The organism is Ruegeria sp. YTSC199, assembly GCF_059609725.1.
On record NZ_JBXWMF010000025.1, the window covers coordinates 1 to 57,671 of the forward strand.

Annotated in this window: 51 protein-coding genes, 1 other RNA gene and 1 riboswitch (1 of these 53 running past the window's edge); of the genes, 14 read left to right on the top strand and 38 right to left on the bottom strand. The window is 57.8% G+C overall.

Features of this window, described 5'->3' with window-relative positions; all coding sequences use genetic code 11:
- Positions 1-137: 137 nt before the first annotated feature.
- Genes fusA through rpsL form a run of 3 tightly spaced genes read right to left on the bottom strand, consistent with a single transcriptional unit; the run spans position 138 to position 3,131 of the window.
- Positions 138-2,255 carry an elongation factor G gene (gene fusA / locus AC2FEE_RS19795; RefSeq protein WP_496867051.1) on the bottom strand — a complete coding sequence of 706 codons (2,118 nt, stop codon included), beginning with the start codon at positions 2,253-2,255 and terminating at the stop codon, positions 138-140.
- A gap of 18 nt (positions 2,256-2,273) precedes the next feature.
- Positions 2,274-2,744, bottom strand: a complete 471-nt coding sequence (rpsG, locus tag AC2FEE_RS19800; RefSeq protein WP_039529242.1) for a 30S ribosomal protein S7 — start codon at positions 2,742-2,744, stop codon at positions 2,274-2,276.
- A gap of 15 nt (positions 2,745-2,759) precedes the next feature.
- Positions 2,760-3,131 carry a 30S ribosomal protein S12 gene (gene rpsL / locus AC2FEE_RS19805; protein WP_005621086.1) on the bottom strand — a complete coding sequence of 124 codons (372 nt, stop codon included), beginning with the start codon at positions 3,129-3,131 and terminating at the stop codon, positions 2,760-2,762.
- Between the two features lie 396 nt (positions 3,132-3,527).
- Here rpsL and AC2FEE_RS19810 point away from each other — a divergent pair, with 396 nt between their 5' ends.
- Entirely contained in the window at positions 3,528-4,334 is an 807-nt protein-coding gene (locus AC2FEE_RS19810; RefSeq protein WP_496867052.1) for a putative rhamnosyl transferase, read from the top strand.
- Here the strand turns inward: AC2FEE_RS19810 and AC2FEE_RS19815 are convergent.
- From AC2FEE_RS19815 to AC2FEE_RS19835, 5 genes are all read right to left on the bottom strand, one after another.
- Positions 4,322-5,188 carry a DMT family transporter gene (locus AC2FEE_RS19815; protein WP_496867053.1) on the bottom strand — a complete coding sequence of 289 codons (867 nt, stop codon included), beginning with the start codon at positions 5,186-5,188 and terminating at the stop codon, positions 4,322-4,324. The genes AC2FEE_RS19810 and AC2FEE_RS19815 overlap by 13 nt on opposite strands.
- A gap of 180 nt (positions 5,189-5,368) precedes the next feature.
- Entirely contained in the window at positions 5,369-6,118 is a 750-nt protein-coding gene (locus AC2FEE_RS19820; protein ID WP_496867054.1) for a proteasome-type protease, read from the bottom strand.
- 11 nt (positions 6,119-6,129) lie between these two features.
- On the bottom strand, positions 6,130-6,927 hold the full coding sequence (locus tag AC2FEE_RS19825) for a transglutaminase family protein (RefSeq protein WP_496867055.1): 798 nt from the start codon (positions 6,925-6,927) through the stop codon (positions 6,130-6,132).
- A gap of 3 nt (positions 6,928-6,930) precedes the next feature.
- Positions 6,931-7,872, bottom strand: coding sequence for an alpha-E domain-containing protein (locus tag AC2FEE_RS19830; protein ID WP_496867056.1), 942 nt, complete (start codon positions 7,870-7,872; stop codon positions 6,931-6,933).
- Between the two features lie 2 nt (positions 7,873-7,874).
- On the bottom strand, positions 7,875-9,293 hold the full coding sequence (locus tag AC2FEE_RS19835; RefSeq protein WP_496867057.1) for a circularly permuted type 2 ATP-grasp protein: 1,419 nt from the start codon (positions 9,291-9,293) through the stop codon (positions 7,875-7,877).
- Between the two features lie 662 nt (positions 9,294-9,955).
- Between AC2FEE_RS19835 and AC2FEE_RS19840 the strand changes: the two genes are divergently transcribed.
- The gene (locus tag AC2FEE_RS19840; protein WP_496867058.1) at positions 9,956-11,254 is read left to right on the top strand and encodes a TAXI family TRAP transporter solute-binding subunit; all 1,299 of its coding nucleotides are present in this window, start codon (positions 9,956-9,958) and stop codon (positions 11,252-11,254) included.
- A 150-nt stretch (positions 11,255-11,404) separates the two neighbouring features.
- On the opposite strand, the gene rpoC is transcribed toward AC2FEE_RS19840, so the two are convergent.
- The 5 genes from rpoC to AC2FEE_RS19865 form a co-directional block, all read right to left on the bottom strand.
- Positions 11,405-15,646: a DNA-directed RNA polymerase subunit beta' gene (rpoC, locus tag AC2FEE_RS19845; protein ID WP_496867059.1), complete on the bottom strand. Its 4,242-nt coding sequence runs from the start codon at positions 15,644-15,646 to the stop codon at positions 11,405-11,407.
- A 370-nt stretch (positions 15,647-16,016) separates the two neighbouring features.
- Positions 16,017-20,153, bottom strand: a complete 4,137-nt coding sequence (gene rpoB, locus AC2FEE_RS19850; protein ID WP_496867060.1) for a DNA-directed RNA polymerase subunit beta — start codon at positions 20,151-20,153, stop codon at positions 16,017-16,019.
- Positions 20,154-20,403: 250 nt separating this feature from the next.
- Complete coding sequence (rplL, locus tag AC2FEE_RS19855; protein WP_037314964.1) at positions 20,404-20,778, bottom strand: 50S ribosomal protein L7/L12; 375 nt, start codon at positions 20,776-20,778, stop codon at positions 20,404-20,406.
- An 80-nt stretch (positions 20,779-20,858) separates the two neighbouring features.
- Complete coding sequence (gene rplJ / locus AC2FEE_RS19860; protein ID WP_480595523.1) at positions 20,859-21,377, bottom strand: 50S ribosomal protein L10; 519 nt, start codon at positions 21,375-21,377, stop codon at positions 20,859-20,861.
- Between the two features lie 313 nt (positions 21,378-21,690).
- A complete protein-coding gene (locus AC2FEE_RS19865; RefSeq protein WP_496867061.1) occupies positions 21,691-22,347 on the bottom strand; it encodes a hypothetical protein in 657 nt (218 codons plus the stop codon).
- A 102-nt stretch (positions 22,348-22,449) separates the two neighbouring features.
- On the opposite strand from AC2FEE_RS19865, the gene AC2FEE_RS19870 reads away from it, so the two are divergent.
- Complete coding sequence (locus AC2FEE_RS19870; protein WP_496867100.1) at positions 22,450-23,481, top strand: aminoglycoside phosphotransferase family protein; 1,032 nt, start codon at positions 22,450-22,452, stop codon at positions 23,479-23,481.
- A gap of 88 nt (positions 23,482-23,569) precedes the next feature.
- Here the strand turns inward: AC2FEE_RS19870 and rplA are convergent, their stop codons facing one another.
- Positions 23,570-24,268 carry a 50S ribosomal protein L1 gene (rplA, locus tag AC2FEE_RS19875; RefSeq protein WP_496867062.1) on the bottom strand — a complete coding sequence of 233 codons (699 nt, stop codon included), beginning with the start codon at positions 24,266-24,268 and terminating at the stop codon, positions 23,570-23,572.
- A gap of 1 nt (position 24,269) precedes the next feature.
- A complete protein-coding gene (gene rplK / locus AC2FEE_RS19880; RefSeq protein WP_010440985.1) occupies positions 24,270-24,719 on the bottom strand; it encodes a 50S ribosomal protein L11 in 450 nt (149 codons plus the stop codon).
- A 311-nt stretch (positions 24,720-25,030) separates the two neighbouring features.
- On the opposite strand from rplK, the gene AC2FEE_RS19885 reads away from it, so the two are divergent.
- Together AC2FEE_RS19885 and AC2FEE_RS19890 are read left to right on the top strand one after the other, a co-directional pair.
- Positions 25,031-25,891 (top strand): hypothetical protein, encoded by an 861-nt coding sequence (locus AC2FEE_RS19885; RefSeq protein ID WP_496867063.1) that lies wholly within the window; start codon positions 25,031-25,033, stop codon positions 25,889-25,891.
- Positions 25,888-26,652, top strand: a complete 765-nt coding sequence (locus tag AC2FEE_RS19890) for a hypothetical protein (RefSeq protein WP_496867064.1) — start codon at positions 25,888-25,890, stop codon at positions 26,650-26,652. Before AC2FEE_RS19885 ends, AC2FEE_RS19890 begins: the two co-directional genes overlap by 4 nt.
- A gap of 120 nt (positions 26,653-26,772) precedes the next feature.
- Here the strand turns inward: AC2FEE_RS19890 and nusG are convergent, their stop codons facing one another.
- The 11 genes from nusG to ccoN all read right to left on the bottom strand — a co-directional run bounded on the left by nusG (position 26,773) and on the right by ccoN (position 36,759).
- Complete coding sequence (gene nusG, locus AC2FEE_RS19895; RefSeq protein ID WP_170328796.1) at positions 26,773-27,306, bottom strand: transcription termination/antitermination protein NusG; 534 nt, start codon at positions 27,304-27,306, stop codon at positions 26,773-26,775.
- A gap of 199 nt (positions 27,307-27,505) precedes the next feature.
- Positions 27,506-27,703, bottom strand: coding sequence for a preprotein translocase subunit SecE (gene secE, locus AC2FEE_RS19900; RefSeq protein ID WP_170335602.1), 198 nt, complete (start codon positions 27,701-27,703; stop codon positions 27,506-27,508).
- Between the two features lie 68 nt (positions 27,704-27,771).
- Positions 27,772-27,930: a cbb3-type cytochrome oxidase assembly protein CcoS gene (ccoS, locus tag AC2FEE_RS19905; protein ID WP_170335604.1), complete on the bottom strand. Its 159-nt coding sequence runs from the start codon at positions 27,928-27,930 to the stop codon at positions 27,772-27,774.
- A gap of 5 nt (positions 27,931-27,935) precedes the next feature.
- Positions 27,936-30,113: a heavy metal translocating P-type ATPase gene (locus AC2FEE_RS19910; RefSeq protein ID WP_496867065.1), complete on the bottom strand. Its 2,178-nt coding sequence runs from the start codon at positions 30,111-30,113 to the stop codon at positions 27,936-27,938.
- Positions 30,114-30,117: 4 nt separating this feature from the next.
- Positions 30,118-30,576 carry a FixH family protein gene (locus AC2FEE_RS19915; protein ID WP_496867066.1) on the bottom strand — a complete coding sequence of 153 codons (459 nt, stop codon included), beginning with the start codon at positions 30,574-30,576 and terminating at the stop codon, positions 30,118-30,120.
- Position 30,577: 1 nt separating this feature from the next.
- Entirely contained in the window at positions 30,578-32,005 is a 1,428-nt protein-coding gene (gene ccoG / locus AC2FEE_RS19920; RefSeq protein ID WP_496867067.1) for a cytochrome c oxidase accessory protein CcoG, read from the bottom strand.
- A gap of 101 nt (positions 32,006-32,106) precedes the next feature.
- Positions 32,107-32,982: a LysR family transcriptional regulator gene (locus AC2FEE_RS19925; protein WP_496867068.1), complete on the bottom strand. Its 876-nt coding sequence runs from the start codon at positions 32,980-32,982 to the stop codon at positions 32,107-32,109.
- 369 nt (positions 32,983-33,351) lie between these two features.
- Complete coding sequence (gene ccoP / locus AC2FEE_RS19930; RefSeq protein WP_496867069.1) at positions 33,352-34,215, bottom strand: cytochrome-c oxidase, cbb3-type subunit III; 864 nt, start codon at positions 34,213-34,215, stop codon at positions 33,352-33,354.
- The gene (locus AC2FEE_RS19935) at positions 34,212-34,397 is read right to left on the bottom strand and encodes a cbb3-type cytochrome c oxidase subunit 3 (RefSeq protein ID WP_170328812.1); all 186 of its coding nucleotides are present in this window, start codon (positions 34,395-34,397) and stop codon (positions 34,212-34,214) included. Before AC2FEE_RS19935 ends, ccoP begins: the two co-directional genes overlap by 4 nt.
- Positions 34,398-34,407: 10 nt before the next feature.
- On the bottom strand, positions 34,408-35,136 hold the full coding sequence (ccoO, locus tag AC2FEE_RS19940) for a cytochrome-c oxidase, cbb3-type subunit II (protein ID WP_496867070.1): 729 nt from the start codon (positions 35,134-35,136) through the stop codon (positions 34,408-34,410).
- 15 nt (positions 35,137-35,151) lie between these two features.
- The gene (ccoN, locus tag AC2FEE_RS19945; RefSeq protein ID WP_496867071.1) at positions 35,152-36,759 is read right to left on the bottom strand and encodes a cytochrome-c oxidase, cbb3-type subunit I; all 1,608 of its coding nucleotides are present in this window, start codon (positions 36,757-36,759) and stop codon (positions 35,152-35,154) included.
- 194 nt (positions 36,760-36,953) lie between these two features.
- Between ccoN and AC2FEE_RS19950 the strand changes: the two genes are divergently transcribed.
- On the top strand, positions 36,954-37,793 hold the full coding sequence (locus AC2FEE_RS19950; RefSeq protein ID WP_496867072.1) for a universal stress protein: 840 nt from the start codon (positions 36,954-36,956) through the stop codon (positions 37,791-37,793).
- Positions 37,794-37,835: 42 nt separating this feature from the next.
- On the opposite strand, the gene AC2FEE_RS19955 is transcribed toward AC2FEE_RS19950, so the two are convergent.
- Both AC2FEE_RS19955 and fnrL read right to left on the bottom strand, forming a co-directional pair.
- The gene (locus AC2FEE_RS19955) at positions 37,836-38,087 is read right to left on the bottom strand and encodes a GlsB/YeaQ/YmgE family stress response membrane protein (protein WP_496867073.1); all 252 of its coding nucleotides are present in this window, start codon (positions 38,085-38,087) and stop codon (positions 37,836-37,838) included.
- A 74-nt stretch (positions 38,088-38,161) separates the two neighbouring features.
- The gene (fnrL, locus tag AC2FEE_RS19960; RefSeq protein ID WP_496867074.1) at positions 38,162-38,905 is read right to left on the bottom strand and encodes a transcriptional regulator FnrL; all 744 of its coding nucleotides are present in this window, start codon (positions 38,903-38,905) and stop codon (positions 38,162-38,164) included.
- Positions 38,906-38,966: 61 nt separating this feature from the next.
- Here fnrL and hemN point away from each other — a divergent pair, with 61 nt between their 5' ends.
- From hemN to AC2FEE_RS19975, 3 genes are all read left to right on the top strand, one after another.
- Positions 38,967-40,322: an oxygen-independent coproporphyrinogen III oxidase gene (gene hemN, locus AC2FEE_RS19965; RefSeq protein ID WP_496867075.1), complete on the top strand. Its 1,356-nt coding sequence runs from the start codon at positions 38,967-38,969 to the stop codon at positions 40,320-40,322.
- A gap of 175 nt (positions 40,323-40,497) precedes the next feature.
- Entirely contained in the window at positions 40,498-42,429 is a 1,932-nt protein-coding gene (locus AC2FEE_RS19970) for an elongation factor G (protein ID WP_496867076.1), read from the top strand.
- 93 nt (positions 42,430-42,522) lie between these two features.
- Positions 42,523-43,002: a DUF995 domain-containing protein gene (locus AC2FEE_RS19975; protein ID WP_496867077.1), complete on the top strand. Its 480-nt coding sequence runs from the start codon at positions 42,523-42,525 to the stop codon at positions 43,000-43,002.
- Positions 43,003-43,030: 28 nt separating this feature from the next.
- Here AC2FEE_RS19975 and AC2FEE_RS19980 read toward each other — a convergent pair whose 3' ends face one another.
- The 5 genes from AC2FEE_RS19980 to AC2FEE_RS20000 all read right to left on the bottom strand — a co-directional run bounded on the left by AC2FEE_RS19980 (position 43,031) and on the right by AC2FEE_RS20000 (position 49,427).
- Positions 43,031-44,608 carry an ABC transporter ATP-binding protein gene (locus AC2FEE_RS19980; protein WP_496867078.1) on the bottom strand — a complete coding sequence of 526 codons (1,578 nt, stop codon included), beginning with the start codon at positions 44,606-44,608 and terminating at the stop codon, positions 43,031-43,033.
- Positions 44,605-45,711 carry an ABC transporter permease gene (locus AC2FEE_RS19985; RefSeq protein WP_496867079.1) on the bottom strand — a complete coding sequence of 369 codons (1,107 nt, stop codon included), beginning with the start codon at positions 45,709-45,711 and terminating at the stop codon, positions 44,605-44,607. Before AC2FEE_RS19985 ends, AC2FEE_RS19980 begins: the two co-directional genes overlap by 4 nt.
- Complete coding sequence (locus AC2FEE_RS19990) at positions 45,712-46,797, bottom strand: microcin C ABC transporter permease YejB (protein WP_496867080.1); 1,086 nt, start codon at positions 46,795-46,797, stop codon at positions 45,712-45,714.
- 5 nt (positions 46,798-46,802) lie between these two features.
- A complete protein-coding gene (locus tag AC2FEE_RS19995; RefSeq protein WP_496867081.1) occupies positions 46,803-48,743 on the bottom strand; it encodes an extracellular solute-binding protein in 1,941 nt (646 codons plus the stop codon).
- 174 nt (positions 48,744-48,917) lie between these two features.
- Positions 48,918-49,427, bottom strand: coding sequence for a c-type cytochrome (locus tag AC2FEE_RS20000; RefSeq protein WP_496867101.1), 510 nt, complete (start codon positions 49,425-49,427; stop codon positions 48,918-48,920).
- Between the two features lie 119 nt (positions 49,428-49,546).
- Between AC2FEE_RS20000 and AC2FEE_RS20005 the strand changes: the two genes are divergently transcribed.
- Positions 49,547-50,380 (top strand): prephenate dehydratase, encoded by an 834-nt coding sequence (locus tag AC2FEE_RS20005; protein WP_496867082.1) that lies wholly within the window; start codon positions 49,547-49,549, stop codon positions 50,378-50,380.
- A gap of 11 nt (positions 50,381-50,391) precedes the next feature.
- Here AC2FEE_RS20005 and AC2FEE_RS20010 read toward each other — a convergent pair whose 3' ends face one another.
- From AC2FEE_RS20010 to nudC, 3 genes are read right to left on the bottom strand one after another with little or no spacing between them, the layout of a single operon-like run.
- Positions 50,392-50,859, bottom strand: coding sequence for a GNAT family N-acetyltransferase (locus tag AC2FEE_RS20010; RefSeq protein WP_496867083.1), 468 nt, complete (start codon positions 50,857-50,859; stop codon positions 50,392-50,394).
- 12 nt (positions 50,860-50,871) lie between these two features.
- Complete coding sequence (locus AC2FEE_RS20015) at positions 50,872-51,339, bottom strand: SRPBCC family protein (protein WP_496867084.1); 468 nt, start codon at positions 51,337-51,339, stop codon at positions 50,872-50,874.
- A 39-nt stretch (positions 51,340-51,378) separates the two neighbouring features.
- A complete protein-coding gene (gene nudC, locus AC2FEE_RS20020) occupies positions 51,379-52,359 on the bottom strand; it encodes an NAD(+) diphosphatase (protein WP_496867085.1) in 981 nt (326 codons plus the stop codon).
- A gap of 208 nt (positions 52,360-52,567) precedes the next feature.
- Here nudC and AC2FEE_RS20025 point away from each other — a divergent pair, with 208 nt between their 5' ends.
- Positions 52,568-54,415 carry a bifunctional 2',3'-cyclic-nucleotide 2'-phosphodiesterase/3'-nucleotidase gene (locus tag AC2FEE_RS20025; protein ID WP_496867086.1) on the top strand — a complete coding sequence of 616 codons (1,848 nt, stop codon included), beginning with the start codon at positions 52,568-52,570 and terminating at the stop codon, positions 54,413-54,415.
- Positions 54,416-54,454: 39 nt separating this feature from the next.
- Positions 54,455-54,553: signal recognition particle sRNA small type (gene ffs / locus AC2FEE_RS20030), an RNA gene on the top strand.
- Between the two features lie 39 nt (positions 54,554-54,592).
- Here the strand turns inward: ffs and AC2FEE_RS20035 are convergent.
- On the bottom strand, positions 54,593-55,450 hold the full coding sequence (locus tag AC2FEE_RS20035; RefSeq protein WP_496867087.1) for an alpha/beta hydrolase family protein: 858 nt from the start codon (positions 55,448-55,450) through the stop codon (positions 54,593-54,595).
- Positions 55,451-55,591: 141 nt separating this feature from the next.
- Positions 55,592-55,812: riboswitch (cobalamin riboswitch) on the top strand.
- An 81-nt stretch (positions 55,813-55,893) separates the two neighbouring features.
- Between AC2FEE_RS20035 and AC2FEE_RS20040 the strand changes: the two genes are divergently transcribed.
- A complete protein-coding gene (locus AC2FEE_RS20040; protein ID WP_496867088.1) occupies positions 55,894-56,301 on the top strand; it encodes a hypothetical protein in 408 nt (135 codons plus the stop codon).
- Position 56,302: 1 nt separating this feature from the next.
- Here the strand turns inward: AC2FEE_RS20040 and AC2FEE_RS20045 are convergent, their stop codons facing one another.
- Entirely contained in the window at positions 56,303-56,806 is a 504-nt protein-coding gene (locus AC2FEE_RS20045) for a protein-tyrosine phosphatase family protein (RefSeq protein ID WP_496867089.1), read from the bottom strand.
- 133 nt (positions 56,807-56,939) lie between these two features.
- Here AC2FEE_RS20045 and AC2FEE_RS20050 point away from each other — a divergent pair, with 133 nt between their 5' ends.
- Positions 56,940-57,671 carry the 5' portion of a DNA polymerase III subunit gamma/tau gene (locus AC2FEE_RS20050; protein ID WP_496867090.1) on the top strand. Its footprint extends 1,020 nt past the window's final position, so only the first 732 of its 1,752 coding nucleotides appear in the window; the start codon lies at positions 56,940-56,942; its stop codon lies off the right edge, out of view.

The window sequence follows — 57,671 nt, forward strand, 5'->3', positions numbered from 1 at the left end:
GTCTTGCCGTGGTCAACGTGGCCAATCGTGCCGATGTTGACGTGCGGCTTATTACGCTCAAACTTTTCCTTTGCCATGATGGCCTCCTTTTTCGGTAATGAAGGGAGCGCGTTACCCGCGCTCCCTCAAATCTTCGCTTATGCGTATTTCGCCTGAATCTCGTCCGAGATATTCTGCGGAACCGGATCGTAGTGGTCGAACTGCATGGTGAACTGGGCACGGCCCGACGACATCGAACGCAGGGTGTTGATGTAGCCGAACATATTCGCCAGCGGAACAAACGCGTCGATCGCGATTGCGTTGCCGCGCGGCTCTTGTCCAGACACCTGGCCCCGACGCGAGGTCAGATCGCCGATGATACCGCCGGTGTATTCTTCCGGGGTGATCACTTCGACCTTCATGATCGGTTCCAGCAGCTTCGCGCCGGCTTTGCGCATGCCTTCACGCATACACATCCGCGATGCGATTTCGAACGCCAGAACGCTCGAGTCAACGTCGTGGAACTTACCGTCCAGCAGGGCAACCTTGAAGTCGATCACAGGGAAGCCAGCCAGCGGGCCGCTATCCATAACCGAGTTGATGCCTTTTTCAACACCGGGAATGTATTCCTTCGGAACGGCACCACCAACGATGCGGCTTTCGAACGAATAACCTTCGCCAGCTTCGGTCGGCTGGATCTCCAGCTTGACTTCCGCGAACTGACCCGAACCACCCGACTGTTTCTTGTGGGTGTAGGTGTGCTCAACCGGCATCGAGATGGTTTCACGGTATGCCACCTGCGGTGCACCGATGTTCGCCTCGACTTTGAATTCGCGCTTCAGACGGTCAACCAGGATGTCCAGGTGAAGTTCGCCCATGCCCTTCATGATGGTCTGACCGGATTCCAGGTCAGTTTCCACGCGGAAGGACGGGTCTTCGGCGGCCAGACGAGCCAGACCTTGGGACATCTTCTCCTGGTCGCCCTTGGTTTTGGGCTCAACCGCAATCTCGATCACCGGATCGGGGAAGGTCATGGTTTCCAGAACCACCGGATCCTTCGCATCACACAGCGTGTCACCGGTGGTGGTGTCTTTCAGACCCGCCAGCGCGATGATGTCGCCTGCAAACGCTTCTTCGATCTCTTCCCGGTTGTTCGAGTGCATCATCATCATACGACCGATGCGCTCTTTCTTACCTTTGGTCGAGTTCAGGATCGAGTCACCCTTGTTCATGGTGCCCGAGTAGATCCGGGTGAAGGTCAGCGAACCAACAAACGGGTCGTTCATGATTTTGAACGCCAGGCCGGAGAAGGCCATGTCGTCATCGGCACGACGTGCGATGTCACGAACTTCGTCTTCGTCGCCGGGTTTGAAGCCCATGTAATCAACAACGTCCAGCGGGCTGGGCAGATAGTCGATCACAGCGTTGAGCAGTGGCTGAACCCCTTTGTTCTTAAACGCCGAACCACCCAAAACCGGAACGAACGCGATTTCCAGCGTACCTTTACGCAGCAGTGCGCGCAGAGTTGGAACGTCGGGCTCGTTGCCTTCCAGGTATTCCATCATCGCATCGTCGTCCATTTCGACGGCCGCTTCGATCATTTTACCGCGCCATTCGTCAGCCATGTCTTTCAGGCTGTCGCGGATCGGTGCCTTAACCCAGCTTGCGCCCAGGTCTTCGCCCTGCCACAGCCATTCTTCCATGGTCACCAGGTCGATCAGACCTTCCAACTCGGTTTCTGCGCCGATCGGAATACCAACCGGAACAGCACGTGCACCGGTGCGGTCTTCGATCATTGCAACGCAGTTGAAGAAGTCAGCGCCGATCTTGTCCATCTTGTTGACGAACACCATACGCGGGACCTTGTAGCGGTCAGCCTGACGCCACACGGTTTCGGTTTGGGGCTCAACACCAGCGTTAGCGTCCAGAACGCAAACGGCACCGTCGAGAACCGCCAGCGAACGTTCAACTTCAATGGTGAAGTCAACGTGGCCGGGGGTGTCGATGATGTTCAGGCGATGCTTGGGCGAGTCAGCAGTCACACCGTCTTCGGTGCGCTCCCAGAAGGTGGTTGTCGCAGCCGAGGTGATGGTGATGCCGCGTTCCTGCTCCTGCTCCATCCAGTCCATGGTGGCTGCACCATCGTGCACCTCACCGATGTTGTGGGATTTACCAGTGTAATACAGGATACGTTCCGAGCAGGTGGTTTTACCTGCATCGATATGCGCCATGATACCGAAGTTACGGTAATGGTTGAGTGTATATTCGCGTGCCATTTTGATAAGCCTCTGGAATTACCAACGGTAGTGGCTGAAAGCTTTGTTCGCCTCGGCCATCTTGTGGGTGTCTTCACGCTTCTTCACGGCGGTACCACGGGACTGTACAGCGTCCAGCAGCTCGCCGGCGAGGCGTTCTTCCATGGTGTTTTCGTTGCGGCCACGCGCAGCAGTGATCAGCCAGCGGATGGCCAGTGCTTCGCGGCGCTCGGGGCGCACTTCGACCGGAACCTGATAGGTTGCACCACCAACCCGGCGCGAGCGAACCTCGACAGAGGGTTTGATGTTGTCGAGCGCTTCGTGGAACACTTCGACAGGAGCGCGCTTGATCTTGTTCTCAACGCGGTCAAACGCGTTGTAAACGATGCGCTCTGCGACCGACTTTTTGCCGTCGATCATCAGGTTGTTCATGAATTTGGTCAGTACCTTGTCGCCAAATTTGGCGTCAGGCAGGACTTCGCGTTTTTCGGCGGCGTGACGACGTGACATATCAGCCTCTCCTTCTTACTTGGGACGCTTCGCGCCGTATTTCGAACGACGCTGCTTACGGTCTTTGACGCCCTGTGTATCCAGAACACCGCGCAGGATGTGGTAACGCACACCGGGAAGGTCTTTTACACGGCCGCCACGGATCAGAACAACCGAGTGTTCCTGCAGGTTGTGGCTTTCACCGGGAATGTACGAGATGACCTCGAACCCGTTGGTCAGGCGCACCTTGGCAACCTTACGCATAGCCGAGTTCGGCTTCTTCGGCGTGGTGGTGTACACGCGGGTGCAAACGCCGCGCTTCTGCGGGCACTGCTCCAGGTGCATGGACTTCGAGCGTTTTACTTTGGGCTGCCGCGGCTTGCGGATCAGCTGTTGAATAGTTGGCATTCCGGTTTCTTCCCCGTTTTGCAACACACATGACATGCACGCGGTTGCGTGCGGTTAAATTTGCTGCACTCATGCGTCCACAAGCGCAAAATCCGCGAGCGTTCCCATTCCGAGGTGAACGTCGCGGTTTGTTATCAGAGGGCGCGAACTGCAAAATTGTCCGGGCCTTGACCAGTTCATTACTGGAATCGGTTATGGGGCGGCCCCCAGTACCGAGATGTGGCGGGTAATAGGGGGAGTCGGCCCGGGTGTCAACAGCACACACGATCAGGGGATCAACTGACCGGTCCGCTGAGATTTATCAGGGCCCTGCGAGGATTTCCAGCACGACCGCCCGTTGCGGGTTCCCCAGTGCACGGGCATAGTCTGTGCAACGATCTGCACCATGGATGATTCATGCAAGTCATAGGCCTTTGCCGCTTTTCCTACCCCGCCCACGGGGGTTTCCAGGTCGAACATGACACGATTGAGGAACGCCGCCGGTACCTTTACAACCCGGCCCGTCTGGAAGAGCGGTTCCGCCTGTTCGAGACCACCACCCTGCCCTGTTTCAAGGAACAGACCGATGAGGAGTTCCAGTTCCTGATCGTGATCGGAGATTGCCTGCCGAAACCTGCTTTTGACAGACTACACGATCTGACTTCTGGCATGAAACAGGTCCGGATCATCGCCCGCGCGCCTGCCCGACACCGCAAAGTGATGAAAGAGGTCCTCAACGCCGCGCGCGACAACCCCGGCGCGCCGTGCCTGCAGTTCCGCCACGACGATGACGATGCCGTTTCGGTGGATTTCGTTGAACGCCTGCGCATTGCCGCGGTTGAGGGCGAAGGTTTGATGGCGAACAATAAAACCGTCGCCATCGACTTTAATCAGGGGTTCCTTGCCCGTTTCGGCCCGGGCGGCATTCGGGCGGCACAAGTTTTTCGGCCTCTGTTGGGCGTCGGATTCGCCATGCATGTACGCGGCGGCTGTGAGCAGACGATTATGAATTTCGCCCATCACCGCATCGGGAACTTCATGCCGGTGATCAGCTACCCGGACGCGCCGATGTGGGTGCGTACGCTGAACCAGTTCAACGATTCACCCCATGCCCGCAACAGCACCACGGAATTATCTCCGCTGACGCCCGAGCAGGAGGGCGAATTCATCGCTCGCTTTGCTATCGAACAGGATGCGGTCCGGCAGGCTCACTATGCGGTGTGAGAGTGCCGTTCGCGGAAAAGCGTGAACAACCCGGCCCCCACGACCAATGCCGCCCCGAGCAATGTAACCGAGTCCGGCCAGTCGCCGAACACCAACCAGCCCAAGGCAAGTGCCCAGATCAGGCTGGAATAGCGGAACGGCGCGACAAAGCCGACATCTCCGATGCGCATGACCATGACACTGCACAGGTAACCGGTCAGCACGAACACCGCAGCACAAGCGACCATCAACCCCGCGCCCGGCGAAACCGGCTGCCAGCCCGAAGCGAGAGAGGCGCATCCCGCCGCGACGGTAACTGTCAACGAGGTCGCCAATGTGACCGCCAGCGAGGGCACATGGATCGACATACGCCGCGTGATCAAATCTCGGATGGTGACCGACACAACCGCGATCAACGCGTAAATGGCATAGATACTGAACCCCTCGGGACCCGGCCGTACGATCAGCAGCATTCCAAGGAACCCCAGCGCAATCGCCAGAACCCGCCGCCATCCGATCTGTTCACCGAAGAACACCACCGCACCCAGGGTCACGGTCAGCGGCAAGGCCTGCAGTACCGCCGTCACATTGGCCAGCGGCATATGCAGCAGCGCAGTCAGGAAGAAAAACGTCGCTGCTAGCTCGGCCAGACATCGCGCCGCAACCAGCCACTTGTCATGGCGCGGAAAATTCAGATGCAGCGCCCCAAGACGGCGTGCGAGCAGATACACCAGAACCGTGGCCAGAACGCCGCGCATGGCAACCATCTGGAACAGCGGAATCTCTGCCCCTGCGGCCTTGATCAGCGCATCATTGATCGTAAAGGCGGCCATGCTACCCATCATCAGCAACGCGCCTTTCACATTTGGGGTCATTTCAAACACGTCCAGTCCTTAAACACCCGCAACATTGGTGCCGTCGCTGTCTGGGATGTCACCTCACCAGAAGGGTACGCCGGGTTCGTAAAAATACGGGTCTCGTGACCAAGCCTCAGTTCACTGCAACACAGTGCGTTCTGGTCGAACGAATGACCACTGTGTGGACTAAGCCGAAGTTCAACAGTTTAGTTTTCGCTCTGGGTTGTATTCTGGAAGTCTGGATAAGGCTGATTTCAACGCGTCGCCCCACCCTTCGGAAATAGTGCGAAAGTACTGATCGTCGGGTTCGAACCTAGACCGCGTACCACCGTCAAGGCTGTCCTCATCATAAAGAAGCAGGTCAAGCGGCGCTCCGACAGATAAATTAGCCTTGATTGTTGAATCGAAACTGACAAGCAGGAGCTTTACTGTTTCCGGAAAGCTCATTTCCGGATCATAGGCGCGCACCAGAATTGGGCGGCCGTATTTCGTCTCTCCAATCTGAAAGAACGGGGTGTCGTCTCCGGCTTCGATAAAGTTACCTTCGGGGTAGATCAGAAACAGGCGAGACCGGCCGCCATTGATCTGGCCTCCAAGAATGAGTGTCGCGTGAAAGGCGCTGTCTGCTTGCTGACCGGACCGGGCATGCTCCTCGATGACATCATTCAGCGTAGCCGCGACCAGTTGTGCAACTTGAAACATGGTAGGCGCTTCTAAAATCGATGGCGAACGATCTGCGGGCGCTTTCGTACGCTCTTCCAGAAGGCTTATCGTGGCCTGGGTCGTCGCCAGGTTTCCAGCCGCTAGGATAGTGATCGACCGATCGCCTTCGACTGTCCAATTGAACATCTTGTTGAAGGTCGAAACATTATCAACGCCTGCATTCGTGCGCGTATCGGACATAAAAACCAGACCGCGGTTCAGCCGCATGCCCACAGCGTAGGTCATCAAATTCTCCGTTACTGCTGTGCGACCTGCAACTGCACTGCCAATTGCTCGCCCGCTGTCCCTATTCTGTTCCCTATTACTGGTGCAGATTGGGAATAGTCCAGACCGGTCGCGACGCGTACGTATCGATCGTCAGGTGAAATCCCGTTTGAAACGTCAAACCCGACCCACCCCAACCCATCCAAATGCACTTCGGCCCAGGCATGGGTCGCGTCCTGTAGTTCCGTTTCGTTCATCATCAGGTAACCCGATACATAGCGTGCCGGCACTCCGATCTGCCGCGCGCAGGTAATGAAAATATGCGCGTGGTCCTGACACACGCCACACCCTGCTTTGAGAGCGTCTTCTGCGCTCCAACCCGGGTGCGAACTTCCAACCTCGTACGCGACCTGTGTTCGAATTCTTTCAGACAGGGCATGCATCTGCTCAAGTGGTTCGCCTGTTGGCAACGCGCCTACCACATCGGCGACCCCTTTCCCCGGCATTGTCTGAGGTGTGCTTCTTTTAAATAGCCACAATGGTGTCGACCCTTCGTGACGCCCCAGTACGCCATGTGTGTCTTCCACCTCAACAACGCCTTCGGAGATCAACGAGATGCTTTGGGTATTTGGTTCGAAACTGATCAATTCCACCGTATTGCGGTGGTAGTCTTCAAATGTAAGTTCTTTGCGCCCGCCGGAGATCTTGGTACTCCAACTTACAATGTTCTGATTGCGGAATGACTTTGGTGTCTTCCTCAGCTGCTGCAGCCCGAAGGGAACTGGCGCGTCGTAATCGTATCGTGTCTCGTGTCGAATGTGCAGTTTCATTGGCTACTCGTAGAACCGATAATCGATTTCTATCTGACGGCTTAAGTTGCCGAGATCTGTCAGAAAATCCTGAATGTACTCATGCAGTCCAAGTTCAAAGATATCCGAGATTTTCTGATCCAGGTATTTCTCGTAGAGAGCGTTTGAGGCCTCGCACGAAGGCCCGGCAAAGCCATAGTCTTTCTTCAAGTATGACAAGTTCTCCTGAAGCTTTCTGCAGCAAAAGTGCAGGCTGCGAGGCATACGCTGATCCAAGATCAGAAACTGGGCAATATCAGACGGCCGTGTTTTCTCCCCATGGGTCATACGATACGCTCCACCAGCACCGACGGAACGGAGGATGCTTTCCCATTGGATGTTGTCCAGTGACGAACCGACTGAAAAGGCTGTGGGCAGAAGAACGTAGTACTTCACGTCCAATATGCGCCCGGTGTTATCAGCCCGCTCGACAAACGTACCAATGCGAGTGAAGTCGAAAATGTCATTGCGCAGCATGGTTCCCAATGTGGCGCCACGGACCAAAGCAGCCTGTTGGCGAATAAGCTCCAGCGTGGCAGGCAAATCCCGCTCATTCACGCGACGCTTCATAACCTCATCAATCTGCATCCAAGTGGAGTTCACGGCGCTCCAGACATCATGGGTCAGCGCGGTTCGAACAAGGCGCGCATTGTCTCGTGCTTGCTTGATGACCGACTTGATCGAGGATGAATTATCAGCGTCGCGCAGCACCCAATCGACAGCATTGTCTTTGGAAATGTCATCGTACTTGGCGTGGTACCCATTCAGAACTCCAGCCGTTTTCAGAACCGAGCCCCATTCCTCGGCAGAGTTCTTGGTACGGGTCAACGCCATCCGCTGACCCGTTTCAAGCAGCCTGGCCGTGTTTTCCGCTCGCTCCAGGTAACGGGACATCCAGAACAACCCACCGGCAGTTTTTCCCAGCATGGTCAATCCTCCAGAACCCAAGTGTCTTTGGTCCCACCGCCCTGACTTGAGTTCACGACCAATGACCCTTTCTTCATCGCTACGCGGGTCAGGCCGCCAGGTGTAATCTTGATCCCTTCGGGAGAAACTAAAACGAACGGCCGCAAATCAACATGTCTGGGGGCAAGGCCCGAGCGCGCGAAGATTGGAACCGTCGAGAGTGCCAGCGTCGGCTGAGCAATATAGTTCGCTGGCCGCGATTTGAGCTTGTCGCGGAAAGCCGAAATTTCTTTCTTGCTGGCCGTGGGGCCAATCAACATGCCGTAGCCGCCTGACCCATGTACTTCCTTAACCACAAGGTCGGACAGGTTATCCAGCACATAGGACAGAGACTCCGGATCGCTGCAACGCCAGGTGGGTACATTTTTAAGCAGGGGCTTTTCACCCGTGTAGAATTCAATGATCTCAGGCATGTACGAGTAGATTGCCTTGTCATCCGCGATGCCTGTTCCCGGCGCGTTAGCAATAGTGATACCCCCTGCGCGGTAGACATCCAGAATGCCAGGAACACCTAGGGCGCTGTCAGGGTTGAAATTCAGAGGATCCAGGAAGTCGTCATCGACCCTGCGATACAAAACATCGATAGGCTTGTAGCCACGGGTAGTACGCATGCAAACGCGCCCGTCGACAACCCGCAGGTCGTGCCCTTCGACCAGTTCCACCGCCATCTGATCTGCAAGGAATGCATGTTCATAATAGGCCGAATTATAGATGCCCGGAGTCAATACAGCTACAGTGGGTTCTCCGTCCGCGCAAGCTGGAGCGCTGGCCGCGAGAGACCGCCTTAAATTGCGCGGATAGTCGGAAACATTGCGAACATTTGTGGCGCTGAACAGTTCGGGAAACATCTTCAGCATCGTTTCCCGGTTTTCGAGCATATAACTTACTCCGGACGGAGTGCGCGCATTGTCTTCCAGCACGAAAAACTCGTCCGGTCCGGTTCGCACTAAATCGACACCAACAATATGCGTATAAACCTGACCGGGTGGGGACACGCCAAGCATCTGCGGCAGGAACGCTTCGTTTCCGGCTACCAACTCAGACGGCACACGACCGGCGCGGACAATTTCCTGACGGTGGTATATGTCATGGAGAAATGCGTTGATTGCCCGCACCCGTTGTTCGATACCGCGTTCCAGCCGCTGCCACTCTCGCGCAGAAATGACTCGCGGCAGGATATCAAACGGTATCAACCGTTCCTCAGCTTCGGCTTTGCCGTAGACGTTAAAAGTGATGCCCGTCAGCCTAAAAACTTTTTCGGCTTCGCGCTGTTTGGCCCTCAACCGTGATACGTCTTCAGCATTGAACCAACGGCCGATCTCTTCATATGGACCTCTGAGTGATCCATCGCCGTTGAGCATTTCATCAAAATATTCACTCATTCGAGAAGTTTGACGATCAATTCAGAGTTTTCAAGTTATTCGAACTCGGTTTGATGATACCTTCAGAGGAAACGTCTAATTTTCGGGCTATTTGAATGACGTGACGATCTTAACAACACAGCGCTGTTGGTATTTCCAACTGATGTCACATTCATCTAGTTGCACTCAGTAGCGTCTGGTTTTCGCGGCATCAGAATGTCCGATTTGGGTTCATTCTAACAATTCGAGCTTGTCGCAGAGAAGGTCCGGTGCGAGCCCAACCCGGTCATCGCGGTTTCGTGCTGCGTGCGCTCGCAGCACAGATATTGCCGCGAGCGCGTCATCGGCGGCGCGGCGAAGCAGCGTGAAGAGCGGTCATTCATACCGGGCGCGGCGAAGTTCTGTCAGGCAATGAGCAAGACGCGGACATTGCCGACGACAAAGACAAAACTAAACTTCGAGTTTATCATAGGATAAACTGTTGCTGCGGCGGCCAGTTTTTGATTTCAACCTCGTTCAAGTGCTCTTGGTTCTTTGCGCTACCCACAAAATATTCAGGGATACTTGAACAGAAGAACTCGAACTTTCGAGTGCTACTCACTTTGATCGGTTTCTCGTTGGCAAAAAGATTGCTATCAAATGAGAACGAATAAATGATTACGATCATCTGAATGTGAGAATAAATGCGCTTAGTTCTTTTCATTCTCTTTCCGATTATGTTTATCGGTTTGCTTGTTTTTCTGATCTTTGGCTTGAAACCGCCCAACAGTATTAAGCTTGCTGCTGGCATAAGCGGAGGCGGATATTGGCAAGTTGGACAACTCTACAAAGCAGAACTTGCGCGCGACGGTATTCAGGTAATTTTAGTTGAAACCGAGGGGTCCGTTGAGAACATTCAGAAACTTGTTTCTGGCGAAGTGGATGCCGCATTTGTTCAAGGTGGTCTGGAAATACCTCAGGACGAAAACTTACAGTCTTTGGGCGCCATTTTTCTTGAACCGATGGTGGTGTTCCGCGGAAAGTCTAGTCCAGTCGGGGCCAATGCAGGAGAATGGGGAGACATTCGCTTAGCTGCAGGAACCAAGGCGTCCGGTACTCGCGCCGCCGCTTTAGCGCTAATTGAGGCCGCCGAGTTGCAAAATGTCGGCATAAACCTCGTCGATGCCGGAGGCAATGATGCAATAGAGGCGTTGTTTGCCAACGAAGCGGATGCAGCGTTGTTTGTCGCTCCACTCGATGCACCTTACCTTATGGACGCAATTTTTGATCCAGAAATCATTTTCGTCCCTATGGCTTTGGTCGATGCCCTTACATTGAAGCTTTCAGGAGCGAATTCGGTAACTGTACCGGCAGGGTCAATCACGTTAGACCCTCCGAGACCACCAGAGGATGTTAAGATCTTAGCATTGAGGGCTTCACTTATCTCCGCATCCGATCTGCACCCTGCAGTAACCGATAGGTTAGTGAATGCAGCAAAGAGCATTCATAGCGAACCTAATATTTTGCAAAGCGCGCGCGAGTATCCAAACACAGCTTCACCACCTGTACCACTAAACAAAATTGCCACAGAACTCATAACCTCTGGGCCAAACTTTTTGCATGGCGTCTTGCCATATTGGATCGCAGCGCAGTTTGGTAGCGTACTGTTATTGCTGTTGCCTTTGTTGTTCTTAGTACCGTTCCTGCGGATCGTCCCGTCCAGCTACGTGTGGTTTCAAAAGCGCCGGGTCTGGCGTTTTTATCAGCGCATCGCGGCGCTTGAGGAGGAACTCAGCAAAGCACAGACCTCAACTGAGGTAGAAGAGGTCGCCAAAGATATCGAAGAAGTGGACACGGCCCTTGCAAATCTGAATCTGCCGCTCGCATATCGCCAGGGAGCATATGATGCACGTTTGCACATAGGCATAATTCGACAGGAGATTGCGCGTCGTCGAACTGCAAAAATTGATGAAACCTCAACACTCACACGCAAATCACGCTAAAACACCTTTTTGATTTGAGATTTCGATACAGTCGAGTGCTTTATTTATTGCGCGTATATCCGCTTTGGGCTCGAAGCAGTTATTGACTAGTCCAATAAAAAGAGGCCCCGCGATATCTATCGCGGGGCCTCTTTTTGCTTGTGACGAAACTTACTCGCGGCTTTCCGGGGTTTCCACCAGAACGTCCAGTTCGTCGCCGACCATGTCGTCGTCCATCATCGGCGCAGCCAGGGCAGCGGCCGCTTCGGCCTCTTCGCGGCGGGCTTCGATCACGACGTTGTCGCGCGACTGGGCAACCTGACGCACGGCCTGTGTCGCACCACCGGTACCGGCGGGGATCAGGCGGCCAACGATGACGTTCTCTTTCAGGCCGACCAGCTTGTCCTTCTTGCCCTGTACCGACGCTTCGGTCAGCACGCGGGTGGTTTCCTGGAACGACGCCGCCGAGATGAACGAACGCGTCTGCAGCGAGGCTTTGGTGATCCCCAGAAGGATCGGCTCACCCTGTGCCGGACGGCCACCACGAGAGATCGTCTTCTCGTTGGCCGCGTCGAACTCCTGCTTGTCGACATGTTCGCCTTTCAGCAGGGTGGTGTCGCCAGAATCCAGGATCTCCCACTTCTGCAGCATCTGGCGCACGATGACCTCGATGTGCTTGTCGTTGATCTTCACGCCCTGCAGACGATACACGTCCTGCACCTCGTCGATCATGTAATCCGCCAGCGCTTCGACACCCATGATGGACAGGATGTCATGCGGTGCCGGGTTACCGTCCATCAGGTATTCACCCTTCTGGATGAAGTCCCCTTCGGCGACCGGGATGTGCTTGCCCTTGGGTACCATGTATTCGATGGTCTCCATGGACTCGTCAGCCGGTTCGATGCTGATGCGGCGCTTGTTCTTGTAGTCGCGACCAAAGCGCACGTAACCATCGGCTTCTGCGATGATCGCGTGATCTTTCGGACGACGGGCTTCGAACAGTTCGGCCACCCGCGGCAGACCACCGGTGATGTCCTTGGTCTTGGCGCCTTCACGCGGGATACGCGCGACAACGTCACCGGCTTCGATCTGCTGGCCGTCTTCGACCGACAGGATCGCGTCCACCGACATCGGATAGTGAACCGGGTTGCCCGCATCGTTGCGGACCGGCTCGCCATCTTCACCGACCAGAATGATCTCGGGCTTCAGGTCGCTGCCTTTGGGGGCGGCGCGCCAGTCGACCACGATCTTCTGGGTCATGCCGGTTGCTTCGTCAGTCTCGTCGCGGACAGCAAGGCCCGAAACAAGGTCGACATATTTCGCGGTACCGGCTTTCTCGGCGATGATCGGCAGGGTGTAGGGATCCCATTCGAACAGCTTATCGCCGCGGGCCACCTTGGTGCCGTCCTTGACGAACAGCTTGGAGCCATAGCCCAGCTTGTGGCTGGCACGCTCTTCGCCGTGCTCGTCCTTGATCACCAGCTTCATGTTCCGACCCATCACCAGACTTTCGCCTGCCGAGTTGACCAGAATCTGCGGGTTCTCGAAGGAAACAACACCGTCCTGGCTGGCTTCCTGGAACGACTGCTGACCACCTTGCGCAACACCACCGATGTGGAAGGTCCGCATCGTCAGCTGCGTACCGGGTTCACCGATGGACTGGGCGGCGATGATGCCGACTGCCTCACCCGTGTTAACCATGGTACCGCGTGCAAGGTCACGACCGTAACAGGTGGCACAGACCCCTTCCTCAGACTCACAGGTCAGAGGCGAACGGATGCGCATCGACGCAACGGCGGCCTCGTCAATCATGTCAGCCATACGTTCGTCGATCAGCTGGCCTGCAGCGACCAGAACCTCGTCCGTGCCCGGACGCAGAACGTCATCGGCAGAGACGCGGCCCAGCACACGTTCGGCCAGCGAGGCAACAACCTCACCGTCGTTGACGGCAGCTTCGGCCGTGATCGCACGCTCGGTGCCACAGTCGATCTCACGAACGATGCAGTCCTGTGCGACGTCCACCAGACGACGGGTCAGGTAACCCGAATTCGCCGTCTTCAGAGCGGTATCCGACAGACCCTTACGGGCACCGTGGGTCGAGTTGAAGTACTCGAGAACGGTCAGGCCTTCCTTGAAGTTCGAGATGATCGGCGTCTCGATGATGTCACCGTTCGGCTTGGCCATCAGGCCGCGCATACCGCCCAGCTGTTTCATCTGAGTGACCGAGCCACGCGCACCCGAGTGGGCCATCATGTAGACCGAGTTCGGTTCCTGTTCGGAGCCATCCGCGGCCCGATCCGATGATGAGATGGTGCTCATCATCGCCTCAGTAACACGGTCGTTACACTTCGACCAGGCATCGACGACTTTGTTGTACTTTTCGCCCTGAGTGATCAGGCCGTCCATGTACTGCTGTTCAAAGTCCTTCACCTGACCGCGGGTGTCATCAACGATGCCCCATTTGTCATCCGGAATAACCATGTCGTCTTTGCCGAACGAGATGCCCGCCTTGAACGCCTCTTTGAAGCCCATCGACATGATCTGGTCACAGAAGATAACCGACTCTTTCTGACCGCAGTAGCGATAGACGGTGTCGATGACCTGCTGCACTTCTTTCTTCCGCAGCAAGCGGTTGACCAGTTCGAACGGTGCCTTGTTGTTCATCGGCAGCAAGGCACCCAGACGCAGACGGCCCGGAGTGGTCTCGTAACGCTTCTGAACTTCGTTGCCTTCTTCGTCGATCTGCGTGATCCGTGCGGTGATCTTGGTGTGCAGGTGCACTTCGCCGGAATCCAGCGCGTGCTGAACTTCGTCGATCGAACCGAACACCTTGCCTTCGCCCGGCATGCCTTCGCGTTCCAGGGTCACATAGTAGAGACCCAGGATCATATCCTGCGACGGAACGATGATCGGCGCGCCGTTTGCAGGCGACAGAACGTTGTTCGTCGACATCATCAGAACACGGGCTTCCAGCTGGGCCTCAAGGCTCAGCGGAACGTGAACGGCCATCTGGTCACCGTCGAAGTCGGCGTTAAAGGCCGAACAGACCAACGGGTGCAGCTGGATGGCTTTACCTTCGATCAGAACCGGCTCGAACGCCTGAATGCCCAAACGGTGCAGCGTTGGCGCACGGTTCAGCATGACAGGGTGTTCGCGGATCACCTCGTCGAGGATATCCCACACTTCGGGACGCTCTTTCTCGACCAGTTTCTTCGCCTGTTTCACGGTCGAAGACAGACCCTTGGCTTCAAGGCGCGAATAGATGAACGGCTTGAACAGTTCCAGCGCCATCTTCTTCGGCAGACCACACTGGTGCAGCTTGAGTTCCGGACCGGTCACGATGACCGAACGGCCCGAGAAGTCGACGCGTTTCCCCAGAAGGTTCTGACGGAAACGACCCTGCTTACCTTTCAGCATGTCCGACAGCGATTTCAGCGGACGCTTGTTGGCGCCGGTGATCACGCGGCCACGGCGGCCGTTGTCGAATAGCGCATCCACGGATTCCTGCAGCATCCGCTTTTCGTTGCGGACGATGATGTCAGGCGCGCGCAGTTCGATCAGACGCTTCAGACGGTTGTTCCGGTTGATGACGCGGCGATACAGATCGTTCAGATCCGAAGTCGCGAAACGGCCACCATCCAGCGGAACCAGCGGACGCAGTTCCGGCGGAATGACCGGGATCACGGTCATAACCATCCACTCAGGCCGGTTGCCCGACTCGAGGAAGGACTCAACTACCTTCAGACGCTTGATGATCTTCTTGGGCTTCAGCTCGCCGGTTGCTTCGGCCAGATCAGCGCGCAGCTGCTCGGCTTCGGCTTCCAGATCGATCTGGGCCAGCATCTCACGAATGGCTTCGGCACCGATATTCGCGGTGAACGCGTCCATGCCATAGGCATCCTGCGCGTCCATGTACTCTTCTTCGGTCAGCATCTGGCCATAGGTCAGGTCGGTCAGACCGGGCTCGATGACGACGTAGTTTTCAAAGTACAGAACGCGTTCCAGATCGCGCAGCGTCATGTCCAGCATCAGACCGATGCGGGACGGCAGCGATTTCAGGAACCAGATGTGTGCAACAGGCGCGGCCAGTTCGATGTGGCCCATACGCTCGCGGCGGACTTTTTGCAGGGTGACTTCCACACCGCATTTCTCGCAGACAACGCCGCGATACTTCATCCGCTTATATTTGCCACACAGGCATTCGTAGTCTTTGATCGGGCCAAAGATACGCGCGCAGAACAGACCGTCACGCTCGGGCTTGAACGTCCGGTAGTTGATGGTTTCGGGCTTCTTGATCTCGCCATAGGACCAAGACAGGATCCGCTCGGGTGACGCCAGCGAGACCTTGATCTCGTCGAAAACCTTCGGGGGCGTCAGCGGGTTGAACGGGTTGTTGGTGATTTCCTGGTTCATTGGACAACCTTTCCAGGCTCAATACATTCATAGAAGACAGAGCGGTGATAGTCTTTCGGCCGCATTCTCTCTCCGGTATCGGTTAGGCGCACCTCACGCCATTTAGGACGCTCGACGGGCCGGGCAACTTCGCAGCGCGGGGCGTCCGGGTCAGTGGACACCAGCTTTGTGGTTCTGCCATCATCCTCGTTTACTTCATAAGTAAACGCATGGACCGGCCCAGACCGAGTGGAAAACTTTCGCTCAGCAAGCAATTGTTCGTCCGTCGGCTCCACGGTGACTTTGTCAACCGTGGAGCTAACAGTCCAGCTACAAGCCCCAAGCGCGGCTGTTGCGACAAGCGAGGCAGTAGCAGAGCTAACTATTATCCTCACTCCTCAACCTCCGCATCCAGGAGTTCCATATTCAGGCCGAGGCCACGGACTTCTTTAACCAGAACGTTGAACGATTCTGGTACGCCCGCTTCAAAGTTATCCTCGCCCTTGACGATCGATTCATAGACCTTGGTCCGGCCGGCGACGTCATCCGATTTCACGGTGAGCATCTCCTGCAGGGTGTAGGCGGCACCGTAAGCTTCCAGAGCCCAGACCTCCATCTCACCAAAGCGCTGACCACCGAACTGCGCCTTACCACCCAGCGGCTGCTGGGTAACCAGGCTGTACGGCCCGGTCGAACGCGCGTGGATCTTGTCGTCCACAAGGTGGTGCAGTTTCAGCAGGTATTTGATGCCCACGGTCACCGGACGCGCGAATTGCTCACCGGTACGACCGTCGAACAGAACCGACTGACCGCTTTCCGAGAAGCCAGCACGCACCAGCGCGTCGTTGACGTCAGCCTCTTTGGCACCGTCGAAGACCGGGGTAGCGATCGGAACACCGCGGGTCACGTTGCCCGCAGCCTCGATCAGGCCATCCTCGTCCAGACCGGTGATGCCTTCTTCATAGACATTCTCGCCATAAGCCAGCTTCATCGCTTCGCGAACCGGGGTCAGGTCGCCGGACCGGCGGTATTCACCCAGAGCGTCGTCGATGTTCAGACCCAGACCGCGTGCGGCCCAACCCATGTGGGTCTCAAGGATCTGACCAACGTTCATACGCGAAGGCACACCCAGCGGGTTCAGACAGAAGTCAACCGGAGTACCATCGGCCAGGAACGGCATGTCTTCCATCGGAACAACCTTGGAGATCACACCTTTGTTCCCGTGACGACCGGCCATCTTGTCGCCCGGCTGCAGCTTGCGCTTAACGGCGATGAAGACTTTGACCATCTTCATCACGCCCGGCGGCAGGTCGTCGCCACGTCGGACTTTCTCGACCTTGTCCTCAAAACGGGCGTCCAGAGCACGCTTTTGCACTTCGTACTGCTCGTTCAGAGCCTCAACGATCTGTGCGTCCTGCTCGCCTTCCAGCGCCAGCTGCCACCACTGACCACGGGTCAGGGTTTCCAGCAGATCCTCGGTGATCACCGAGCCTGGCTTGACGCCTTTCGGGCCTTTGACAGCGGTTTTACCCAGGATCAGGCCCTGCAGACGCGCATAGATGTTGCGGTCAAGGATCGCCAGCTCGTCGTCCCGGTCACGGGCCAGACGTTCGACTTCCTCACGCTCGATCTGCAGCGCACGCTCGTCTTTTTCGACGCCGTGACGGTTGAAGACACGAACCTCAACGACCGTACCGTAATCGCCCGGCTTCACGCGCAGCGAGGTATCGCGCACGTCAGATGCTTTTTCACCAAAGATGGCGCGCAGCAGCTTTTCTTCCGGGGTCATCGGGCTTTCGCCCTTCGGAGTGATCTTGCCGACCAGAATATCGCCCGGCTCGACATCCGCACCGATGTAAACGATGCCCGCCTCGTCGAGGTTGCGCAGCGCTTCTTCACCGACGTTCGGAATGTCGCGGGTGATCTCTTCCGGACCCAGCTTTGTATCACGGGCGGCGACTTCGAATTCCTCGATATGGACCGAGGTAAAGACGTCGTCACGCGCGATACGCTCGGAAATCAGGATCGAGTCTTCGTAGTTGTAGCCGTTCCACGGCATGAACGCGACGACCACGTTCTTACCAAGGGCCAGTTCACCCATATCGGTCGACGGACCATCGGCAATGACCTCGCCCTTCTGGACGGTGTCACCCACCTTGATCAGCGGACGCTGGTTGATGCAGGTGTTCTGGTTCGACCGCTGGAATTTGCGCAGACGGTAGATGTCCACACCAGCGTCGCCCAGTTCCAGATCTTCAGTGGCGCGGATAACGATACGCTGGGCATCGACCTGGTCGATGATACCGGCACGTTTCGCCTGGATCGCAGCACCAGAGTCGATCGCAACCTTTTCCTCGATCCCGGTACCGACCAGCGGCGCCTCGGCCCGCAGCAGCGGAACCGCCTGACGTTGCATGTTCGAGCCCATCAGAGCGCGGTTGGCGTCGTCATTTTCAAGGAACGGGATCAGCGATGCGGCAACAGACACCAGCTGTTTCGGCGACACGTCAATCAGGTCCACGTTTTCGGACGGCGCAAGGGTGTAATCCCCGGACTGACGGGTCGAGACCAGATCGTTCTTGAACTTGCCGCTTTCGTCCAGCTGCGCGTTGGCCTGCGCCACGGTATGCCGCATTTCCTCGGTCGCGGACATGTAGTGAACCTCATCGGTCACCTGACGCTCTTTGACGACGCGGTAAGGTGTTTCGATAAAGCCGTACTTGTTCACGCGAGCAAAGGTGGCCAGCGAGTTGATCAGACCGATGTTCGGACCTTCCGGCGTTTCAATCGGGCACATCCGACCATAGTGGGTCGGGTGCACGTCACGCACCTCAAAGCCCGCACGCTCACGCGTCAAACCACCCGGGCCAAGCGCCGAAAGACGGCGTTTGTGGGTGACTTCCGACAGCGGGTTGGTCTGGTCCATGAACTGCGACAGCTGCGACGAGCCAAAGAACTCGCGGACAGCAGCCGCGGCCGGTTTCGCGTTGATCAGGTCCTGCGGCATGACAGTGTCAATCTCGACCGACGACATACGCTCTTTGATCGCGCGCTCCATGCGCAGCAGGCCGACGCGGTACTGGTTTTCCATCAGTTCGCCGACCGAACGCACACGACGGTTGCCGAGGTGGTCGATATCGTCCACGTCGCCTTTGCCGTCACGCAGTTCCACCAGCGCCTTGATGCAGGCCACGATGTCTTCGCGGCGCAGGGTGCGCAGGGTGTCGGGCGCGTCCAGAGCCAGGCGCATGTTCATCTTCACGCGGCCAACAGCAGACAAGTCATAGCGCTCGCTGTCGAAGAACAGCGTGTCAAACAGGGCCGACGCAGCCTCGACGGTGGGCGGTTCACCCGGACGCATCACGCGGTAGATGTCCATCAGTGCGCTTTCACGGTTCAGGTTTTTGTCCTGAGCCATGGTGTTGCGCATGTAGGGGCCAACATTGACATTGTCGATGTCCAGAACCGGGATGTCGGTGATACCCGCATCGATCAGTTCCTTGACGGTGCCACCGATCAGTTCGCCGTCCTTGTCGTATTCCAGGGTCAACTCATCACCGGCTTCGACATAGATCGCGCCGTTTTCTTCGTTGATGATGTCCTTAGCGACGAACTTGCCGACGATGTGATCGAAGGGAACCAACAAGTTGGTAACGACGCCTTCTTCGATCAATTTCTTGACCGCGCGCGGGGTGACTTTCTTACCCGCTTCGGCAATGACTTCTCCGGATTTCGCGTCGATCAGATCATAGGTCGGGCGTGTACCGCGAACACGCTCGGGGAAGAACGGCGCAATCCAGCCCTTCTTCTTGTCCAGCTTGTAGGACACCGTATTGTAGTAGGCGTCCATGATCGCTTCCTGATCCAGACCCAGCGCATACAGCAGGGTTGTCACAGGCAGTTTACGGCGACGGTCGATACGGGCGAACACGATGTCCTTGGCGTCGAACTCAAAGTCCAGCCAGCTGCCGCGATACGGGATGATGCGGCAGGCAAACAGCAACTTGCCTGATGAATGGGTCTTGCCCTTGTCGTGGTCAAAGAACACACCGGGCGAACGGTGCATCTGGGACACGATCACACGCTCGGTACCGTTCACGATGAACGTCCCGTTCGGCGTCATCAGGGGCATGTCGCCCATGAACACGTCCTGTTCCTTGATGTCCTTGACCGACTTGGCGCCGGTGTCCTCGTCGACATCAAACACGATCAGACGCAGAGTGACCTTCAGCGGCGCGCTGTAGGTCATGTCGCGCTGCATGCATTCTTCGACGTCGTATTTGGGTTTTTCCAGATCGTATTTCACGAACTCCAGAACGGAGGTTTCGTTGAAATCCTTGATCGGGAAAACCGACTGGAACACGCCTTTGATGCCTTCGCCGTCAGTGGGCTGCTCTGCATCGCCGGAGCGCAGGAAAAGATCATAAGAAGATTTCTGGACCTCAATGAGGTTCGGCATCTCCAGCACTTCGCGGATTTTGCCGTAATATTTACGAAGACGTTTCTGGCCAAGGAACGTTTGAGCCATGTCAGATGTCACCTTTCGATGTTCTCAGCGGGCAAAGACACCGTCGGGCCCCGGCGCCTTGCACATTCGAGACGACACGTCCGGATCAATTCATGGCCACCATCCCGAAGGCAGCCTCCCGATCCGCGAACCGCGTCTTAGAAAACGCCCCAACCCATGAGGCCCTTTCTAAGACAGGTTCGGCTGGACCCGGATTTCTCCGGACCCAGCCAAATTTTTCGGCACATCAGCGATGCACCTGTCGAATGGCTTAGGCCAGCTCGACTTCGGCGCCAGCTGCTTCCAGCTTGCCTTTGACTTCTTCGGCTTCGTCTTTCGACACGCCTTCTTTGATCTTGCCGCCAGCTTCGACCAGCTCTTTGGCTTCTTTCAGGCCCAGACCGGTGATGCCGCGAACTTCTTTGATCACGTTGATTTTCGAAGCGCCGGCGTTCTTCAGAACGACGTCGAATTCGGTTTTTTCTTCCTCAGCTGCGCCACCGGCGTCGCCACCGGCTGCCATGACAACTGCGCCGCCAGCTGCGGGCTCGATGCCATATTCGTCTTTGAGGATGGTTTTCAGTTCTTGTGCTTCCAGCAGGGTCAGACCCACGATGCTTTCTGCGAGTGCTTTCAGATCAGCCATTGTATTAGCTCTTTCCGTTTTACAGTGTGTGTTCCAACGTCAGGGCAAATGCCCCACGCAGATCATTCAGTGCCAACCGCTTACGCAGCTTCCGCCTTCTCTTCGATGGTGGAAAGGATGCTTGCGATGTTGCTTGCAGGTGCGCCAATCGCGCCGGCGATGTTCGAAGCAGGTGCGCCAATGCAGCCAACGATCGAGGCAATAAGCTCATCGCGGGACGGCATTTTCGAAACTGTTTCGACGCCTTTGCGGTCCAGAGCGTTCTCACCCATTGCACCGCCGAGGATTTCAAAATTCTTGTTATCCTTGGCGAAGTCCTCGGCCACCTTGGCTGCTGCCACGGGGTCCTCGGAATAGGTCAGAACGGTCATCCCTGTCAGCAGGTCGGCCATGCTTTCACACGGCTTACCCTCAAGGGCGATTTTGGCGAGCCTGTTCTTGGCAACACGCACGGAGCCTCCGGCTTCGCGCGCACGCGAACGCAGGTCCTGCATCTCGGCAACTGTCAGACCGGCGTAGTGCGAAACCACTACGACGCCAGAGCTTTCGAAGATTTGGCCGAGTTCCTCGACCACTTTCTCTTTCTGGGCTCTATCCACAGTTCTCTCCAAGTTTGGGATGATATCTCACCCCGGCTCATATTTGCCGCGGCTTGCGCCCCGGCGTTCAGGTCCGTTGTTACGGGATTGGCCAAAACTCGCCCGAGGATCGTGACCCTCAGAATTCTTTGGTCTTACCCGTCTCAGGCAGGGAATTAAGGGGCCGAATGGACCCACCCACCGTCTTGGACGAAACGAAATAAAGCGCACGACGAATCGCACGCTTTACTCCGCAGCCCTCTTTAGGGCAGATGGCCGGGGTTTCCAAGGGGTAAATTACACAAGATTGGTTGCCGCTTTCCCGTCAAATCATTCAGTTCTCTCGGGAGATCGTCACTGCAGTTTGGTAGGTTTGCCCTATGTAAGCCCCTGTCACAACATACACCTGATCACCCTTTTGGTATTTTAAGCCCTTTTTGGGATTGCCCACCGGCTTGTATCCCCTGGAATTGAGCGAATTGGCAACAAAGACAAATGCTTCGCGATAGCCGGAAAAATTCCCGACTAAGAACTGACACCAGTTCTTTTTCGGGGGATAGCTCAAGATCGTGTTGGAGCCGTTCACCCTATCCCAGCCTGAATCGCCGCGTTTTTTCTTGTACCCTTCTCCCCTTAATGTGTTCATCTTCGAAAAGCCCAGGGCCGCCATCTTGTCGCTGGAGGCCGGCTGACCCGTTTCAAGAACGTCCAGACAGACATCGATCAACGGAGCAAGCTCAGCAGTCACCAGTTTTGTGTCAGCAGCAGATGCACGCTTGTTCTGTTCTGCCTTTTCCGCCCGGTATTCCGGGGTGTCATATGCGCAGCCTGAAAGAAGAAACGCTCCGCCGATCACTGCGGCCATCATTGTTTTGATTGTCATTTGATATTTCTTAGCCCTTTTACAGGAACCATTAGAAACCGGCGCACGGAAAGTGGAGGCACCCAAGGGTTGTTTTTCCGCTTTTGTCTCTCCCGTTGCGAAAGTCACACATCTAGCTGCGCACGTAGAATTCCGAGCCTGCGACTTTCAGATATCTGGACTGTGAGGCTCCGCCGCAACAAACAGCTAACGCCGCTCTTCTCGTTGACAGTGCGCCTGAACTCCGATCCTGTAATCACAGCAAAAAGTTATTCGAGGCATGGTGCGTTCGCTTCAATGTTGCCGATTACCGATATAGAAAGGGCACGCGCGGCCTCTTGCGTGGATGAGTATTCCAGACAACATGCCACTGACGAAGTGCTGCACTTCGACTGCGTATACCGGTCACATGATTTTTCCGACACGCGAATGGTTCTCAGGGTCAAGGGAAAACAACAGGATTATGCGCTGAAGATTGACACGCTGTCTCCTACCTCTGGCAGGTTACAGAGAGAATTTGAGTTGCTGACCGATTTGTCGCATCAGTTTTTGCAATTCGAGACATCGCGCGTGGTGCACCCCTATTACCTGTCGCCCGGGGGCATGTTCTTTGTCTCCGAGTTCATCGACCGGCCCACCGCCGTGGACGTGATCCACAACAGCGAGGACGACGATCAGGTCGCCCGGATCTACCGCCGCGCAGGGGCGTGGTTGCACGACCTGCATGGCTTCCAGCCAGCCACCGAGTATGAATTTCGGCCGCGCTGGATGACCGATGCCATCAACGCGCTGCTGTCATTCGTGCCGCCGCACGTCCAGGCAGCAGGCGGCCAGATGGCAGAAAGCCTGGAAAATTCCGCATTACACCTGAAGGGCATCCCCGACACGCAGGTGTTGTCGCATGGCGACTTTCACGGCCAGAACCTGATAGTCGGTAAGGGCGAGATGATCGGGCTGGACTTCACCGAAATGCGCGAGAAGCTCGCCGTCTATGACATCGTCGACTTCCTCAAGTCGGATATTTTCCGCGACGCCAACCCGTCCAACGTGGACCGCAGCGGCATCCTGAAACTGAACAAGAACATGTTCTTTCGCCGCTATCGGCATCCGATCCATATGGGGATACTGGATTTCTGCATCCGCGGGCGCCTGCTGAAAGATTGGCTTGCGTCTTGGCACGTCGATCACAGTTGCAGCCCCTACGAGGAAGACAGGCGTCGGCGTTTGGGCGATCGGCTGCAGATCGCGTTTCAACATCGCTGAAAACGCGTAATTCACCTGCAAGGCCAAAAGAAAATCCCGGGCAGTTCACACCACCCGGGACCAAATCTTTGCAACTTTGCGTTAAGGCTTATTCGCCCGCCGCAGCCGCCACATCCAGAGTCACGCCCGGGCCCATGGTCGAGCTCAGTGCGATTTTCTTCATGTAGGTGCCTTTGGCGCCCGACGGCTTGGCCTTAGCCACAGCCGAAACGAAAGCACGGACGTTTTCGGCCAGCTTGGCTTCGTCGAAGGACGCTTTGCCAACGCCAGCGTGCACAACGCCGCCTTTTTCCGCCTTGAACTGAACTTCACCGCCCTTGGCTGCTTCCACGGCCGCTTTCACGTCCATGGTCACGGTGCCAACCTTGGGGTTCGGCATCAGGTTGCGGGGGCCCAGAACCTTACCCAGACGGCCGACGATCGGCATCATGTCCGGGGTAGCGATGCAGCGATCAAATTCGATGGTGCCACCCTGAATGGTTTCCATCAGGTCTTCTGCACCAATGATATCTGCGCCCGCTTCTTTTGCTTCGTCAGCTTTCGGACCACGAGCGAAAACAGCAACGCGCATCGCTTTACCGGTGCCGTTCGGCAGACCGACAACGCCGCGAACCATCTGGTCTGCGTGACGGGTGTCAACGCCCAGGTTCATTGCGATTTCGATGGTCTCGTCGAATTTCGAGGTTGCGTTGGCTTTGACCAGGGCAACTGCTTCTTCGACCGACAGGTTTTCCTTGCCGGCGACAGCTTCGCGCGCAGCGCGGGTACGTTTACCGAGTTTTGCCATCTTACTTCACCTCGATGCCCATGGAGCGGGCCGAGCCCAGGATGATCTGCATTGCGCCTTCGACGTCGTTGGCGTTCAGATCTTTCATTTTGGCTTCGGCGATTTCACGAACCTGCTTCGAGGTCACGGTGGCCACGGTCTCACGACCTGGGTTTTCCGCGCCACGGGGGCGGTTACGCTTGCCAACCGGCTTCAGACCAGCCGCTTTTTTCAAGTAGTAAGACGCGGGCGGCGTCTTGATGTCCATGGTGAAGGACTTGTCCTGATAATAGGTAATCACGGTCGGGCACGGAGCGCCGGGCTCCATGTCTGCGGTCTTGGCGTTGAACGCCTTGCAGAATTCCATGATGTTGATGCCGCGCTGACCCAGCGCCGGACCAACTGGCGGCGACGGGTTCGCCTGACCTGCAGGAACCTGCAGTTTCATTGTACCAGCAAGCTTCTTGGCCATTTGGTTTTCCTTTCAACTTGGGTGAAACGCGTTCCACCCAGATTATGTTGCGTGGTCCGATCCGGGATCGCGATCCCAGCAACCTCCCACGAGAGAATCTCGCCCGAAGACGATAGAGGCGGCGTTTACAGGGGAATGTGGGGGTTGGCAAGTGGTTGGCACATAATCCCAAGGGATCTATTTGCACCGCAATTGGCCCACAGTCAAATATGGGAACTGAGCAACAGAACAGATTACTTGAATACATAAGTTGCTAAAGAGACGCAGGTGGGTATCTTTGCACAGCTTGGTTACAAAAGAGGTGGTCAGGGATGGCATCATCTCGGCTGAACAAGGGACTGCTGATCTGCATTCTGATTGCGATGCTGCCGGGGTGCGGCAGTAAGGCGCAAGATCAGAGCGCTGACTCCGAAACGGTCACCCAAACCGACGGCGGCAACGGAACTTCTTTGCCCTCAACAACAGGGATTGACCCCGCCACTTATGCAGGCCGGTTCCAAATCAAGCTAACCAAAGAAGTTCCCCTGCGTGACATTCCCGTCCCTTTCACGGTCTACAGCGGTCTGGAAGAATCCAGCCCAACCCGTTTGCGATTGAGAGCGTTCATGGATTTGCGCGGATTGCAGGAAAAAGCGCCCCGGATACTGACAGGCCCACTTGAAGAAAGCTGCAAACGACAGATTTACCTCGAAATCCGGGACGTCACCGCCATAGGTGACACGGTAAAGGTCGAGGGTTCAGCCCGTGCACAGTTTACGAGGTGTAAACGGAGTGAAGAACCTGGCTTCCGTTATTTCGGAGCAACTGTAGATGCAATTGCTGTCGCTAAGGCAGAAGTGAAAGGCCAATGCCTCACATTCAGTATCGAAGATGTTGATCTTAGCCCGCGTGGTTTCATCGGAGCCGTCAGCAATCTCTTTGGCCTGACCAACCGGATCAACGAAGCCCTACTGGAAAAGGGCGGCGAGTTTTTAGCAGCGCATCCGGTCTGCCCGCCATTACCCGAAGAGTTTACTGTTCTCGACCCGATTTACGAGTCCGGCGGCACACGTGAAATTGCTCCTGGCGGGCTGGGAGCAGCTGTTGTCGGATCGGCTGATGTCAGCGCAGAGACAATAGTCAAAGTCCTTGGGGAACTGAAGGAGCTTGGTGTTTTGGAGTTTGCTGAATGAGACTTTGGTTCGTATTCCCGGTCTTAGTGGCAGCTTTTCTGGACGCCCGGGCCCCAAGCGCACAACAGGTGAACTTTGTTATAGATGCGTCACTGCCCATTCGCGATACGGAATTGCCGTACACGCTTGACCTGAACCTCACGGCAGTAGCCCCCACTCGGATCGGGGTGGGCGCACTTCTGGATTTGCGTGAAATACAAAAAACCGTACCTGAGCGTTTGGCTGACAATGCAGTTGTCGACAATTGCGGCCTGCAAGTCAGACTCGATGGTATGAGTATTCATACCAAGGACGATGTGATCGATCTGGACGGGGAAGTAACAGTCACGAACTTTGAATGCAGTCGCACCAGTGAACGCGACTTTCAGCGGGGCGAACAAAAAAGAGCTATCTTGGCCAACATGTCCACCGAAGCAACCGTCGAACTGCGTGACAACTGTGCCTATTTCAAACTCATAGACCTCACACTAACGGCCCCCGAAGCTCAGCGAGAGCAACTGCTGGAGGACGATACTCTGGAATCCGTAAAAAAGTTGATGTTGGCTGCTGTGGATCTTGTACTCAACGAAACTCCGTTGTGCCCGGAGTTGCCGGCAGAGCTCGCGTCACTTGATCCAGTGTATGAAAAAGGCGGCCCGCGCGAAATCGGAGAGGGTGGCCTGGGTGTTTTTCTTGACGGATCCGTTGATGTAAGCCCATCAACAATTCTCGACATACTGACAGTTCTTCAACAAAAAGAACTGATTCCAGGTCGGCCGTAACGAAAGCTTTTCTTGGCGTAGGCCCCATCCTTTACCTGCTGGCTTGAGATTTGGCTCGCCAATACAAAACGCCGCGTTGCAGGTCGCACCGCGGCGTCGAAAAACAAGTGGACGAGCCCTTTAGCTCTGCTTCGTAACCTGTGTGAAGTCCAGCTCGACCGGGGTTTCCCGGCCAAAGATCGAAACCGATACCTTCAGCTTCTGGTTCTCGTCATCCACGCCTTCGACCATACCGTCGAAATCCTCGAACGGGCCGTCGTTGACCTTGACCTTCTCGCCGACCTCGAAGGTGATCATCAGCTTGGGCGCTTCTTCGCCTTCCTGAACGCGGTTGAGGATCTGGTTCACCTCGGCATCGCGCATCGGCATCGGGCGGCCTTGCGGACCCAGGAAGCCGGTAACGCGGTTGATCGAGTTGACCAGGTGATAGCCCTGATCCGACATCTCCATATGCACCAGCACATAGCCGGGCATGAAACGGCGTTCGGTCGTGACCTTCTTGCCCCGGCGCACTTCGATCACCTCTTCGGTGGGCACCAGAACCTCGTCGATGTCGTCCTCAAGGCCCTGCTCGGCCACGGACGTGCGGATCTGTTCTGCGATCTTCTTTTCGAAATTCGAAAGAACGCTGACCGAGTACCACCGTTTCGCCATGAACCTGTCGTCCTTGTTTACTTTCGGTGCGTTCGGATGGCCGCAAGCACCGTCATTGAAATTCTATCGCATCACCCGGAATAAAAAGCGGCGCGCAGCCCGAATCGCCGCACGCCCATTCCGAATAGTACCGCGTCACCTACTCTGACATCGCGCGCTGTGCAAGGGGGCAGTAACGTTTCCGCACGCCCACGCCGGTTTAGCTGAACGCGCCCAGGATCGCCTGAAGCCCGCCGCGAATGGCAAGGTCGACCAGTGCAAAGAACACGGCCGTCAGAGCCGCCATGATGAACACCATGACCGTGGTCAGCAGAACTTCGCGCCGGGTCGGCCAAACGACCTTTGCAACTTCGGCGCGGACTTGCTGAATGAACTGGATCGGATTCATAGTTGCCATTTGGCTTGGATCTCTCTGCTAGCGGATGGGCCGGACATAACCGGGCATTGCGGCAATTTCAAGGGCCGTCAGGGCTTGGGCTTGTCGTCCCATTCATCACTGAGGATACGACGCGCATCGCCTTCGGGATCATCATACTGGTTCGACCGCACCGTATAGATGAACGCCACAAGGCCAACCCCGCCCAAAAGCAGGGAAATCGGTATCAGATAGGCCAGAACTTCCAAATCAACTACCTCAGGCGCAGGGCATTCAGAGACACGGTGATGGACGAGGTCGACATCGCCAGCGCCGCGATCAGCGGTGTGGCCAAGCCAACGACGGCCAGCGGGACCGCGATGATATTATACACGGTTGCGATGCGGAAGTTTTCACGAATCCGTTTCGTCGCTTTCACGGCCGTATTGCAGGCATCTGCGATTGGGGAAAGATCATTACCCAACAGCACGATATCTGACGCCACCCGCGCAGCATCCAGCGCCGAGGCCGGAGAGATCGAAACATGCGCCGCTGCCAGCGCGGCAGTATCATTCAGGCCATCGCCGACCATCAGGACGTTGCGGCCATGCTCGCTCAGCTCCTGCACGCGGGCCGCCTTGTCCTGCGGCAGGGCCTGCGCGACCCAGTTGTCGATCCCCAGTTTTAAAGCCAACGCCTGAACCGCGCCCTGCGTGTCGCCGGAAATCAGAATAACGTCCTTGCCCTCATCCCGAAGGGCCTGAACCGCCTCGGCCGCGCCGGGGCGCAGTCTGTCCGAGAACAGAAAGGTTGCGGGGGTTTGTCCGTCAACCGACAGCCAGGCCGCTGTCTGGTTGCCCTCTTCCGCGCCGGTCCAGGCAGCGCGGCCAAGGCGCACGCGCTGGCCGCGCCAACTGCCCTCGGTGCCATAGCCCGGAACTTCGGTGACATCCTTAAGGGTGGCCGGCTTGATCCCGGCGTCGCGCGCAGCCCTGGTCAGAGCGACGGACAACGGATGCGAGGACGCCTCGGCCAGTGCCAGAGCGACCTCAAGGTCCACACGGGAATTATCACCCAGATTGGTCAGCTCGGGCGTGCCCGAGGTCAGCGTTCCGGTCTTGTCGAAGACGACCGTATCGACCTCGGCCAGACGCTCCAGCGCGGTGGCGTGCTTGATCAGCATCCCCTTGCGGAACAGCCGCCCCGAGGCCGCCGTGGTTACCGCAGGCACGGCCAGACCCAGCGCACAGGGGCAGGTGATGATCAACACGGCCGCGGCGATGTTCAACGCAGTGCGGATATCACCGGAATAGATGTACCAGCCCAAAAAGCTGAGCGCCGACAGGATGTGTACACCCGGCGCATAAAGTTTGGCCGCCTTGTCCGCCAGCGAAGTATAGCGCGACCGGCCCGATTCAGCGATGGCGACCAGATCGGCCATGCGATGCAGTGAGGTGTCCTCGCCCACCGCCGTTGCCCGGATGGTCAGGGGGCCGGTCAGATTGACCTCACCGGCACTAACGGTCAGGCCGACCTCGGCGAAAACCGGCAGGGTCTCCCCGGTCAGCAGCGACCGATCGAGTTCCGATTGGCCAGAGACGATTTCGCCATCCACCGGCATTCGCCCCCCGGGCCGGACAAGGACCAGGTCACCGACGGTCAGAGTGGCCACAGCAACCTCTTCTTCTGCCCCATCGGCCAGCTTTATGGCACGGGGCACTTCAAGCGCCGTCAATTCCTCGGCCGCAGACCGGGCCGCGGCACGGGTACGGTAGTCCAGATACCGTCCGGCCAGCAGGAAAAAGGTCAGCGTCAGCGCTGCATCGAAATAGGCATGTTCACCGCTGAGTACGGTTTCCCAAAGCGACGTCACCAGCGCCAGCACGATGGCCAGTACAATCGGTACGTCCATATTCAGACGGCGTACACGCAGGGCGCTCCAGGCGTTGGTAAAGAAGGGCTGCCCGGAAAAGGCAATCGCCGGCAGCGCAATGGCTGCCGATATCCAGTGGAACATGTCGCGGGTGGCATCCGATGCTCCCGACCAGACAGACACCGACAACAGCATCACGTTCATCGAGGCAAACCCGGCCACCGCCAGCCGCATCAGCAGATCGCGACCCGCCTTGTCCGCCTGCGTGGCAGACAGGGCGCCGGGGTCCAGCTCATGTGCCTCGAACCCCGCCCGTTCAAGCACCGGGATCAGGTCGGTGGCCCGCAGGTCCGGCGCCGCTTTGACCATCGCGCGTTTCAGGGTCAGGTTCACCCGCGCGTCTTCCACGCCGGGATGGGCGTTCAGCTCTCGCTCGACCGTCGCGATACAGGCCGAGCAGTGAATACCCGGCAGTGACAGCGCGATCTGCACATCCTCGGGCACCGGACGCGCTGGCTCCGCAGGGCTGGCAATGCATCCCGGACAGGCCGCCGTGCCGGATGTCAGCTGCGCCGTCATCCAATCACCCCTTCACATACAGCGGCACACGCTGCGCGAACTCGGCTCCCGAGCTGTCCTTGGCCACCAAACGGATGTTCCAGTTGCCCTTGCCCAAAACCGCCGGGGTTGCATAAGCCTGACCATCGAAGGTGAAATCAGGCGCGAAGTCTTCTTTCACATGGGTTGCGCGGCCAACAACGGCCTGCAGTTCCGACACTTCGACCGGGGCACCGGTGTTGTCGGTAATGTGCAGGATCAGCAGCCCACCGGACACCTCGGCGCGAATCTTCCAACCCAGCGCCTGCTGTTCCTGCAGACGCTCATTGAACTCCTGACTGGCGACGTAGGAGTTCTTCACCTCGAGCCCCGGAAAGGTTTTGACCGCGCTATAAGCCAACACGAGGTTGACGGCGATGATCACACCGAAGGCGGCGACAAATACCGCCAAGGCATGCTTTCCGGTAAACTGACGCTCGGCCATCTTAGTTTCCTCGTCCGTTGAACGTGGTGTCCTTATAGGCGCGTTCACCACTTTCTACATCCTCGACCCAGATACGCACCGGCGTGGCAGCCGCAGCCGCCGGCCCGGTACCTTGTGCCGAAATGATGTAAACGCGCGTCAATTGTGCCGTATCTGCAGTGACATTAACAGTACTGCCCTCGATCCCTTCGATTTGCAGCTGCAGCGCCGGATCACCGGCCAGTGTCACTTTGAACGGCCGATCCTCACCATGTTTGTTACGCAGGCGCACGTCATAGGTGTTGCGGATGGTACCGTCAGACAGGGTCACGAAGGTCGGGTTGCGCACCGGTGCCACCGTCAGGTCGATGTCCGAACGGATAAACAGCGCAAACAGCAGGCCAAAACCAACCAGAGACCACAGGGCCGTGTACATGATCGTCCGTGGCCGCAGGATGTGTTTCCAGACATTCTTGGGCGGCTGACCCGCGCGTTCGTGGGTCTCATCGCTGAGAGCCATATAGTCGATCAGGCCGCGCGGCTTGCCGATCTTGGCCATCATGTCATCGCAGGCATCGATGCACAGCGCGCAAGTTATGCATTCCAACTGCTGACCGTCGCGGATGTCGATCCCCACCGGACATACATTCACACAGGCCATGCAGTCGATGCAGTCGCCCAAATCGGAATCCGCTGTCCGCTTGCCCTTTCCGCGCGGTTCACCGCGCCATTCGCGGTAGCCAACGACCAGAGTGTCTTCGTCCATCATCGCGGCCTGAATACGCGGCCACGGGCAGGCATAGATACAAATCTGCTCGCGGGCGAATCCACCGAACAGAAAGGTCGTGCCGGTCAGAATCAGAACAGTCGTGTACGCGACCGGATGGGCGTTGCCGGTGACCAGATCGCGCAGCAATGTCGGCGCATCGGCAAAATAGAACACCCAGGCCCCGCCCGTTGCCACGCCGATCAACAACCACACGGTCCACTTGGTCAGACGCAGCCGTGCCTTGCGGAAATCCAGTTTTTCCTGCCGGTGCAGACGCAGGCGGGCATTTCGATCCCCCTCGATCCAGCGTTCAACCAGAATGTAGAGGTCCGTCCACACGGTCTGCGGGCAAGCATAGCCGCACCACACTCGCCCCAGCGCCGAAGTGAACAGGAATAACCCAAGACCGGCCATGATCAGCAGACCCGCCACGAAATAGAACTCGTGCGGCCAAATCTCGATCCAGAAGAAATAGAACCGCCGGTTCGCCAGATCCAGCAGTACCGCCTGATCCGGCAGACTGGGACCGCGGTCCCACCTGATCCATGGTGTCAGATAGTAAATCCCCAATGTGACTGCGAGGATGATCCATTTCAGGTTTCGAAAAGGACCGGACACGCGTCGAGGAAAAATGGGCTCCCTGGCGGCGTAAAGGCTAGGGGCGGGGTCGGAATCGCTCACGAGCTGGCTCCAGATGTGGCTGGTAATTAGGCGTCTTGTTCCAGATCACAAAGGTAGTCTCTTTGACATGGGTCAAAAGCGCATCGTACAGACACCTTTTGTCACATGCGACCGGATTGCCGCCTGAGCCAACCTACAAAAACCTTGACCGCAGGCCGCAGTGGCGCATTGCTGGTGGCGACATGATAGCCCCGTTCCCCCGGTTCGCAAAACAGTTCGATAATACGGCCTGCCTTTATGTCGGATTCAACGAAATACCGTACCGTGACGCTCACCCCCTGGCCGGCGCGCAGCCCTTCAAGCACAAGATTGCCCGGCAACGCGATTCGACCGGCACGAGGGCCATGCTCGACGCCCTGCCGGGCAAGCCACGAGGACGCTTCGGTGGTTCCAAGTTCTTCGAGCCAGGGCAGCTGGCTCAGCTCGTCCGGGGTCATCGACACCCTGCCCTGCATCAGAGAAGGCGCGGCGACAATCACGATCGGGCTTTGCAGCAACAATTCCGATGTCATGCCCGGCCAGTTTCCGTCTCCGTACCGGATCGCCACATCCACCCCGCCCGGGCGCAGGCTGACCAGATCGGGCGACGGGTCCAGCACCAGAGGAATATCGGGATGTTCAAGCTGAAAGGCTGGCAGGCGCGGCATCAGCCATGAGGCCGCAAAAGACGCAGTCAGCGAAATGTGAACCGGGCGGTCTTCCGTCAGGTGCATCAGATCGGCCACAGCGTCACCAATGGCACCAAATCCCAGATACAGGGCGCGGGCCAACCTCTCGCCTTCCGGGGTCAGGGTCATGGATTTTCCGCTTCGGTCCAGCAGCGCGGCACCCAGATGCTTCTCCAGCGCGCGCAATTGCTGGCTAATGGCAGCGTGACTGACATTCAGCAAGGCCCCTGCCTGTACCACATTCCTGGTTTCCGCAAAGGCATGAAAGGCCTTCAGCGACGCAAGGGGCGGCATCTTCAACCAATCCATATGTAATCTCTGCTTACACTTTAAAATGTCAATTGAGTCGCATTTCTGTGCCCACAGATCAATCCTGAACCCAGTTGGAACCAGATTCAGGAGAGGTCGGATGTTGTCTATACTTGCCAGAACCTTCATGGTCGCCACCCAAACTGAGACACGCAACGAACCGAAACAGCAGCTGCGCGATGATCGCTGGTGGAAGGTATGCTTGCGCGTTACAGGTTCGTGCCCGAGGTAACGGATCCTCTGGACCGGATCGGGACGGAACACTAGTTTGGGGTTGTAGCACCGGCTGTTCAGGAAACGCGCGAACAGATGGAACAGCCGGTGCCTCAACCTTCGGGCGGCGAACCGTCCGAAGGTATTCCTTAAACCTTACTGACCACCACCAAGCTGGTGGACGTAAGCCGTGACAGCGCGGATCTGCGCGTCGGTCAGACGGTTTTCCCAAGCAGGCATCACACCAAAGCGGCTGTAGGTAACCGTTGCGGTCAGAGCCTCTTCGCTGCCGCCATAGAGCCAGATCGCGTCGGTCAGGTTCGGCGCGCCCTGGAAGACATCGCCTTTGCCGTCTTCGCCGTGACAAGCCGCACAGTTGTCTTCGAAGACAACCTTGCCCGCCTGCGCAGCCGCATCGTCGGTTTGCGCATTGGTCAGCGACATAACATACTGAACCACCTGAGTGATTTCGTCTTGTTCAAGCATTTCGCCAAAGGCCGGCATCTCGGAATAACGCGCATCGTCGCTTTCCTCATTCCGGATACCGTGGGCAATGGTGAACTCGATGTCCTCGAGCGTACCGCCCCACAGCCAGGCATCGTCCAGCAGGTTCGGGAAGCCGGTGGCACCCTGTGCCCCCGAGCCGTGGCACTGCGCGCACCAGGTGCGGAACACAGCGCCACCCGAGTTCACCGCGTATTGCTGCAACTCGGCGTCGGCCGAGATCTGCTCCAGCGGCGTTTCGACCAGCTTGGCATTCCACGGCGCGTTGGCCTCTTCGAACGCCACCATATCCTCTTGCACGATTTCGCGCGTGGACCAGCCCAGAACACCTGCAGTCGCCGAATGGACTAACGGCCAGGCCGGATACATGATCGTGTAGATCACGCCCCAGATGATAGTGGCGTAGAAGGTCCACAGCCACCAGCGCGGCATCGGATTGTCGAATTCTTCGATGCCATCCCAGGTATGTCCGGTTGTGTTTGGATCGCCCGGCAGTTTTTCAGATGGTTTGCTCATTGCCGCGCCTCCTCGGATGTGGCCGGTTTGTCTTGATGCCGGAACGGGATGTTGGCGGTGTCCTTGTATTCCTTGCTGGCGCCAGGGCGGAAAACCCAGATAACGATGCCGACAAAGAAGGCGAACAACAGCAACAGCATCCAGCTATCCGCGAATTGCCGTAAGAGAGTATATTCTTCCATCACACCCTCCTTAACGGTTCGCGTCCGGGGTAAAGGTCGAGAAGTCGACCAGCGTACCCAGCATCTGCAAGTAAGCGACCAGCGCATCCGCTTCGGTCAGTTCGGGCTGACCGTCGAAGTTGCGAACGCTGACCTTGTCACCATAGCGTTCCAGCAGCCCGTCATAGTCGCTGTCCGGATCGGCCTGCGCGCGGAAGTCCGCCTGGGCGTTGGCCAGCATCTCTTCGGTATAGGGCGTGCCCACAATGGCGTTCGCCGCCATGACATCACCGATATACTTGCCGTCGATCTTGCGGTGCTCGAGGAAGCCGTATTTCGGCATCACCGATTCCGGCACAACCGACTGAGGATCACGCAGGTGGTCCACATGCCACTGGTCCGAATAACGGCCACCCACGCGTGCCAGATCAGGCCCGGTACGTTTGGAGCCCCACTGGAACGGGTGGTCATACATCGACTCGGCCGCCAGCGAGTAGTGACCATAGCGTTCGACCTCGTCCCGCATCGGGCGGATCATCTGGCTGTGGCAGACATAGCAGCCTTCACGGATGTAGATCTCACGGCCCGCCATTTCGAGAGGGGTGTAAGGGCGCATACCCTCCACCTTCTCGATGGTGTTCTCAAGATAGAACAGCGGGGTGATCTGCACCAGGCCACCGATGGTCACGACCAAAAAGCTGAAGATCAGCAGGAGGGTCGCGTTGGTCTCGAGGATCTTATGTTTGTCGAGAATTGCCATAGCTACCGGCCCTCCTTATTCAGCCGGGACCGCGACGGTCAGGCTGGCCTCTTTGGCCGGTGCCTTCCGCACAGTCATCCACAGGTTGTAGCACATGATCAGGGCACCAGCGACGAACATCACGCCACCCAGAGCACGCACCACATACATCGGGAACTTGGCCGCCACGGTGTCGGCGAACGAGTTCACCAGGAAGCCGTTGGCATCCACTTCGCGCCACATCAGGCCTTCCATGATTCCGGTCACCCACATCGACGCTGCGTAAAGCACGATGCCGATTGTGGCGAGCCAGAAGTGCCAGCTGACCATTTGTAGCGAATACAGACGTTCACGCTTCCACAGGACCGGCACCAGGAAGTACAGCGCACCAAAGGTGATCATGCCGTTCCAACCCAGCGCGCCCGAGTGTACGTGACCGATGGTCCAGTCGGTGTAGTGGCTGAGCGAGTTCACAGCACGGATCGACATCATCGGGCCTTCGAAGGTGGACATGCCGTAGAAGCCGACAGAGATCACCATCATCCGAATCACGGGGTCCGTGCGCAGCTTGTCCCAGGCGCCCGACAGGGTCATCAGACCGTTGATCATACCACCCCAAGACGGCATCCACAGCACGATCGAGAACACCATACCCAGCGTCGACGCCCAGTCAGGCAGCGCGGTATAGTGCAGGTGGTGCGGACCGGCCCAGATATACAGGAAGATCAGCGCCCAGAAGTGGATGATCGACAGCTTGTAACTAAATACCGGACGTTCGGCCTGTTTCGGGATGAAATAGTACATCATGCCCAGAAAGCCCGCAGTCAGGAAGAATCCTACAGCGTTGTGGCCGTACCACCACTGGATCATAGCGTCTTGTACACCCGACCAGACGATGACCGACTTCGAACCCCAGATGCTGACCGGAATGGTCATGTTATTGACCAGGTGCAGCATCGCAACGGTGACGATGAAGGCCAGGTAGAACCAGTTGGCCACGTAGATGTGCGGCTCTTTCCGCTTGACCACGGTGCCAAGGAAAACGGCCAGATAGGCGACCCAGACGATGGTCAGCCACAGGTCAACATACCATTCAGGCTCGGCGTATTCTTTCGATTGGGTACCACCCAGCACATAGCCCGTTGCAGCCAGCACGATGAATAGCTGGTATCCCCAGAACACAAACCACGCCAGATTACCGCCCCAAAGGCGCGCGGCGCTGGTACGCTGCACGACGTAGAACGAGGTTGCGATCAGCGCGTTGCCGCCAAATGCGAAAATAACCGCCGACGTGTGCAGGGGACGAAGACGCCCAAAGTTCAGATAGCCCTGGGCCCATTCGAAGTTGAGCACCGGAAAGGCCAACTGGAACGCAATAAAGGTTCCCGCCAGGAATCCCACCACGCCCCAGAAGGCGGTTGCGATCACGCCATAGCGGATGACGCCATCCATGTATTCGCCCGAGCGATCCACAAGAATATCCGGCTCATCGGTATTTCTAAGCGTCCAGATGAACAAACCAACGGCGATCACCATCACCAGAATTGCGTGCACCTGATACGCCAAATCGCGTGCATAATTGGTTCCGATCGCAGCGAATATCGCGATCAGACCAAGCACGATCAGCTTGATGTAATTTGACATATTGCGTCCCTTTGCCATGCCCCGCGCGATTCTTTATGTGCCGCAGGGCTTATTTGACTGGCTGCTGTTTTGTCCGACAGAGGCCAGAACTGCTTTGATCTGTGTCAAGACAATAGCCTGATTTCTGTGACAATCGTATTCTGGCGGCTGGGTCATCAGGACGCAGTTAATCGCTTTGCAGGCACGAGGTCAAAATGGCTTACAAATCTCTTCTCACCGTCATGACGGACACAAGCCAAAGCGATCCGGCTCTGGCCCAAATGGCGGCGCTGGCATCCGCACAAGACGCGCATATCGAAGCGCTCTGCCTCGGCGTCGACCGCAGCCAGACCGGCTATTACTACGCGGGTGCCAACGCTTTGATTCTTCAGGAAACACTAAACCGCGCCAATGCGGAAGCGGAGGAAATCCTGACCTACGCCAAAACCTATCTGGGCAAGACCAACACCCGCTGGTCCGCCGAAAGCGGTGTGGCGCAGATATCGGACATCGGCCGTCATGTCGCCCATCGCGCGCGGTTCTCCGACCTCGTCGTCCTGCCACAACCCTATGGAGAGGATCGCGGCGCCGAGGCGGAACCCATCGTCGAAGCCGCAATGTTCGAGGGTCACGCGCCGGTTTTGATCGCACCACAGGGCGCCACGCCCTTTGCAAGACCCGGCACGATCCTGATCGGTTGGAACGAAAGCGTCGAGGCTATGCGCGCCATTCGCCGCGCCCTGCCTTTCCTGGTCGCAGCCGATCTGGTGCGCATCGTCGTCATCGACCCGCCACGCCACGGCCCCGACCGGTCGGACCCCGGCGGGTTGTTGTCACAGATGCTGGCCCGCCACGGTGTGAAATGTGAGATTGACGTGCTGAGCAAGACCATGACCCGCGTGTCGGATATCCTGAACCGGCACGCTGCGGACTGCGAAGCGGACATGATCGTCATGGGCGCTTACGGCCACTCTCGATTCCGCGAAGCCATTCTGGGCGGTGCGACCCGGAACATGCTGGAACAATCCTCAGTGCCTGTATTCCTGGCCCATTGAGAGAAAGATGATCGCAAAAGCCGCCCCTCGGGAGCGGCTTTTCTATCGCTTCACCAGCCCGATCAGGAACAGCAGTATCACTGCCCCGACCGTGGCGAAGAAGATGGATGAGAACACTCCACCACCCACGGCAAAACCCATCGCCGGAAAGATCAATCCGGCCAGAAACGCACCAACGATACCGACGATGATGTTGCCGATCAGGCCAAAGCCACGGCCTTCCATGATCTTGCCCGACAGCCACCCGGCGATCGCGCCGATGAACAGCATCGCCAGAATGCTACTGAATTCCATGGTTTACTCCTGAGGATTGCTTCACTCAGACCCAGTTAAGCACGGTGTGCAGCCTCAGTCACGCCGCAAGCGTGTTACACCAGAAACCCACCATCCGAGTCGTCACCCGCCTCTTCCATCAGGCGCCCCATATCCGGGATCGTGACGTGGCGCTTGCCTTCCAGCAGAATGACCTCGTCCTTTTTCAGGGCCGAAATCTGACGGCTGACTGTTTCCAGCGTCAGGCCAAGATAATCCGCCATCGCCTCCCGGGTCAGGGGCAGGTCGAACACGATCGGGCCGGCATTGCCCTTTTGGTGGACCGATGCGTCGCGGCGGGCGATGATCGACAGCAGGCTGGCGATCTTTTCGCGCGCGGTCTTGCGCCCCAGCACCAGCATCCATTCGCGCGCCGCGTCCAACTCGTCCAGCGTCATCTGCAACAGACGATGCGCGATATGCGGCGTTTTGTTCATCAGGTCTTCGAATGGCTTTTTGCGAAAGCAGCACATGACCAGATCAGTTGTCGCCTGCACATCATAGGGCGCAGAATCACGCCCCGGTCGACCGACGAAGTCGCTGGGCAGCAAAAGGCCGACCATTTGCGTGCGCCCGTCTTCCATTGTCTGTGTCAACGATGCGATACCCGACACGACAGAGCCGACAAAGTTCATCTGATCCCCGGACCAAATGATCGTCTGCCCCGCTTCGAAACTGCGGTAATACTTAATACCTTCAAGCTCTTCCAGCTCATTGGCATCGCAGTGCGCGCACACTGCGCGATGCCGGATAGGGCAGTCTCCACAGTTCGTATGGTCGATCTTGAATATCGGTGTCATGCGCGTTTCCACTTGATCTCGGTCAAAGCAACTGGCCGGGTCGTCCCTTAAACGTATCGCCATGATAGTGAAACCACAATTGGCAAAGCTTGGACTATTTGACGCGAAAGTCCCGCGTTACACAAGCTACCCCACTGCTCCCCATTTCAGCAATGATGTGGGGGCAAGTCTTTATGGTGACTGGATTTCCGGCCTCAAACCCGGCAGTTCCGTGTCGCTGTATATCCACGTCCCGTTTTGCCGCAGGCTGTGCTGGTTCTGTGCCTGCCGCACGCAGGGCACGCAGACGGACAACCCGGTCATCGCCTACGTTGATGTGCTGAAGGCCGAGCTGGACCTGCTGGCTGAACGCCTGCCCGAAGGTGTCACCCTGTCGCGCCTGCATTGGGGCGGCGGTACGCCAACCCTGCTGAACCCGGATCTGATGCGCGATCTGGCGGCGCGGATTCTGGAGATTGTGCCGCTGGGGTCAAACGCAGAATTCTCGGTTGAGATCGATCCGAACGAGATCGACGAAGGCCGTCTGGACGCACTGGCCGAGGCTGGAATGAACCGCGCCTCGATCGGGGTTCAGGATTTCGACGACGAGATTCAAAAGACCATCGGGCGCATTCAAAGCTATGACACCACTCGCGAAGCCGTGGACATGATCCGCGCGCGCGGGATCAACAGTCTGAATGCCGACATCCTGTATGGCCTGCCGCATCAGACCAAGAACCGGATGACGGAGAGCGTGCAGAAACTGCTGTCGCTCAGCCCGGATCGGGTGGCACTGTACGGTTACGCCCACGTACCGTGGATGGCCAAGCGGCAACAGCTGATTCCGTCGGACGCCCTGCCCACCCCCGAAGAGCGTCTGGACCTGTTCGACACCGCCCGCCGCCTGTTCATGTGGGACAACTACGCAGAGATTGGCATCGACCACTTTGCCACGCAGGACGATGGCCTGACCCATGCGCTGAAAGCCGGGCGGCTCAAGCGGAATTTCCAGGGCTATACCGACGACCAGGCTGAAGTTCTGATCGGTGTCGGTGCCAGTTCGATCTCGCGCTTCCCGCAAGGCTATGCGCAGAACGCCCCCGCGACCTCCGCCCATACCAAGGCGATCCGCGAAGGGCGCTTCTCGACCTCACGCGGGCACCTGTTCAAAGGGCAGGACATCCTGCGCGCCCGGCTAATCGAAGCGTTGATGTGTGACTTTAAGATCGACAGCGCCGAGATTCTGCGCGACCACGACATCACCGCCGCCGAGCTGCAAAGCATGTATCAAGACGCCAACCGCGCCTTTGACGGTTTGCTGCGCATCACCGAGGACGGGTTGTTCATCCCGCCCGAGGCGCGCCCGCTGACCCGCATGATCGCGCGCAGTTTCGACGCCTATGATCTAAGTAAAGCCGGCCACAGCTCAGCAATCTGACCCGCCAAGAGGTCAGGGCTTGACGCGACGGGTCGGTTTTTCACACACTTGCAGGGCGGGCGGCATCTCGCCCGCACCTGAGGCAGGCCGAGTAACAGACAATTGCGCCGACGCATCCGCGTAAGGCTATCCTTTTCGTGCAGGCGATCTGCAATTTGAAAGAGGGACAGCACCTATGCGCGTTTTCACCGTCCTCGGCCCCAGCCAATCGGGCAAAACCACTCTGGTCGAGGCTATAAGCCGCCTCGACGACCGGCCCACCACATTCGACGTATCCGGAACCGTGCATTTGCACGGTTTTTCTTACTTGGACGAGCCCTGGTGCGCCATCGACGTGGATGGCGGCGGCGACAATCTGGCCTATGTCGGCCCGGCCATGGCAATCTCGGACGCTGCCGTGGTGGTTGTACCGCCCGACCCGAACGCCGCCGTCCTGTGCGCCCCCTACCTGCGGCTGGTTGAAGAGGCAGGTATCCCCTGTTTCCTGTTCATCAACCGCATGGATAGTCCGAATGGACGCATCCGCGACATCATCGCGGCGCTTCAGACCTATTGCATCCAGCACATCGCCCTGCGACAGGTGCCGATACGCGAAGGTGACACGATCATCGGCGCGGTTGACCTGATTTCGGAACGGGCTTGGAAGTACCAAGAAGGGCAACCCTCGGCCCTGATCGAACTGCCGCAATCGGTCGAAGACCGCGAGCAGGAGGCCCGCACCGAGTTGCTGGAGACCCTGTCGGATTTCGATGACCGCCTTCTGGAGCAACTGATCGAAGACAAGCAGCCCCCCAGCGATGAGGTTTATGATCTGGCCGCGCAGGTGCTGCAAAACCATCAACTGATCCCGGCCTGTCTGGGCGCGGCCAGCCATGGTAACGGCCTGACTCGCCTGATGAAGGCGCTGCGGCATGAAGCCCCTGAATTCGATATCGCTGCCGACCGTGACGAAGCAGCCGAGAATGCCCGCGCCATTGCCGGGTTTGCGGATGTGAAAAAGCACATCGGCAAGATCGTCGTGTTGCGCGGGCTGGGCGATGGTGTCAAAGCGCATGAGAATCTGGGCGGTGAGACCGTGGGGAACCTGACCACGCTGGACGCCAAAACCCAGATATCCGATCTGCCCGCCGGCCAGATCGGGCTGGCGGTTAAGTCCGACCACCTGAACCCCGGCAACCTCTATGACAGTTCCGAGGCGACGCCGCTGCCGGAATGGGCGTCATCCCATCCCATCGCTTTCCGTCAAATCGTGTCCCCCGCGCATGAACGCGACGACGTACGCCTGTCGAACGCACTGACCCGTCTGGTCGAGATCGACCCGGGCCTGCATCTGGATCAGGATGAACTAAGCGGCCATGCAGTACTGGGCTCGCAGGGTCCGCAGCACATGCGGCGCGTCACCGCTAAGCTGGCCGAGGATTTCGGCATCGAGATCGCGACCGAGCAGGTTGAAACAGCCTATCGCGAAACCATCCGCGCGCCCATCGAACATCGCCACCGTCACCGCAAGCAATCCGGTGGCGCGGGGCAGTTTGCCGATGTGGTGATCTCGGTCGCGCCGATGCCGCGGGGCGCGGGATTCCAGTTCGAGGAGATCGTCAAGGGCGGCGCGGTGCCCAAGAATTATATCCCTTCTGTCGAGCACGGCGCCAAGGACGCGCTGGCACAAGGCCCCGAGGGCTTCCCGGTGGTTGATGTGAAAGTCACGCTCAGCGACGGCAAGCACCACAATGTGGACAGCTCGGATTATGCCTTCCGCACAGCTGGCAAGAACGCCGTACGCGAGGCCCTGCCGCAAGCCAAACCGGTGGTCCTGCAACCGATTCTGACGGCTGAAATTCACCTACCCTCGGATTTCGTCGGCGATCTGGTTCCGACCATAAGTTCGCTGCAGGGGCAGGTGCTGGGCTTTGAAGGCAACCCCAACGCCTCGGGCTGGGAGATTTTCAATGCCCAGCTTCCCGCCGTGGCCGAGGATGAGCTGCACCGCACCCTCGCCAGCGCCACACGCGGCACCGGCTGGGTCAAGCTGAGCTTCGATCACTACGAAGAACTGCGCGGGCCGGTGCCAAAATCGGCATCACGCGAAACGGCAAACGCACACTGACATTTCCAGAATTCCTCTGATCGGCACGCCGGTCAGAGGGCCTCCGGGACCACGTCCCATTTTTTTAGAACGAGTTAGAAAGGAGTCTTTGTTATGGGGTATGCAAAATCCGTCCTGAGCACAGCTGCCGTAGTATCCTTGGTACTGCTTGCCGGTGAGAGCCTTGCGAAAGGGAAACCCAAGGGTGCATCGGCAACTGATCCACAACAAATTGCACAATTGTATTCCGGCAAAACGTCAAACTGGAGCCGTGGCAGCAAGTTTTATTGGGCTCCCAACGGTGTCATGCACGGCGTTGGCAAGAATGGAGATTCCATAGGTATTGGTAAATGGTACGTCACCAACAAAGGAAAACTGTGCAACGAGACGACTTGGTATTGGCCCGAGAACGGTCAAACAAAGTCAGAATTGTACAATGAGTGCTGGGAGTTCGTGACAGCGCCAGACGGAACCATTTGGGAACGTTACCTTCCTGAAAAATCAGATTGGTACCAGCACAAGTACGAAAAACAGGTCAAAGGCGACACCCAAAAGAGCAAATTCAACAAAATCAAAAAAGAACTGGGACTTTGATCTCTGGCCGGGCGGGTCACTACCCGCCCTACCCCGCTGCTGCGATCAGTTCGCGGGTATAGTCGGTCTGAGCATTTTCGAACAAATCCTCGGCTGTGCCCATTTCGACCACATCCCCGTTTCGCATGACGATTACCTTGTGTGACATGGCGCGTACGACCTTCAGGTCATGGCTGATGAACAGATAGGCCAGACCGTATTTCCGCTGAAGGTTGCGCAGCAGATCAACGATCTGCACTTGAACCGTCATATCCAGCGCGCTGGTCGGTTCGTCCAGAACCAGCAGTTTGGGCCGCAGCACCATGGCCCGCGCGATGGCGATGCGCTGACGCTGCCCGCCCGAGAATTCATGCGGATAACGGTCCATAGCAGCCGGGTCCAAGCCCACCTCGGTCATCACCTCAGCGACCAGCTCAAGCGGAGCGCGGTGGGGGTCGACCTTGTGGATCGCCAACCCTTCGGCAATGATCTGCTGGCAGGTCATCCGCGGGCTGAGGCTGCCGAACGGATCCTGAAACACGATCTGCATGTCCTTGCGCAACCGCCGCAACTGACGCGTGGACCAGCGGCGTACATTCTGATCGCGGAAAGTGATGCCGCCCTCGGACGCAATCAACCGCATGATCGCCAACGCAAGCGTTGTCTTGCCCGAGCCGCTCTCACCGACAATCCCGAGCGTTTCTCCTGCACGAACGCTCAGCGTCGCATCGTTGACGGCCTTCACATGCCCGACCGTGCGCTTCAGAAATCCGCGCTGGATCGGGAACCAGACCTTCAGGTGGTCCGTCCGGGCAACCTCTTCTGCCGCTGGCGCGACCGGGTCGGGATGGCCCGAGGGCTCGGCCCCCAGCAGCTTGCGTGTATAGGGGTGTTGCGGATGGTCAAATATTTCGGCGGTTTCGCCGGTTTCGACGATTTCCCCATCCTTCATCACGCAGACCCGGTCAGCTATGCGCCGCACGATACCAAGGTCATGGGTGATGAACAGCATCCCCATATTCTCGGATTTCTGGAGCTCGGCCAGCAGTTCGAGGATCTGCGCCTGAATAGTCACATCCAGCGCGGTTGTCGGTTCATCCGCGATCAGAATGTCAGGCTTGTTGGCCAGCGCCATGGCAATCATGACCCGTTGTCGCTGCCCACCCGACAACTGATGCGGATAGCTGTCCAGCCGCTCGCGCGGATCGCGAATGCCAACCTTGGTCAGCAGTTCGACAATGCGCTCGCGCGCTGCGTCGCCGGTCAGCCCCTGGTGCAGAGCCAGTGACTCAGCCATCTGCTTCTGGATCGTGTGCAGCGGGTTGAGCGAAGTCATCGGTTCCTGAAAGATAAAGCTGATGTCGTTGCCGCGCACGTCCATCAGCTTGTCTGGCGAGGCACCGATCATCTCGTCACCGTCATACGTAACGGAACCCTCGACAATGGCACTGTCGCCTAGCAACGACACCGTGGACAAGGCCGTAACGGATTTGCCCGAACCGGACTCGCCCACCAGAGCCACTGTCTCCCCCCGATCAACGGTGAAGGATACATCCTTGACCGCAGCGCTGATCTGTCCGTCCTGCCGGAACGAGACTTTGAGGTTGTTCACTTCCAGCAGGCTCATGAGAAGGTCTTTCTGGGATCAAACGCATCGCGGACGCCTTCGAAAATGAAGACCAGCAGCGACAGCATGATGGCAAAGGTGAAGAACGCGGTGAAGGCCAGCCATGGCGCCTGCAGATTCTGTTTCGCCTGCAGCGTCAGTTCCCCCAGCGACGGGGCCGAAGATGGCAGGCCGAAGCCCAGGAAATCCAGCGAGGCCAGGCCGCCGATAGTACCCGTCACGATGAACGGCATGAAGGTCAGTGTGGCCACCATCGCGTTGGGCAGCATGTGCCGGAACATGATCGTCTTGTTGCTCACGCCCAGCGCCCGCGCGGCGCGCACGTATTCCAGATTTCGCGCCCGCAGGAATTCGGCCCGCACGACGCCCACCAGCCCGGTCCAGCCAAACAGGATCATAAGCGCCACCAACAGCCAGAAACTGCGCCCCAGAATGGCGAACATGATGATGATCACGTAAAGCGATGGCGTGGCCGACCAGATTTCGATGATCCGCTGGAACACCAGATCCAGCCAACCGCCAAAGAACCCCTGAATGGCGCCCGCGAAGATGCCAATCATACTGGCCACACCCGTGACGACGAGGGTGAACAAAATGGACAGGCGGAAGCCGTAGATCACCCGCGCCAGCACGTCCCGCTTGGTGTCATCCGTGCCCAGCAGATTCTGCCCGTTGGGTGGCAGAGGCGCAGCACCGGGGCGATCTACGCTGGTGCTGTAGGAATAGGGGATCAGAGGCCAGATGGCCCAGCCACGTTCGAACCCATCCGCCTGGAATGTGCCTGCCTTGATATCATCGATGATCCCTTCCGGGTCATCGAAACACGTTTCCAATCCGCCGCTGTCGATCAGGCATTGTACCTCTGGGTCGCGATAGATCGCTTCCGTCTGGAAATCACCGCCGAATTCGGTCTCGGGGTAGAAGTTGAAGATCGGCGTGTAGAACTCACCCCGGTATTTGACCAGGATTGGTTTGTCATTGGCGATGAACTCGGCAAACAGCGACAAGCCGAACAGCACCGAAAAGATGATCAGCGACCAGAACGCCCGACCATTGCGCCGGAAATTGCGCCAGCGGCGCTGGTTGAGGGGGGACAGTGCCATTTACCCCTCCCGCTTTTCGAAATCGATGCGCGGGTCGACCAGCACATACATCAGGTCGCTGATGATACCGACGACAAGGCTCATCAGGCCAAAAATGAACAGCGTTCCGAATATCACCGGATAATCCCGCGCAACGGCGGCTTCAAAGCCCAGGCGGCCCAGACCGTCCAGCGAGAAGATGGTCTCGATGATGATCGAGCCGCTGAAGAACACACCGATAAACACCGCCGGAAAGCCCGCAATCACGATCAGCATGGCGTTGCGGAAAACATGGCCGTACAGCACTTTGCCCTCGCTCAGGCCCTTTGCCCGGGCGGTCATGACGTATTGTTTCTTGATCTCATCCAGAAACGAGTTCTTGGTCAGAAGGGTCAGCGTCGCAAAAGCAGAGATTGTCAGGGCAATCACCGGCAGGGTGATGTGCCAGAAATAGTCGGCAATTTTGCCAAACAGACTGAGGTTGTCCCAATTGTCCGAGGTCAGCCCCCGCAGCGGGAAAACTTGCCAGTAAGAGCCACCGGCGAACAGCACCAGCAGCAGAATGGCAAACAGGAAGCCGGGGATCGCATAAGCCACGATGATGGTGCCACTGGTCCAGGTGTCAAAGCGTGACCCGTCCTTGACTGCCTTGCGGATACCCAGCGGAATCGACACCAAATAAGCGATCAGCGTCGACCACAGCCCCAGCGATATCGACACCGGCATCTTTTCCAGCACCAGATCTATCACGCTGATCGAGCGGAAATAGCTCTGCCCAAAATCCAGCGTCATATAGTTGCCCATCATTGTGAGAAACCGCTCGACCGGGGGTTTGTCGAAGCCAAATTCCTTTTCCAACTCTTCGATGAATTCCTTCGGCAAACCACGGGCGCCGATGTATTCGCTGTCCGAACCAAAAGTCTCCTCGGCCGGCGCGCCTTCGCCTCCGGCAAAGCCTGCGAACACGTCACCTTCGCCCTGCATCTGAGCCAATATCTGCTCAATCGGGCCGCCCGGCACAAATTGCACCAGGGTGAAGTTCACAATCATAATTCCAAGTAGCGTCGGTATGACCAGCAAAAGCCGGCGAAGAATATACGCGCCCAATTCGGTTACCTCACCGCGCCAGCAGCTTTTAGTTTCTGGTACTTCTCTTCGTTAAACCACCAGAAGTCAAACTGCCCGACTGCCAGCGGTGGCAGGACTTCGGGATGTTCGAACATGTCGTAGTAAGCGACCCACGTATCCGAGACATATCCGGTTGGGACTTGAATTCGGAGGTACCGCAAAACGCGGTCCAGAGATTTCAGCGCAGCGATCTCTTCCTCGCGGGATTTCGTGTCTAGGGACGCATCTATGATGGCGTCTACAAGCGGTTCCTGCAGGGATTGAGGATTATAGGACGAAACAACTGCGGTTTCAGACCCATAGGCTTGCTTTAACCCGGTGCCCGCTTCCAGAAACGGCTGGTTTCGGAAAAAGATCATATCGAAATCTTTGTCGTAGTATCGCTGAATCCACTGTGCACTGTCGGTTTTTTCGACCGTTACCGCTACGCCAAAGCTTTCCAGACTTGCAGCGTAAGTCGTCACAATGGCCTCGGCCGTGTCTGACGAAGAGGCGTTGAGCATGATGGTGATCTTAAGCGGATTACCGTCCGCGTCCTGCAGTTTGCCGTTACTCGAAACCGACCAACCGGCCTCTTCGAACAGCTTCAGGGCTTTTCGCTTGTTTCGACGGTCCACCGTGCGATCCGCATTCGAAGTATGGGCAAGCACCGCCTCTTGCGTGAAAAGCTCTTCGGGAACGATATCACCCAAAGACCGCAAGAAAGCTGTTTCCATCTCATCGGGCAAACCATCGGCCGCGACTTCCGAGTTTTCGGCGAATGAATGGCGCTGTTCAGTCAGCCCAAACTGAAGGGATTCGGACGTCCATTCAAAGTTGAATGCCAACCCAAGCGCCTCACGGACCTTGATGTTGTCAAACGGCGCACGTTGCATGTTGAAGATGAAACCCGATGGCGAAGGAGGCGTCATAACGGGAATGCTCTCACGCTTTACATAACCGTTCTGCACCGCCGGGAAATCGTACCCGGTGGCCCATTTCTTGGTGCTGCCTTCTGCGCGGAATGTGTAGATGCCAGCTTTGAACGCTTCGAACTCGGCGGCATCATCTGCAAAATACTCGACCCGCACGGTTTCAAAGTTGTGCCGACCAACGTTGATCGGCAGGTGCCAACCCCAATAGTCGGGGTTGCGGCGATAAACGATGTAGCGGTTTATCTCATAATCATCGAGCACATAAGGCCCGCTTCCCATCGGTGTCACAAGGCTTTGCTTATCCAAGCGCTCGCCGGTTTTTTCGTACCAGGCTTTCGAGAATACGGGCGTTCCGCCGACCTGCGAGATAAGAGACCTACGCGAGATACCGTCAACGAAATTGTATTTGATCGTGTGATCATCAATGATCTCGTACCCTTCGATGCGCTGCTTGACGGCCCGCGCATAGCTGCGGATGCCCTGCTCGAGGAACAGATCATGTGTGAACGCTGCATCATGCGCTGTCAGCGGTGTGCCATCAGCAAAACGAGCCTCGGGCCGCATGTAGAAGATGCACCATTCCTTGGTGCTGGGGTATTCGACAGCTTCCGCCAGCAGACCATAGGTTTCCGTAATTGAGTCTGCAGGCGAGGCCGATCCAAACGGGCTGTCACCAAACATACTTTCCGCGATCAATCCGGAGTAGAGACCCGCTTTGCCCTGCCAGTTGAAGCGGTTCATGCCATCGAAGGTTCCCCGCGAAGCAACCGAAATCTCACCTCCGATCGGAGCGTTCGGGTTCACGTATTCGAAATGCTTGAAGTCCGGCGGGTATTTGAGGTCGCCAAAGAAAGAATACCCATGCGCGCGGACGATCTCAGGTTCCGCCGCACCTGCTGCGAACCCCGGCACTGGCGCAAGCGTCGACGTCAGGAGGCCGCCGCCCAGCATCTGCAACGTGGTTCTGCGGTCGATCTGGAACCCAGAACCCGAAACACTTTTTTTCGCCATGGCTGCCTCTCCTGATTATCCGGTCAGTTTATATCTTGCGCGCGCCAGCTAATTGACCAGCACTGTCAGGTTCAAGTTTAGAATGCGTGAACGCTTTGTGAAGATGTCGTTAGGCAAAAATAAAGCCGCTGCGCGGGGCAGCGGCTTTGAAACTCGGTACGGTCGATCAAAAGATCAGTTGCCGATGGTCTGCAGGTAAGCAATCAGATCGGCGCGGTCCTGCGGCTTTTTCAGGCCGGCAAAGCTCATGGATGTACCCGAGATATAGGCGCTGGGACGGGTCAGGAACGCGTCAAGGGCTTCGGGAGTCCAGTTGCCGCCATGGGCCTGCATCGAGGGCGAATAGCCTGTGAAACCATTGGCCGATGCCACCGGACGGTCCACAATGCCATACAGGTAGGGGCCGGTGCCATTTACACCGTCTTCAAGCTTGTGGCAGGCGGTGCATTTGCGGAAGACTTTGGCGCCCTTGTCCGGATCGGCGGCGGCCAGCATGTCTTCGAAAACCACCTCTTCGCCGTCGGCGCTTTCACCCGCGCTTTCGGTTTCGATGATATAAGAGGCCGTCTCGCCGTGCCCATCGGCATGGTACAGCGCCTCGGCGCCCCATTTTGCCAGAAGCAGCACCAGGAAGGTGCCAAACAGGCCTGCGGCGGCCTTGGTAACTGTCATCGTGTCGAACATTGATCGCGTGTCCATTTCAGCTGTCTGCGGGGTGTCTAAGGCTTCCCCTTGCAAGAGGCAAGGTATAGACACCGCGACTAAACGCCCAATTCACCAACTTGTTGCACGGAATCGTCCAAATGAGCAATCGTATCGCATTTCAGGGAGAACCAGGTGCCTATAGCCACGAGGCGTGCCGCAATGCGCGCCCCGATATGGATGCCCTGCCCTGCCGCACATTCGAAGATGTGATCGAATCGGTGCGCTCGGGCGAGGCGGATCTGGCGATGCTGCCGGTCGAAAACACGACCTATGGCCGGGTGGCCGATATTCACCGCCTGTTGCCGCACAGTGGGCTGCATATCATAGATGAGGCTTTCGTGCGTGTGCACATCAACCTTCTGGCGGTGCCCGGTGCAACGCTAACCGACATCACCGAGGCGCATTCCCATCTGGTCCTGCTGCCGCAATGCGCCGGGTTTCTGAAGGAACACAACATCCGCGGTCGGGTCAGCCCCGACAACGCCCGCGCCGCGCGAGAGGTCTCGGAACAAGGCGATCTGCACTCCGCTGCATTGGCCAGTGAACTGGCCGGTGAAATCTATGGGTTGAACGTTCTGGCCCGCCACATCGAGGACCACGACAACAACACGACCCGGTTTCTGGTCATGTCCCGACAGGCGAATTTGTCCCGGCGCGGCCCACATGGCATGATCACCAGTTTCGTCTTTCAAGTGCGCAACATTCCGGCGGCCCTGTACAAAGCGATGGGCGGCTTTGCCACCAACGGTATCAACATGACCAAGCTGGAAAGCTATATGGTCGATGGATCATTCACCGCGACCCAATTCTATGCCGATATCGTCGGTCACCCAGATGACCGCAACGTGCAACTGGCTATGGAAGAGCTTGAGCATTTCACCACCAATGTGGAAGTGCTGGGCGTCTACCCCGCAGCGCATCCTCGCGGGTAGGGCCCGCTGACTCACGCAAAGGTGTAAGCTTTGCTTACCGCTCCCTCTTGAGACTTGTATTCGACAAACCCCATGGCTGCGTAGTAAGCTAGACCTTCGGCATTGTTGGCATCAATCGTTGCGTCGATGGCGGGAAGGCCCTGCGCTTTCGCAACCGACACTGTCGCCTGAAACATCGCCCGCCCTACGCCGCAACGCGCTGCCAAGGGTCGAATATGGGTTCCAATAACGCCCCAGCCGACCGGCGCCCCATAAGGATTGTCTACAACCGCCCGTTTCAGGGACTGGAACCCCAGAATCCGGGTTTCACGCATGGCAACGATACACGTTAGCTGATCCGGATGCGTAACATAGAGCGCCTCCACATAACCCGGATCGCTTGGTCTGGTGCGTTTTCCGGCAGCCGTAATTTCCTGCAACACCTCCGAGATGCCCGCGACATCCTCCAGTCCAACCTCTCGGATAATCAGATTGTCCATTGCCGCCCCCTATTAGGCACCGTGCAGATGGCGCTCTTCCATCTCACGAGCGAACTCGCTGAGCCGTAACTGAAACTGCCGCCGGAACCGCGCTTGTCCCAACCGCAACGATTGCAGCAACAGCCGCGCAGGCAGGGATCTGGCCGCAAGCGACATGTCGACACTCAGACGGGTGCGGCGCTGCGACAGGGCCAGGAATTCGATGATCGTCACCCCGTTCATGCCCTTGCTCACCGCGTCGAACCGCAATAGGGACGGTGGGTCGCATTCGGCCATCTCAATCGCGATTTGGCGGGGCTTGCCGCGCAGCTTGAACTCGGTTTCCCACTGCGTACCCGGCACCACCCCCATATGGCCCGACAGGCGCCGCACTTCGATTCCGCGACGCATGGCCATACGCTCGAACCGCTCAAAATCGGCGACCATTTCGAACACAGCATTGATCGGGGCTTCGATGTCTTCGCGCGCTGTAAACTGCATGACGGTTCGTGGTTCTCTTTGCTTCCAGCCTAGTATCTGTCAGTCCAGAGTATCCGCAAGCCAGTTTTGCAACAGGAAATGCGCAATGGCGCCCTTGCGGGCTGGCAGCAGCTTCGGATGCTCTCCTGCAAAGGCCTGCATCATCTCGGGCTTGCTGACCCACATCGCATCCTCGATTTCCACCGGATCAATGGTGATCTCGCGCGACAGCGCCTCACCCGCGCAGCCAAACATCAATGAGGCCGGAAACGGCCAGGGCTGGCTGGACAGATAACTGACCGCACCGACGGGCACGCCTGCCTCTTCCATCACTTCGCGCCGAACCGCAGCCTCGAGCGTTTCTCCGGGTTCAACGAAACCCGCCAGCAGTGAATACATACCCTCAGGCCAGCCCGGAGATCGCCCAATCAGCACCGAATCTCCGTGCGTGATCAACATGATGACTACCGGGTCGGTGCGCGGGAAATGTTGCCCGCCGCAGGACGGACAACTGCGCTGCCACCCGGCTTGTGATACTTCGCTGGCGGCACTGCAGCGCGCACAGAACCGGTGGGTCTCGTGCCATCCGATCACCGCCTTGGCCGCTGCGGCCAGTTCCGCGTCCCGGGCGGACAGGCGCGTCATGATCCGGCGCAGTTCGGCAAAGACATGGCCTCGGGGCAGGTCGGGATGTTGCTGCTCTGTCCGATCAACAAATGCTCCCAACTGCGACATGTCCAGCCCCTCGGGGGACCAGTTCGAGATATCGAGTCCAAAAACCGGATCTCCGTTCGAGAGGCCCAGAAATATTGGTTCCTCAACGCTACCGCCCGGCCCGTTTGCCACCAGATCATGAGTCATGGGTATCAGGCCCAGCTGATCCAGCGCTTCGCCCTGGACCAGCGGCTTGCCGCGCCATAGCAGCAGGCATAAGGCCAGTGGATGTGCCCGCATCTGCGCAAGCTGATCCGAATCCCCCCGGATATGCGCTGCACGATCCAGGCCCGAGCCGCCAAACGTCACAAGTTCCGCATGTTTCATGAGTGTTCCTTTGGGTCGTCGGCACAGGGCTGCCACGGCTGCAGCAGCGTTGCAATGGCAATTCCAAACAGCCGGAAACCTGAGATCGTCAAATGATCGCAGTCACACCTTAAATGTTGCGCCTAATATACTTTTTGGGGAAAATGCTTAACATATAACTGCCAAAAGTAGAAATTTGTCACACCCTATTCATCTGCCGCGCCCTGTCTTGAAGATACGGATATTGGCGACCTCCGATCTGCATATGAATCTGAGCGGCTTCGACTACTACTCCGACACCCCGGAACCCACAATTGGGTTTACGCGCACCGCCAGTCTGATCAGGGCAGCGCGGAACGAAGCGATGGCGGCAGGCGCGATGGTTCTGCTGTTCGACAACGGAGATTCGCTGCAAGGCACACCAATCGGTGAATGGGCTGCGGAACCGGCCAATGCACCACATATTCTGATGCAGGCCTTTGGTGATCTGGACTATGACGCCATCGGGCTGGGCAACCATGATTTCGGCTTTGGACTGCAGGTTCTGGATCGAGTTCTGGCCGACGCTCCCTGCGCGGTGGTGTGCAGCAATGTGCAAAGAAGGAACGCCGATCCTCTCTGGCACAGCCATGCAATCCTGACGCGCACGGTCCCGTGCCATGACCAGCAGGCTACGCTGAAAATCGGAGTGTTTTCGGTGCTTCCGCCACAGACCGCCAAATGGGAGTCGCACCGGTTGCAGGACCGGGTTACCATTGACGATATCCTGACCTGCGCCCGCAACAAGGTGCGGGACCTGCAGGCAGAGGGCTGTGATCTGATCCTTGCGCTGGCGCATACGGGGTTGGGATCGCCTTTCGCGGAACCCAATTTGGAAAACGCAATCATCCCGATGTCCGCCATCGACGGCATCGATGCCCTGATTGCCGGACATTCCCACCTGACACTGCCTGGCCCGGCGCATGAGGGGTTGAACCATGTCGATGCAGCCCGGGGGTGGGTTCACGGGAAACCCGTGGTCATGCCGGGGTCGGCTGGATCGAATCTGGGGGTGATTGACCTGAACCTGCGCAAGGCGGACGACGGTACGTGGACGATTAAAGACCACAGCACTGAATTGCGCGCGGTTTCCCCGACCCGGTCTGGCGGAGTGGCCCAGCCGGTTGCGGAAGACCCTGAAATACTGCGGCTTTTCACCAAAGGTCATTTGGAAACGCGCCGTCATACGGCGCAACCGGTGGGCCGCACCGATCAGCATCTGCACAGCTATTTCAGCTTTTGCGTTGCGGATAAGGGGCTTGCTTTGGCCGCAGCGGCGCAGGCGGCGGCCCTTCACCCGTATCTGCAGGGATCGCCCGTTGCGGAGCTGCCCGTTCTGTCCGCGATGGCGCCCTCAAAATTCGGAGGACGTGCCGGGCCGCGATTTTATACGGATGTGCCACTGGGACAGGTATTCCTGCGCCATATCAACGACCTGTATGTTTTTCCCAATGAATTGCAGGCCGTTGTCGTTAATGGCGCGCAGATCGGTGATTGGCTGGAAATGTCGGCAGGCGTGTTCAACCAGATCAAACCGGGGTTCGAAACCGATCTGGTCGATCCCAGCCGGGCCGGGCATAATTTCGACGTTCTGCAAGGGTTGAGCTATCAGATCGACCTCTCGCAACCTCCACGCTTTGACGCCGCAGGTCATCTGAGCGATCCCGCACATCGCCGTGTTCACGACATCCGATTCGAGGGCCGTCCCGTGGCACCCGACCAGCGCTTTGTCGTTGCGCTGAACAACTACCGAGCCAACGGGGGCGGCCATTTCCCCTTTGTCGACCAGGCCGAGCCGATCCCGCTGCCTGCACAACCCGTTCAGCACATACTGCGAGACTACATGTCGGGTGCCCTGCCACGGGACCCGCTGGAAAAAGCGCCGCGCGCCTTTCGGTTTGCTCCATTTCCCGGCGCGACAACCCTGCTCAGAACCGGTCCGAAGGCCCGCGATCATATTGCCGAGCTTGAAGAATACACTCCGCAGCTGATCGGAGAAGACGATGACGGCTTTTTGCTGATCCGTTTAACGCTCTGACGGGTTGTCATTTCCGCGCCTGTTGCCTATATCGTGCGTTGAGAGGTTGGCGCGGGCGAGCGCCTCGCCAACCTGGTCAGGTCCGGAAGGAAGCAGCCACAACGAGCCCCGCTTGGGTCGATGTCCAACCTCTCACTTCTTGCCCGTAGCGAACGTAAAGCGCCAGAACCGGCGAAGTCATGCGATCAGCCGTGGCCAAAGGGCTGCGTTGCGGCGCGCAAAAGCGCCGATGTGCCCAACTTCCAACAAGCCAAATTCACCGGGTGACAACAGGTGACGGCGCGCATCTGGACCGTACAGATCAGCCAATCGCCACACCGCATTGGGCGGTACCACATCATCATCCTCGAAGGTAAACAGGTCCACGGGCGTCCCTGACTGCGCCCAGCGCGCATCAGGCAAGGATATCCCGATTTCGGGCAGGTAGTTGCGTGGCGCGGTGCACCACCGCCGCCATTGCCAATATACCGATGCCGGCAGGTCCGCCCCGACCCCCAGCGCCTTGCCAGGAAGATACCCCAGGGCTTTCACCGCCAAGGGTGCGTGACCATACCAGAACAGCAAAGCCAGCGCCCGATACGGCCAGGGGTGATCCGATACCGTTACAGGGCCGGAACAGACGCAGATCATGCGGTCGATCTGATCGACGTCGGGCTGAATCGGCCCCAGCATCCCGCCGACCGAATGTCCGATGCTCCACTGCTGCGCATCGGGGAACCTGCGCCGCATTTCAGCGCGGGCCGCAGGCATGTCGACCAAGGCCCAATCGGCCATCTTGACCCGTGATTCTTTCAACGACCCGTTCAGAGAATGGCCGAAATCGCTGTAGTCGTAAGTCAGACAGGCCATCCCCCGCTCGGCAGCCAGCCAGCGTGCAAAATGCTGGTAATAATCTCTCGGTACACCGGTAGCACCGTGAATGACTACGGCCACCTGGGGCGCGGACGCTGGCAGATAAAGGCGTGCCGACAAGGTGCCCGCGCCGGACTGAAACTGAAAGTCCTCGATCGAAACGGTTTGTGCAGTGTCCAGCATGGTGCGGCCTCCGGATTTTGAACCGATTGGTTCACTTTCTTCAATCCGCAGCGTTTTCCGTCACAAGTCAACAGTGGTCGTACATGACCACGCGTCGACCTGGCCGTGCAAATTGCCCGCTTGACTCGGACCGCCCGCACCCGCTAGCGATGCCGTGATGGTTCTCGACCCCAATCCGGGGCGGGATGAAAAGGGAACACGGTGCGGTTCTGCCCCGGTTATACCGGAACGAACCAAGGCCGCGACTGCCCCCGCAACTGTAAGCGGTGAGCAATGCCGAAACACCACTGGCCGAAAGGCTGGGAAGGTCGGCAACGCGATGACCCGCAAGTCAGGAGACCTGCCATCGAACCAAAACCGAAACTCGGGCGGGGTGTCCGGGCAGGTCGTCAGCATGCTGTCACACCTGATCTACGCCCCGTCCTACGCGCGGAGGGCGCACAATGATCTGGAAGACCAAGACCCACGAATACTCGGCCACCGTATGCCAGCGAACCGGCAAGACCTGCCCAGCATTGGCACGGGTCGCGCGTGTCATTACTCAGGCGATAGAGACCGCCGCACCTGCAACAACCCCCGATTTTCAGGTCGAAGGCAGCAGTGAACTGGCCCATTGCCTTGAAGGTTGCACCGCCCGATTTCGCGCGCGGCCTGATCAGATTCGGGTCTTTTGCGGCACGGAACCCGATGTCTCCACCGATTCACTTGATAGGTATGCCGACATGATGTTCGCAGATGTGTTCAGCTCTCTGCCCGCCGATGTTATGGCCAACCCGCCCTGCGCGATGCTCGAGGTATTGATGCTGGCCGCAAGTCCGGTTGCGCAACAGGAGCAGCACGCGGCGCTCTAAGCTAGCTGCCCTTTCGGGCGCTGGCCGCCTGCGCCGCCCATTGCAACTGGCCGTCGGTTTCAACGGCGCAGGGCCGCACGGCGCGTAGACGTTTCAGCGCTGCCTCGGGCTGCTCGCCCTGTTCGACCATAAGGCGCAAGGCAACCATGCCGGACCGGCCGCAACCGCCCCGGCAATGCACCAACACCCGCCCTCCACGGGACAGGACTTGTGCCGCCGCCGCGCTGACCTCGGCCCATGCGGCCTGAACTTCTGGCGGTGGCGCGCCGAAATCCGTAACCGGCAGATGCGCCCACCCAATAGAGGCGGCGCGAAGATCGTCGCCGAGTCCGGCGGCGCCTTCCTGTAGCATTTCAATCTCAGTGGTCATGGAAACCACCAGATCCGGCTGCCAGTCTCGGATGCTACGAAGATCCTGCAGGTAGTTGCCGCCGCGCCCCGGGACTGGTGAAAGGGCAACCGTGCCATTTCCCACCTGCACGGCGTGAATCGCAAAGAGTCTCAAAAGATGGCCCTCCTGCAATCGTTTCTACGATGCGCAAACTGTCCTGCAAACCGAATTTCGCCTACAGCGGCGGTGGACGCGGGCGGCGGGGGTCTCTACGCTGCATTCTTGAACCGAATCCGACAGAGCAGACATGAACGACACGCCAAGCCCCGCCTATCAGGTTCTTGCCCGCAAATACCGCCCCGAAACCTTTGCCGATCTCGTCGGTCAGGATGCGATGGTCCGAACGCTGAAAAACGCGTTCGAGGCCGACCGGATCGCACAGGCCTTCATCATGACCGGCATTCGCGGCACGGGTAAGACCACCACGGCGCGGATCATCGCCAAGGGCATGAACTGCATCGGCCCCGATGGCCAGGGCAAGCCGACCACGGAACCCTGCGGCCAGTGTGAACACTGCGTGGCCATCATGGAAGGCCGCCATGTCGACGTGATGGAAATGGACGCCGCCAGCCGCACAGGCGTCAACGACATCCGCGAGATCATCGACAGCGTTCGTTACCGCGCCGCCAGCGCGCGCTATAAGATTTACATCATCGACGAGGTCCACATGCTGTCGACCAGCGCGTTCAACGCGCTGCTCAAGACGCTTGAAGAACCACCCGAACATGTGAAGTTCATCTTCGCCACAACCGAGATCCGCAAAGTGCCGGTGACGGTGCTGTCCCGTTGCCAGCGCTTCGACCTGCGCCGGATCGAGCCAGAAGACATGATCGGCCTGCTCAGCAAGATTGCAACGGCCGAGAAAGCCCAGATCGCGGATGACGCGTTGGCTTTGATCACACGTGCGGCCGAAGGGTCGGCACGGGATGCAACCTCGCTGTTGGATCAGGCGATCTCACACGGGGCCGGGGAAACCAGC

Coding starts and splice junctions, on each gene's coding strand:
- fusA (WP_496867051.1), bottom strand. CDS start 2,255: ATGGCACGCGAATATACACTCAACCATTACCGTAACTTCGGTATCATG.
- rpsG (WP_039529242.1), bottom strand. CDS start 2,744: ATGTCACGTCGTCACGCCGCCGAAAAACGCGAAGTCCTGCCTGACGCC.
- rpsL (WP_005621086.1), bottom strand. CDS start 3,131: ATGCCAACTATTCAACAGCTGATCCGCAAGCCGCGGCAGCCCAAAGTA.
- AC2FEE_RS19810 (WP_496867052.1), top strand. CDS start 3,528: ATGCAAGTCATAGGCCTTTGCCGCTTTTCCTACCCCGCCCACGGGGGT.
- AC2FEE_RS19815 (WP_496867053.1), bottom strand. CDS start 5,188: ATGACCCCAAATGTGAAAGGCGCGTTGCTGATGATGGGTAGCATGGCC.
- AC2FEE_RS19820 (WP_496867054.1), bottom strand. CDS start 6,118: ATGACCTACGCTGTGGGCATGCGGCTGAACCGCGGTCTGGTTTTTATG.
- AC2FEE_RS19825 (WP_496867055.1), bottom strand. CDS start 6,927: ATGAAACTGCACATTCGACACGAGACACGATACGATTACGACGCGCCA.
- AC2FEE_RS19830 (WP_496867056.1), bottom strand. CDS start 7,872: ATGCTGGGAAAAACTGCCGGTGGGTTGTTCTGGATGTCCCGTTACCTG.
- AC2FEE_RS19835 (WP_496867057.1), bottom strand. CDS start 9,293: ATGAGTGAATATTTTGATGAAATGCTCAACGGCGATGGATCACTCAGA.
- AC2FEE_RS19840 (WP_496867058.1), top strand. CDS start 9,956: ATGCGCTTAGTTCTTTTCATTCTCTTTCCGATTATGTTTATCGGTTTG.
- rpoC (WP_496867059.1), bottom strand. CDS start 15,646: ATGAACCAGGAAATCACCAACAACCCGTTCAACCCGCTGACGCCCCCG.
- rpoB (WP_496867060.1), bottom strand. CDS start 20,153: ATGGCTCAAACGTTCCTTGGCCAGAAACGTCTTCGTAAATATTACGGC.
- rplL (WP_037314964.1), bottom strand. CDS start 20,778: ATGGCTGATCTGAAAGCACTCGCAGAAAGCATCGTGGGTCTGACCCTG.
- rplA (WP_496867062.1), bottom strand. CDS start 24,268: ATGGCAAAACTCGGTAAACGTACCCGCGCTGCGCGCGAAGCTGTCGCC.
- rplK (WP_010440985.1), bottom strand. CDS start 24,719: ATGGCCAAGAAGCTTGCTGGTACAATGAAACTGCAGGTTCCTGCAGGT.
- AC2FEE_RS19885 (WP_496867063.1), top strand. CDS start 25,031: ATGGCATCATCTCGGCTGAACAAGGGACTGCTGATCTGCATTCTGATT.
- AC2FEE_RS19890 (WP_496867064.1), top strand. CDS start 25,888: ATGAGACTTTGGTTCGTATTCCCGGTCTTAGTGGCAGCTTTTCTGGAC.
- nusG (WP_170328796.1), bottom strand. CDS start 27,306: ATGGCGAAACGGTGGTACTCGGTCAGCGTTCTTTCGAATTTCGAAAAG.
- secE (WP_170335602.1), bottom strand. CDS start 27,703: ATGGCAACTATGAATCCGATCCAGTTCATTCAGCAAGTCCGCGCCGAA.
- AC2FEE_RS19910 (WP_496867065.1), bottom strand. CDS start 30,113: ATGACGGCGCAGCTGACATCCGGCACGGCGGCCTGTCCGGGATGCATT.
- AC2FEE_RS19915 (WP_496867066.1), bottom strand. CDS start 30,576: ATGGCCGAGCGTCAGTTTACCGGAAAGCATGCCTTGGCGGTATTTGTC.
- AC2FEE_RS19925 (WP_496867068.1), bottom strand. CDS start 32,982: ATGGATTGGTTGAAGATGCCGCCCCTTGCGTCGCTGAAGGCCTTTCAT.
- ccoP (WP_496867069.1), bottom strand. CDS start 34,215: ATGAGCAAACCATCTGAAAAACTGCCGGGCGATCCAAACACAACCGGA.
- AC2FEE_RS19935 (WP_170328812.1), bottom strand. CDS start 34,397: ATGGAAGAATATACTCTCTTACGGCAATTCGCGGATAGCTGGATGCTG.
- ccoO (WP_496867070.1), bottom strand. CDS start 35,136: ATGGCAATTCTCGACAAACATAAGATCCTCGAGACCAACGCGACCCTC.
- ccoN (WP_496867071.1), bottom strand. CDS start 36,759: ATGTCAAATTACATCAAGCTGATCGTGCTTGGTCTGATCGCGATATTC.
- AC2FEE_RS19950 (WP_496867072.1), top strand. CDS start 36,954: ATGGCTTACAAATCTCTTCTCACCGTCATGACGGACACAAGCCAAAGC.
- AC2FEE_RS19955 (WP_496867073.1), bottom strand. CDS start 38,087: ATGGAATTCAGTAGCATTCTGGCGATGCTGTTCATCGGCGCGATCGCC.
- fnrL (WP_496867074.1), bottom strand. CDS start 38,905: ATGACACCGATATTCAAGATCGACCATACGAACTGTGGAGACTGCCCT.
- hemN (WP_496867075.1), top strand. CDS start 38,967: ATGATAGTGAAACCACAATTGGCAAAGCTTGGACTATTTGACGCGAAA.
- AC2FEE_RS19970 (WP_496867076.1), top strand. CDS start 40,498: ATGCGCGTTTTCACCGTCCTCGGCCCCAGCCAATCGGGCAAAACCACT.
- AC2FEE_RS19975 (WP_496867077.1), top strand. CDS start 42,523: ATGGGGTATGCAAAATCCGTCCTGAGCACAGCTGCCGTAGTATCCTTG.
- AC2FEE_RS19980 (WP_496867078.1), bottom strand. CDS start 44,608: ATGAGCCTGCTGGAAGTGAACAACCTCAAAGTCTCGTTCCGGCAGGAC.
- AC2FEE_RS19985 (WP_496867079.1), bottom strand. CDS start 45,711: ATGGCACTGTCCCCCCTCAACCAGCGCCGCTGGCGCAATTTCCGGCGC.
- AC2FEE_RS19995 (WP_496867081.1), bottom strand. CDS start 48,743: ATGGCGAAAAAAAGTGTTTCGGGTTCTGGGTTCCAGATCGACCGCAGA.
- AC2FEE_RS20000 (WP_496867101.1), bottom strand. CDS start 49,427: ATGTTCGACACGATGACAGTTACCAAGGCCGCCGCAGGCCTGTTTGGC.
- AC2FEE_RS20005 (WP_496867082.1), top strand. CDS start 49,547: ATGAGCAATCGTATCGCATTTCAGGGAGAACCAGGTGCCTATAGCCAC.
- AC2FEE_RS20010 (WP_496867083.1), bottom strand. CDS start 50,859: ATGGACAATCTGATTATCCGAGAGGTTGGACTGGAGGATGTCGCGGGC.
- AC2FEE_RS20015 (WP_496867084.1), bottom strand. CDS start 51,339: ATGCAGTTTACAGCGCGCGAAGACATCGAAGCCCCGATCAATGCTGTG.
- nudC (WP_496867085.1), bottom strand. CDS start 52,359: ATGAAACATGCGGAACTTGTGACGTTTGGCGGCTCGGGCCTGGATCGT.
- AC2FEE_RS20035 (WP_496867087.1), bottom strand. CDS start 55,450: ATGCTGGACACTGCACAAACCGTTTCGATCGAGGACTTTCAGTTTCAG.
- AC2FEE_RS20040 (WP_496867088.1), top strand. CDS start 55,894: ATGATCTGGAAGACCAAGACCCACGAATACTCGGCCACCGTATGCCAG.